A 57,671-nucleotide genomic window follows, 5' to 3' on the forward strand; every position below is an offset into this window, starting at 1 on the left:
TCACTGCGATAGATAGAACTACTATATAAGCGATAGTTCTAAATCTAAAATAGTTTACTTTTTGTCTTGTTTGCAATGATTTTGCGCTTGTCCAGTTGATAAGACTTGTTTTACCAAGTTTTTCCATAACTGCCGAGCAAGCATCACTACATTCAAGGCAGTTTATACACTCAAGTTGCATACCTTTTCTTATGTCTATGTGAGTAGGGCAGATATGTACGCAAGCTTCACATCCGATACACTCAGCGTCAGGCTCTACTGGTTTTTTGCCTATTTTAGTATGCCCATCATATATTTTACCGCCGCGTTTTTCGTCATAGATGACTTGCACGGTGTCATTGTCAAACATTACACTTTGAACTCTTGCGTAAGGACATACGTAGATACAGAAATTCTCAGCCAAAATCGTAACGTCATATACTATAAAAGCAGTGATACAGATGAGAATCCCAAGTAAAAATTTATGTTCTAGCGGATCTGAAAGATAACTGAAGAAATCTTCTGGTGGCACGAAATACCATAAAAAGTTACTAGCTGCTATCAGAGCAAGACAAGTCCAAAGAAGAACACCGATGGTTTTTTTGATGTAATCGCCATCAAATTCTTTTTGTTTGTCGCGTATATTTTTACGAATTTTAAGTATCTTTGTTTGGATAAGATCTCTATAAATAACTCTAAATATGGTTTGCGGACATGCCCAGCCACACCAAATACGCCCACCCAAAGTCGTAAGAAAAAATATACTAAGAAATAATATAATAAGCAAAAACGGCATAAGATATAGCTCTTGCATATCAAATGACGTAAAAAATAGATGGAGCTGTTTTTTGTCAAAACTGAGTAGAAAAAAGTGGTTGTCATTTATCTTTATAAACGGCAAAACAAGCGCTATAAAAGTAACTATAGCATATATTGCGTAACGTTTTTTCGCATAATGAGTTTGCGAACAGGAGTGCATACAATCTGACATGTTCATCCTTTAAATTTAATCTGACACTATTATATAACTTCTGTTTTTAAAAATAGATTAAATAAATTTACCATAAATTTACTTATAAATAAATTTTAAGCTCTATTTAGATAGAATTAAGACTTATTTTAATCTGAAAGGTGGTGAGGACTGTGCCAGGAGTAAAGGTACATCCTAATGAGTCTTTTGATGAAGCTTATAGACGTTTCAAAAAACAAACTGATCGTAATCTAGTTGTTACTGAAGTTCGTGCTAGAAGATTTTTTGAGCCTATGACTGAAATTCGTAAAAAACAAAAAATTTCAGCTCGCAAAAAAATGCTTAAAAGACTTTATATGCTTAGACGTTATGAGTCTAGACTCTAAAACCATAGCCGGAAACTTTTCCGGCTTTTTTAATCCAAATTCTTATCTATTTCTTTGATTTTTTCTATAGCTTTATTAGCTGATATCTTTGCATTTTTGCTCAAGCCTTCTTCAAAGTTAAGAACATTTTCAAGTAGCACCGAGATACCTAAAAACAGCGTTTTTGGTGTGATGGTTCTAAGATAGCTTAGTAAAACTGGAGTTGGTAGATTGTGCGTGGAGTAGATGTAATCTCTCTCGTCACTAAGGTCAAAAAACTCTATTTTATCATCTTTAAAGCCACTCATAGCATCGACTACCACAATGATATCAGGATCAAACTCACGCAGAGCGCCAAACTCGTTCTCGGGCACGTCTTGCCCATAAAATACTCTCCAGCTAGGTATCTGCTCTTCTACTAGCTCACCCACGTATAAACCAACAGCGTCATCGCCCCTCATTTTGTTGCCTATGCAAAGCAGAGCCTTTTTAAACTCTTTTTTGGTTTTAGGCATTTTTAGCTCTTTTTAGGACGATATAGCCTTCGTCTAAGCTAGAAAGTATATCTCTAAACTTTGAGCTTGGAAGCTTGTCTTTTAGCACTTTTGCGTGAGCAGGCAAGATCTCTACTTCAAAATATTTATTTATATTTCCGAGTTTAAATTTGACATATTCATCATCGCTATCAAGCATTTTATTCCACTGTTCATCATCAAATTCGGCTATCTTTTCGTTAAAATCTATCGTTCCTACGCCGTGTCCTATGCAAGTACTAAACGTGACTATCTGTTTGTAAATTTGTGGAAGCTCGTCGTTTTCATCAACGTGACGTTTTGTGAGTTTCCAGACTTGTATCACTTTTTATCCCAAATTTGATCTAAATTTATATAAAATTCATTTGAAGCATTTGCGTATTTTAGATAAATTTCATTAAAAAGTACGGCTAGACACTCAGCGTATCTCGGATCTTCTTGCTCTTTTATAGCTAAACTTAGCGCTTCTTTTGCAAGAACTGGATCTTTTGGATTGACACAAGTTTTTAGGGCAGTTATAAATTTATCATATAAAATCCTGCCATATATATAGCTCATCAAAAACTTAGCTTTTACAAGTAGATCGCGCTCAAAAGAAGCATCATCAAGTAGCGATTTTTGAGTTAAATTTGGTAGCAAATCGTCGTCTTTGAAGCTCTGTTTTTCTAACTTTTGCTCTATCAGACCGACTGAGGTAGCTAAAGCATAGATAATGCTTGCTGGATGAGGTGGGCAACCAGGCACAAATACATCAACTGGTAAAACCTTATCGGCTCCACCCCAAACTGCGTAACTATCGTGAAATATCCCGCCGCTTACTCCGCACGCGCCAAAGCCAACTACTATCTTTGGATCTGGAGTGGCTTCGTAGGCTCTAAGAAGCGGATAGTACATCTGTCTAGTGATAGGTCCTGAGACTATGAGAATGTCTGCATGGCGTGGGTTTGCTACTAGTTTAAATCCAAAGCGTTCTGGATCCCAAAGCGGACTAAGAGCTGCAAATATCTCTATCTCGCAACCGTTGCAGCTTCCGCAGTCTATGCGAAATACGCTGAAACTGCGTTTTATGTTTTTGAGTAAATTTAGCTTTGAGTTTAGATCATTTGATCTTTGTATATCATCAGGTACAACGTACATTATTTTACCGCCTTATACTCTTTGTTTGTCATCATCTCTACTACTCTATTTTTCTTGCAGCTAGGGCAGATATGTAGGTATTTTTTAGCTTCTTCTAGTCTTTGTTCGCTTAAAGTGCTAAGCCTTTGCTCGCAAAACTGAATGAATTTTTTACTCAAAAACGCTTTACCACAAACAGTGCATAGCTCACTTTCTAACTCTCCTTCTTGGATGAGTGCTGATTTATCAAATTTAACCGTAAGTTCGAAGTCATTGCTTAGCCTTATAGCCGCAGTAGGACATACCTCGTCGCAACGACCGCAAAATATACATCTACCACAGTCGTATCGCCATTTTATGGATTTTTTCTCACCATCCCATTTTACGCTTATGGCGTTGCTCGGACACGCTACTCCGCAAGCCGCGCAACCTATGCAGTTTGCGTAATTATACGTCGGTTTACCTCTAAAATGCTCTTCTACTATATAAGGCTCATATGGATATTTGCTTGTGACGATACCTGTTTTTTTGACTATATCGTAAATCTTCATCTTATATCCTTTGTTGGACTATCTTTTAGGCTTTGGCAGTATTTTTTAAGCTCTTTTTCGCCTATCACTTTTGACTTTCCGCTTTTTACATTTACCAAAGTCACGCGCTCGGTGCAAGAGTAGCAAGGATCCAAACTACATACGATAAGCGCGGCGTCTGCTATGGTATTTCCTTGTAGCTGATATCTTAGGCTTGACCAGTTGTTATACGTAGAAGCTCTACATCTCCAGCGATACACCTTTTGAGAATCGCCTTGCATGATCCAGTGCATATTTTCTCCGCGTGGTGCTTCATCATATCCTAAACAGTAAGCTCCAGGTTTTAGCCTATAATTAGTATCTATAAAAATAGCGCCTCCAGGCATTATATCAAGGCACTGTTTTACTAGCCGTAAGGCTTGTTTGCAGTCATTATAGCGAACTAATTCTCTGCTTAGCACATCGCCGCCAAACTGGACGTTAGGAGTAAGCTCAAGCTCTTTGTAAAATCCATAAGTATGATCATATCTTGTATCTCTTTTAAATCCGCTTCCGCGTACGTTTGGACCGACTGGGCTAAAGTCACGTGCTACTTGTTTATCAAGAATGCCTATGCCTTTCCAGCGTCCTATTTGGCGCTTATCTTCCATAACAACTTGCCAAATTTCATCTAGCTGGGTGTCAATTTTTTCTAGAATTTCATAAGAACGTTTTATCTCATTTAGCGTGATATCTCGTCTAACGCCGCCGATCACGATAGTACCGTATGTTTTTCTACCGCCTGTTATGAGCTGAGCTAGTTCAAGTGTGTATTCGCGAACTCTAAATATATGCATAAACGCCGTATAGTTTCCAGTAACTTCACAAGCTAAGCCTAAATTTAAAAGATTTGAGTGCATTCTTTCTATTTCACTACTCATAACTCTAATAGCTTGTGCACGGCGTGGAATTTCAAGCCCGATGCCTCTTTCTACTGTTTCAACGCAAGCTATAGAGTGAGCAAATCCGCATATTCCACATACTCTTTCTGCAAGGTAGCTCATCTGGTTATAGTTTAGTCTATTTTCGGCTAGTTTTTCCATACCTCTGTGCTGATAAAATAGTCTATAGTCAGCATCTACTATGGTGTCGCCATCACAGTATAATCTAAAATGCCCAGGCTCATCGGCTGTTATATGTAGAGGTCCTAAAGGTATGTCTGTTACAGAGCCATTTGGTCGCATAAACTCATAGTCTGGCTCGTCTTTTGGTTGCACTGGGTCTGGACGAAATTTATAATCCATAGCGTCTTTTCTAAGCGGATATAAATTTTCAGGCCAGTCATCACTAAGAACTAGCCTTCTTTTATCTGGTAAGCCCTCAGCTACCAAACCAAACATATCGTAAGCTTCTCTTTCATACCATACACAAGCAGGAACCAAAGGTGTAACGGAGGGATAGCAAGGGTCATTTTGAGGGATAAGTGTTTTAACTGTGATAAAGCATTTTTCGCTACTTTCTATCTCATCTATAGTCCCGTCTTCTTTGCTCATTTTTGAGCCTTCCATAGACAAAACGTAGTAAAGCGCGTAGCTTTTGTTTATGCTTCTTTCATCGTTTGCTACCATACTAGAAAGCCAGCCACCGATACCATAGTATAGTTTATGAACGACTTTTGGTAGATCGTTTCTATCTACTAAAATAGTTATCTGATCTTCGCATTGTCTGCTTGTTTCTAAAATACTAAATTCACTCTTTAAAATATCTATAAATTTATCGCCTATCATTAGTTCCCTTTTATAATCATAACGCTATTTTGTACTAATGTCCAAAAGCTCTCAAACTGCCATACACCAAAACTTATCACTAAAAACGCAAGTAAAATAAGTGGTATGTTTTCCCATAAACTCATTTCTTTTTTAAATTTGATCTCGCCTTTAACTTCGCCAAAACTCGCCATAAAAAAGTGTGAAAAATCGGCTATAAAGATGATGGTTAAAGCCACTGCAAATAATACTACTGCTGTAAATTGACCGCTTAAAACCGCTGCTTTAAACGTCAAAAACTCACTTACGAAGATAGCAAATCCTGGAACGCCGACGAGCGAGCAGATAGATACGCCAAATAAAACAGTTGTGAGTGGTGCTAAACGCACCATATTTCCCATTTTATCCATATCATTTGTACCGTAGATTCTAGCTGTGTTTCCTGTGGTGAGGAATGCTAAAGCTTTTGTAAAACTATGAGCCGCACAGTGAAAAACTGCTGCAAAAATGCCTATTTTTCCACCGACTCCAAGCCCAAAAGCGATAACTCCCATATGCGCTACTGAATGGTAAGCAAACATTCTTTTTATATCGTGTTGTCTGATAAGAAAAAATGCCGATACAAAAAGTGTTAATGTGCCACTTATCAGCATCACTTGCTCGCTAAAGTCACCTATGGTCGCATTTGAAGCGATAGCGTAGTAGCGCAAAAGTCCTAGCATAGCGCATTTTATAACGATCCCGCTAAGCATAGCCGAAGTTGGAGCGGGACCCTGTGCGTGAGCGTCAGGAAGCCAAGTATGAGTAGGCACAAGTCCGGCTTTTGTACCAAAACCGATTAATGCAAATATAAATATAAGCTTTAAAACATCGGGATTTAAATTTGTAGCTTGAAGTATTAAATTTGAAAACAGTATCGCGCTTTTTTCATCGTGTAAGGTATTTAAACTAGAAGAGTATAAAAGTATAGTTGCAAACATAGCAAACGCTAAACCGACTGAACAGATAACTATGTATTTGTATCCGCTTTCAAGTGAGCGTTTATTGTCTTTTAGCGCTACCATAAATACAGTTGCTAGAGTGGTTGCTTCAAGAGCCGCCCACATTATCGCCATATTGTTGCTAATACAGCTTAAAGTCATAGCAAAAGTGGTTATATGGGATAAAACAAAATTTATTTTTGTCTGTTTTAAGCTCAAATTTGATGAGTTTAAATGCCATTTAAAATAACTAGTTGAGTATAAATTTACGCAAAATCCAGTCAAGCTGATGAGTACTAAAAATACAGCCCCCAAAGAGTCTAAAAATAGCATATCGTTAAATGCGTAAATAGTTCCTACGCTCAAAACTCTGCTGATTGCATAAAGTAAAGCTAAAGATACTACCGCGCTACAAAGTATATGTAGAGCACTTAAAACTCTTAGATTTAAAGGAGATATAAATAAGATGAGAGAACAAACCAAAGGAAGTAGTAAGATCAAAAATAAAATATCCAAGGGTTATCCTTTTAAGTTGTCGGCTATGCTTGTATCAAGAGTGCCGTAAATTTTATAGTAACGAAATGCTAAAATACTCATTATGATGATAGCAAAAATAGCATCGCTAAGAACTCCAAGCTCGACTAAAACGTGAGAATTATAAGCTGTGAGAGCTAGACTTAGATGAATACCGTTTTCAAATAAACAGTAAGATAGAATTTGTTTTATAAATGAGTTTCTCAGTATAAAACCAAATACTCCTACTATAAAGATGAAGATAGTGCCGATCAAAGCCGTTTCGCTTTTGATAAGTGAAAACTCCAAAAGTACTGGAGCCATAATCATAGCAGAGCCTATAGCAAAAGCAAATGCAATTAACGGCGAAACTAAAAATCCGCCAACTGGTTCGACTTCATAAGCAACTCCGAGTTTTTTTACTAAAAAAAGCAATATAAAAGGGACAAATAAGACTTTTGTAAAAAATGCTATTATAGCCCACGAAAATAGCTCTTTTGCATCGTATGTAAGCGCCAAAGATACAAAAATACTAACTAAAAATATAGTTTGTAAAATATAACTAAAGATGCTAAGTCTAAAGCTTCTAAAGCCAAAAACAAACAGGCTTGAGATCATCATCAAGATGACTAAAATTTCCATATCATACTCCTACTACGTAAAGGCTAAGAGATATAAGAGATATCAAAAGTATACAAGCAGAGTTGAATTTCAAACTTGTTAGTATCCTAAATCTCGGTCCAAAGTTGTCTATCAAAATAGCTCCTATATAAAAAAGTCCGACTAAAATCAGATGAGAGATAAGTGACAATAAAGGATTTGTAAAGCCAAGTGGTATAAATACAACTATAAAAAAGCTTATCATAGCAAACTGTTTTAGCATAAGAGCCATCTCTACTAAAGCTAGATCTCTTCCGCTGTATTCGCCAATAACTCCTTCTTGCACCTCTTGCTCGGCTTCTGCAAGATCAAACGGCTTTCTTCCTGTTTCAACATACATAGCCCATAAAAACGCTACTGAGGACAGCGCGTAAGATGCGCTTGCGTAGCCAACTTCGCCACTGCTTACTAGCTCTTTTATTGTTGGAAGATTTGTAGTTTTTGCTAGACTTGCTACGACTATCAAGCAAATTATCATTATAGGTTCTATATAAATAGCTATAAAACTTTCTCTACTAGCTCCTACTCCTGCGTAAGGATTTGCGCTGTCTAAGCTAGCGATACCAAAGATAAATCTAAAAAATGCGACTAGATAAACCACAACTATGATATCGCTTATGGCTCCTGCATTTGCTAATCCGCCGTAAGTTATTGGCATTATCATCACTAGTAAGGCAGTTACGCTAAAAAGCATATACGGGCTAAATTTAAAAAACCAATGCACACAGTTTGGAATCGTGCGAGAACGTTTTAAGAGTTTAAATATATCGTAATAAGTCTGTAGTAATGGAGAGCTTTTACGGCTTTGGATCTTACCGCGTAGATTTCTAGCTATACCGTCAAATAACGGAGTAAGCGCCAAGGCAACAAAAAGTTGTAAAATCATCAGTAAAGCAGCTTCCATCTAAGCCCCCAAAAAGTAAAATCCAGCTACAAGCATAGCATAAAGATAAATTAGTATATATACTACGTAAAAGTTGCTCCGTCCGTTTTGAAAAACACCTATTTTATCCGCTATAAATGCGTTAAATTTGATGATCGGCTCATAAAGCAGATCCCACCAAAAATCTTTGGTATCGTTCTTATAAACCGCCGGTTTAAAATAGCTATTTTGGCTAAATTCAGGCTTAAATTTAAATAATTTGCCAAACAATCTTTTAAAATCCCCGACAAATGAATTTGAGTTCATACTCATTTGCGGATTAAATTTAAATCCGCAAGCCCAAGGCTCGCTCTGTCTGGCTCTGCTCATATTTGCGCCAAATAAACCATACAATATAAATGGTAATATAAATAACATACAAAGCAGTAAAGCTATAAGCGGAAGCGAGATAGTGTTTATATTTACGCTAAGATCTGTATTTGGTACTAAGCTAAGCACCACGCTTGTAAGCATTCCTAAAATATTATTTGAAGCAATACCTAGATAAATGCAGCTTATGGCTAAAATTCCCATTGCAAAAGATATAAACAAAGATCTCTTTTTGATATCTATATTTTCGTTTTTACAAACGCCACAAAATATCGATCCATAAAGCCTTATAAAAGCATAAACTACCAAAGCGCCAGTTATCGCTAATGCTACTATACTAAGGCTAAATATAGCTCTTGCTAGCAAGCTCTCATCAAGCCCGCCAAATAGCATAGAACGGTATATAAACCATTCGCTAACAAATCCGTTTAACGGCGGAAGAGCCGATATACTTATACAAGCGATCAAAATAAAAAATGCGCTAAGCGGCATCTTTTTAGCAAGTCCGCCAAGGTTTGTCATATCTTTTTGACCAGTTGCTAGGTGGATATCTCCAGCTCCAAAAAACAGAAGAGATTTAAAAACAGAGTGGTTTAAAGTGTGAAAAAGTCCGCCTACAAAACCAAGTAATATCAAAGTAGGCTCGTTTATGCTCACGCCATAAAATCCAACTCCTACGCCAAGTAAGATTATCCCGATATTTTCAACCGAACTATATGCTATAAGCTTTTTGTATTGTGTTTGAACTAACGCGTAAGATATACCAAGAATTGCGCTAATTGCACCAAAAATGATAACGCTTAAAGCAAAACTGGGTAAAATTTGAAGCATCAAACTAAATTTAATAAGTCCAAATATAGCTATCTTTGACATAACTCCGCTCATCAAAGCAGATATATTTGACTTTGCTAATGGATAGGCTAGTGGCGAATGAACATGTAAAGGAAAAACTCCTGCCTTGCTGCCAAATCCTATAAATAAAAGTATTAAAATAATAAGAGCCGCGGTTTGAGGAATTTGTAAATTTACCCATCCGCTAAACTCAGAACTATTAGCAAAATATGAGAGTATCAAAAGAGCGATGATGATACAAAACGCCCCTACCTGCGCTATGCCTAGATAGATCATAACGGTTTTATTGCTACCTGGCTCATCGCTAAATTTGAGCAATAGTACTGAGAGCAGAGTCATTATCTCCCATAAAACTATAAAACCAAAGACATTGTTGCTAGATACGACAAGTAGCATCGTGAGTATAAAAAACGAAAATAGAGCCGCAAAAACGCTCAAATTTGACTCTCTTTTCATATTTTTTATATAGCCAAGCGAGTACAAACTAGCTCCAAATCCTATAAAAACGATGATAAAGCTAAAAAATCCTCCAAGCGGAGTTATCAAAAAGCTAGGTTCAAATAAAAAATTTCCGCCAAGTCTAAAGCCGTATTCGCTTTGTAAGTTCGATATAAAAAATAGACTTGCAACGAAGCAAAGTATGCTTAAAAGACCAAAAACGACGTACGATATAAAATTCGGCGCTTTATATCCTGCTAATCCTAAAATTCCAAGTAAGAAAAATCCAAGATATATAAACTCAAGCATCTGCTTCTCCTTGCTGCGTTTCTAGCGTCTCTTTTGGTGGTTTTTCTTTTTGTGCTATTATGATTTGAGGTGGCGGACAATTTAGGATCTTAGATATGAAATTCGACATATTTTGTCCGTCTTTGAGTTTTTTACCATATTTATGTTCATTTGTGATAGGATCAAGCATCACCAAAGCGCCCTTTGGACAGACTTCTACGCAAGCACTTCCCTCATCTCTGCCATCGCAGATATCGCATTTTATCGCTACGCTCATAAAACCGTCTCCGCATACGTCCATTTCGTCTAAATTTGATCCGTTTGATGGAATTTCTAAGCTATCAAGATGAATCGCACCGTATGGACAAGCATTTACACATAAAGCGCAACCTATGCAAAGTCGCTCATACACTTCAACATATCCATTTTTGTTGCGTAGAGCAGCGCTCGGACATACCAGCGCACAAGGCGCGTCATCGCACTGGCGACATTGATTTGGCATAACGCCGTTCGTCATTTTTATAACATCAAGTCTCGGTTTTGCTAATTTTCCGCGTTTGTAAGCCTCTTTGCTGCACGCTTTCATACAGGCTTTGCAGCCTATACAAAGCTCAGGATCGCAGATCACGAATTTATGCTTTTTATCCAAATTTGACCCCATTTTTATCATTTTTATTCTAAATTTATATAACGCAACACGGATATTTTAATGTTAAGTTAAATATTTTTTAATTTTAATTGTATAATTTTAAAACTTAATTTGGAATTTATATTTCTTGCATTTTGATACTGAAATAGTCTATGAATTTAGACTAGGATAGCATTTTTATGAGCTTTTCGTTTTTGTATTTTTTATATTTATAGTAAAATCAAATCTCTATTAGCATCGCCTTTACGCATAAAAGCAGTTAAAAATAGCTGGGATAAGATAGATCGTTTTGTAGCTTTTACTATAGTATTTATAAATTTGATGCTTCGCTTTACATATCTAAAACTATCTATGCCAATGCTACTTTTAGTAACAATTTAAAATGCATACAGACATTTATAAATTCATTTATATTCATCTTCTAAGCGTATTGTAGTATAGTACGTGATTTAAAATTATTAAAATATACAAAATTTACAAGATTACTTTTTGGAAATTATTTTTATTTAAAATTATGTTAATTTTTTACAAGGGGGATAGTATGAAAAGTTTTATGATTTTATCTGCTGTAGCAGCGTTGGCTCTTAGCTTAAATGCTAGTAGCGTAACATTAGACGGTAGTAACGTAACGTCTCGCGATATAGTAGATATAGCAAATGGAGCAAAGGTGAGCATTGATCAAAATGCTTTTTCAAAAGTAAAAAAAGCACATGAAATTTTGCTTAATGCCGCAAAGGACGGTCAAAAAATTTATGGACTAACAGTCGGCGTCGGTCTTAATAAAGATAAAAATTTCGTTGATGCAAAAGGAAATTTAGATCCAGAAGTCATCAAAGCATCAACGGATTTTAACATAGGTCTTATACACGCTCATTGTGGCGGTGTTGGTGAAGATCTACCGCTTCAAACAGTAAGAGCGATCCTTGCAACGAGACTTAATAATATGCTTTTTGCCGGAGCTGGTGTTCAAGAAGAGGTTATACATCTTTATCAAGAGTTTTTAAATCAAGACATACTTCCTGTTATGCCAAGTAGTGGTTCAATGGGCGAAGCTGATATCACTATACTAGGACACATCGGTCTTGCGATGTTAGGAGAGGGTAAGGTCTATTATAAAGGTGTAAAAATGAACGCCAGCGAGGCTTTGCAAAAAGCAGGGCTTAAAAAACTATCACCGTTTGGTAAAGATAGTTTGTCTATATTGAGTTCAAACGCTTACTCAGCAGCACTTGCAAATCTTGCGCTTGAAGATTTTAAACAAGCATTTGAAGTTTCAAAAACAGTATTTGCGCTCAGTTTAGAGGCTTTAAACGGTAATGTTGCTCCATTTTTACCAGAAGCTACTAGTTTAAGACCTTATCCAAGCTTTGTCTCAACTGCAAAAGAGATAAGAGAGATCTTAAAAGGTAGCTATCTTTGGGAACAAAACAGTGAGAGAGCTTTGCAAGATCCGCTTAGTTATAGGGACGCTACGTATCTGTTTGCCGCACTTAAAAGCAGCATCGACGAATTAGAAAAACTAATGCAAATTCAGCTAAATTCCTCAGACGATAATCCAGGAATTTATATAGGAAAAAGTTCAAAAGATGCTAGTTTTCAAGAAAATAAACTATTTACAAACGGTGGCGCTGTTGTTCCTACATCAAATTTTGAGCCGTTACTTTGGGTAGTTGAGTTTGAAAAAGCGTCTATAGTTTTAGCTCATAACTCAAAAGCTTCAGCACACAGAACTATAAAATTATCAGACGATGGTTTCACTCATCTTAGTAGATTTTTAGGCACAGATAAAACCGTCCACGCTTTTGGAGCTATGCAAAAACCTTTTGTGTCACTAGCAGGTGAAAATGAATTTCTAGCAAATCCCGCTTCGCTTGATTACTCTCCTGTAGCAGGAAATATAGAAGATATTGCGACAAATGCGCCGTTTGTAGTTCAAAAGTTCCAAAAACAGATAGATAACTTTTATCATATTTTAGGTATGGAACTCATCCACGCAGCGCAAGCTATCGATCTAAGAAAACAAAAAGACCCAAATTTAAAACTATCAAAATCTACACAAAAATTATATGATGAGTATAGAAAAGTCGTTAAATTTATGGATATAGATAGACCTTTAAGCGACGATTTCAAAAATTCGGCGAAATTTTTGAAAGATTATAAATAAAAGGATATCGCTATGAAAAAAAGTACATTTTTGCTTGTTTCAATGATCGCTAGTATGGCTTTAGCAAGTAGTGATACGTTGCAAAGTGCGCTTAAAGATGGTACGTTTAGCGGAGATATCTCCGCTTTTTCAGAAACTCGTCATATAAATGAAGGTCAAAAAAGCGTTTATTATAATAATACATCATATATCATAGGCTCTGTTGGCTTAAAATACGAAAGCGATTTTTATAAAAATTTCAAATTTGTAACAGGTTTTAGAGGTACTACTCCTCTATATGAAAAAGATAAAAATTATAAAACATTGCACGGAACTGGAGATTCTACGGAGAGAATTTACGAAGACGATAGGATGATGTTGTCAAATTTATATTTAGAATACAACGCATACGATACGTCTGTTAAAGTAGGTCGTCAAGAGATGATAACTGACTGGGTCGGTAAGATAAATGACGGAGTTAGAGTGACAAACAACTCTATAGAAAACTTGACTTTGGACGCTATCTGGACACGCGCTCAAGGTAGAGTTTATATGAAAGAGATGTGGGGTTTTAAAAGTATAAATAAAGACAACGGTGGACTTTTTAACCTCGGTGGAACTTATAAATTTGATAATGGACTTGGATTTAAAGCGTACGGTTTGTACGCAGATGAGGTATTTTCAGCTCTTGGCGCAAAGATCTTCTATGATGGACAAGTAAGCGATGAGCTTGGTGTTGGCGGTACCATTCATTATGCCCAAAGCGACGAAGATAAAAACAAAGATGATGGTAGCGTTTTTGAGGGATTGCTCTATGCTAAATACTTAGATACGAAACTTACTTTGGGATATGTAAAATCAGGTAAAGAGATCGGCTGGGGTAGTTTAAATATGGCTGGAGATCAAATCGTTCAATTTGAAGAGGGCGATGTAATGTATGAAAGAGATGCTAAGACTTTTTATGCGATGTTGTCGACGAGCATAGCAGATCTTTCCTTAACTGGTATATTTGGTACAACAGAGTATAAGCTTAAAGGCGGCGATGATACGGATTATAGACAAAACGAATTTAGCGCATGGCTTAGTTATCCTATAATGAAAAATTTACAAGGACTTTTGATATATGATCAAGTATTTAAAGCTCAAGCTGGATATCCTAGTTTGACTCAAGTCGGCGTCGGGCTGATTTATAGTTTTTAAGGAGATTAGATGAATAGTAGAAGAAAATTTTTAGGTAGTCTATGCGCTCTTACATCAGCTGCCATGTTAAAAGCTAATAGCTTTAGCGATGAGCAGTTTAAGTGGGACGAAGAATGGGACGTTTTGGTAGTTGGATCGGGATTTGCCGGTACGGCTGCTGCTTGTCAAGCAATTGATGAGGGTGCAAAAACATTACTTATAGATAAAATGCCAGTTCTTGGCGGAAACTCAGCCATAAATGGCGGAGCGTTTGCAGTTGTAAATTCAAGCTTTCAAAAGGTTCGCGGTATAGAGGATTCTTATGAACTTTACGTAAAAGATATTTTAAAAGCCGGACTTGGGTTAAATAGAATGGATCTAGTAGAGGTTATAGCTAAAAACGGAAATGACGCTTATGAATATACGTTAAAAAAAGGCGTGTATTACAGAGACGCGCTAGGTCAGTTCGGCGGACATTCTGTTCCAAGAACGATTTGGCCAGAAATAAACTCGGGCGGTAAAATCACGATACCTTTGCAAGAATACATTATGAAAAGTGGCGGAACGATCAGGACTAGAGTCGTGTTAGATGATTTTGTAAGAGATGATAATGGAAAAATTATCGGAGCAAAAGTTAGGGAAAACTATGACTTTATCTTTGATCCTTTAAAAAATGAAGATGATAATAAAAGCGGTATCGTGAAATTCTATAAGATAAATGGCGGAGTCGTTATGGCAACAGGCGGCTTTGCTTATGACGTAAATTTCAGACAAACAGTTGATCCAAAACTAACTGCAGATTTAGACTGTACAAATCACTATGGTGCAACGGCATACGCTCTAAAAACTATGATGAGAAATGGCGCTGATACGGTTGATCTAAAATGGATACAACTAGGACCTTGGGGAAGCCCAGATGAAAAAGGATTTGGTATAGCTCCTGTTTTTGCGATACCTGCGTTTAGTTATGGTGTAATGGTCGATGCAAGAACTGGAAAAAGATTTGTCAATGAGCTTGCCGATAGAAAAATTCGCTCAGATGCCATTTTGAAAATGCATAAAAATCCAGACGGAAGCATAACTCATCCAGTTGTTATATGTGATAGTATCGGCGCACAAGGCACTACAAAAGCAAACGTACAAAGAGGAATCGACAAAAAAGTCATAAGGGTTTTTGATACGCTTAAAGAATTAGCGGATTTTTATAAAATTCCATACGAAGGGCTTAAAAAAACAGTTGATGATTATACTAGGTATTCAAAAAATGGAAAAGACGAAGAGTTTGATAAACCGTTTTTTAAATTTAACGATATGATCCCAGATCTCACAAAACCGCCTTTTTACGCATGGCAAGCTTTACCAAAAGTTCATCATACTATGGGCGGAGTAAAAATAGACACCGAAGCTAGAGTTATAGACAAAAACGGAAATATCATCGAAGGGCTTTTTTCTGCCGGAGAAGCAGTTGGCGGACCGCACGGAGCTAGCAGGCTTGGAAGTTGCGCTATACCTGATTGTTTAGTGTTTGGAAGGATAGCTGGTAAAAACGCTGCTAATCTAGCAAAAAAGGAGAAAAAATGTTAAAAATTTTTAAGATATTTTTAACGATATGTGTTGGACTATCTATAAGCTCTTTTGCCGCAAATTTAGATCTTAATAAATTTACGAAAGAAAATTATCCTATAAAAGCTCATCACGAGAAACTTGGATTTGACTGCAAAAATTGTCATAAAGAAAAAAATCCAAACGAATATAAAGCTTTAAAAACAGATGAGTGCTTGAGCTGTCATAAGAGCTACAAACGTTTGGCTGAGAGAAGCGGTCACCTTGGATATGATGATAATATACACAGTAGTCCGCACTATCCTAATATGGATTGCAATAACTGCCATAAGTCACACAAGTCTTCACAAAATTATTGTGTAATGTGCCATTCACAAGATGGTATGAAAAAAATATTGGTGCCATAAGGAGATATGATGAAAAATATTTTTATAAAAATTTGCCTATTTTGTATTGTTGTATTCGTCATATTTTTTGGCGGTAACTCTTTGATACATGCTACAAGTGACGATAAATTTTGTACCGTTTGTCACGAATGGATGGATCCTATGGTGGAGGCTTATGGGCAAAGCATTCACGGAGGCGCAAATAATCACGGATTTAAGGCGAGTTGTGCGAGTTGCCATTTACCTAATGATAGTTATGTAAAATACGTTTTCAAAAAAGGTTTGAACGGTATCAGCGAAGCTACTCATATGGTTTTTAACGATGCAAAAGATATGGATTGGCAAGGTAACAGAAAAAATCGTGAGAAATTTGTATATGATAGCGGTTGCATAAGTTGTCATCAAACAATTTTAGATATAAACTCAAGCAATCAAAATATCAATGATATGCATAAGCTATATGCGGTATCTATTCAAAATAAAGATAAAAAACTAAGTTGCGTAAGCTGTCATAAAACAGTAGGTCATAAAAATTTGGGTAAAATACTGTATGAGATCAAACATCCGCCTGTTGGAGACTGGGGAGATGAGATAAAAAAATAAGGAGCCCTATGAAAGAGATATTATACAAAAATAATATCTTTATAGTATTTTCTATATTTTTCTTATTGCTTATGATAGGAAATTATTACCTAAATCGCTCATTTGTGAAAGAAGTTCTCACAAATGAGCAGCTTAGTATTTTAAAAAATTCAAGCGACAAGATACAAGAGTGGCTTGAAAATAAAAAAACTAGTCTTAAATTTATTAGTCTGCTCGTCTCAAATTTCGACCATACAAAAGAGCAAAATACGATACAAGATATACTTATTAGAAGTCAGCAAATAGCAAATTTTTCAAGCACATACGTCGGATATGAAAACAATACTATGCTTTCTAGCAGATTATTTCAAAGCCCCAAAGATTATGCGCCAACGCAAAGACCTTGGTATATAAATACTGTTTTGCAAAATGGAATTTATATCACCAAACCATATCTTGATGTCGGACTTAAAATCCCAGTTATATCGATTTGTCAAAGTATAAAAAGAGAAAATGAACTACAAGGCGTGATATGCGGTGTGATATCTTTCGAGAGTATAAAAAATGAAATTTTGGACTTAAGACTAGAAAACGGATATATATTTTTGATAGACGAAGATCTTAACATCTTGCTTCACCCAGACAATAAAATAGGGCTTTCCAAAGTAAAATTTGACATAGAAAATTTGAATTTGATCAAACCATTAAGCCATGAAACACAAAATGAAATCCTAAATTTCAAGCCACTTGAAAACTCAAAGTTGATTTTAGTAGCAAAAACGCTAAAAGATAATATATACAACAAAATAAACGAGCAGTTTATAATAAATCTTATAATATATGCTATCAGTATTATTTTGTTTTTGATATTGGCTTACTTTTATAATAAAAGATTGGAGCGACAATCAAAAATATTTGAAGAGGCAAAAAGAGAATATGAGGTTCTTTTGTTTCAACAAACTAAAATGGCGGAACTTGGTCAGATGATAGCGGCGCTTTCTCATCAGTGGATACAGCCTTTAAATTCACTTGGAATTTTTCTTGGAAATTTGATGCAGTTTAAAAAAATGAATAAACTAAGCGATGAAATTTTTTATGACAATATCGCTAGATCTTTACAAAATATAGATTATATGTCAAAAACTATGGATATGTTTAAGAACTTTTATAAGATCGAAAAAGACGTTCAAGAATTCAATATACAAAAAGCGATAAACGATACGATATGCGTTCTTTTTCCAGTAAAATCAACGATAGATATCAAAGTTACTGTGGCAAAAGGCGTTATACCGATGTGTAAAAACTATATAAATGAGTTCAAGCAGATAACGGCTTGTTTGATCCAAAATTCAAAACAAATTTTGCAAAACAGTAAAAACAAAAAAAGAACTAGAATAGTGGTCAATATAAAACAAACTCAAACGCATTTTATCATCAGAGTCATCGATAACGGTGATGGAATAGCTCAAAATTTCAAAGATAATGTTTTTACTCCTTTTATGAGTACAAAAGGTAGCTCTGGACTTGGTTTGTATATATCAAAGTTAATAGCAAATAAAAAATGCGGCGGAGATCTGTATGTAAGCAGATATAAAAATCCGACTATTTTTACGCTAACGATACTAAAAAAGGTAAGAGATGATAGATGAAAATATACTTAAAAAACTAAAAAATATATCGGTTTTGCTTGTTGAAGATGATGAAAATACAAGATTTGCGATAACTCAATCCTTGCAGTTTTACTGCAAAAAAATAGATGTCGCAAGTGACGGGCTTGAGGGATTTGATAAATTTTTTAAAGATAATTTTGATATCGTCGTTACTGATATAAATTTACCGAATTTAAACGGTCTTGAGATGCTAGATGAGATTAAAAAAAGAGCTCCGCACGTAGCATCTATCATAATCACATCATATGACACAAGTGAAAACATACTTGCAAGTATCGAGCTTGGAGCGTACAATTATCTTAGAAAGCCTTTTAAGATCGAAGAGCTTCAAATAACTATTTTAATGGCTACAAAAAATTTATACGACAATAAAATATCCTTAAAAGACGGCTATGAGTATGACTTGGCTTCAAAAATACTCTACAAAAACGCAGATATGATTTCATTTACGAAAATAGAATCAAAACTTCTGTATCTGCTCGTGAGCAATATAGATAAAATAGTGAGTTACGAAATGATCGAAAATTTCGTATGGGGCGATAAGGCGATGAGTAGCGAAGCTTTGCGTATGGTAATCAAAAAGATAAGATTAAAAACCAAAAATGATATCATAGAAAATATTTCAGGCGTTGGATATAGAGTAATATCAAAAAAGTAAATTTGAATTTAGCATCATAAATTTATAAATTTGACTAGCTTTATGGCGGACAGAGAGGGATTCGAACCCTCGAAGGCTTGCACCTTACACGCGTTCCAGGCGTGCTCCTTCAACCGCTCGGACATCTGCCCAAAAATTTAAAGTCAAATTATACATTTTGTAAGCTTAAATCAAGAAGGGGAAATGCCCCAAATAGGGCATTATAAAAGGAGGTTATTTGTTTAGGAATTTAAATTATATAATATAATTATTAATATATAAAAAATAATTATTTAATATTATAATTATCTGATAAAATCACTTGATTTTTTATAATATTTAACTTTATTTTTTATTAACTAGCCATTAAGAGCAAATTAGCTTAATAAATGTATCATTACAAAGTCCAACAAAAACCTCCTTTTTATAACAGCTAATGCATCTCATCAAAGAGGTGCATTTTTTATTTATACACTTTTTGATATAATTCCCAAAAAGGAAAAACTATGCTAACACACTTAAATGAACAAAATTTACCAAAAATGGTTGATGTAGGAAATAAAAATATAACAAGAAGAATAGCGCTCGCAAGCGGTAATATCAAAATGTCTAGAGACGCCTATAATGCTATCAAAGAAAACACTGGTAAAAAAGGTCCAGTTCTACAAACAGCTGTAGTAGCTGCGGTTATGGGTGCTAAAAAAACAAGCGAACTCATACCTATGACACATCCTCTTCCTATAACTTCAGTAAATATAAATGTTACCAGTCTTGAAGAGCTTCCGGGGTTTAAGTTAGAAGCCGAGGTCATAACAGACGGTAAAACAGGAGTAGAAATGGAAGCGCTAACTAGCGTAAGCGTAGGTCTACTCACGATATATGATATGATAAAAGCCATAGATAAATCAATGATGATAAGCGAGATAGTCCTAGAAAGAAAAAGTGGTGGGAAAAGTGGAGATTACAGGAGAGCGGATGCCTAGTGTTTGTGATTTTGATAAAAAACCTGATATCAAATATCCTGTTTTTTGGGAGTATAAGATCATTTTAGATAAGAATGACGATGAAAAAGAGCTTGTAAAAAATTTGATCGGTACTAAAGAACATACATTAAATTTCTCAAAAAATTCAGGGAATGGTAAATTTAAAAGCTTTAATCTGGCGGTGCTAGTTTATAGCGATGAAGAGCGTCTGGAGCTTTTTAGTCTGCTAAAAAGATATGCTAAATTTGTATTGTGAGGAAAAAATATGATTTTAACTGAGTTGATAAGTTCAAATTTAAATGATCCAAATTTATTGGATCTGATAAAAGAAAAAGTTTTTAAAGACGCTAAGGAAATTTTTGCCGGTAAAAGCGATGAAGAAAAACTAGAAATTTCAAAGAGTTTCTTTGCAAAAGTCTGCACAGATTTAGATGAATTTAGTATTTTAAACTCAAAAAATGTAGATGTTGTTTTGGAGTCTATAAATAAAGCTATGAACTATGACGCCGAGCAGTATCTTTATAAGATAATGTTTGAGCGAGACAGACTAAAAAAACAGATAAAAGATGAAAAACAGCATATGAAAACTCTGATGAGCCTTACTTGCAAGGGCTTAGAAGAGTTCATCTCTACGAGTAAATTTAAAAATAAAGACGAGATATCAAAGATCCTAAAAGATAGACTTATAAATGATCTTGAGTTGCTCGGTATCTTAAAAGAGACGGCAGAATCCGCGTTTTTAACCACTATAGAGATGGGAAATGACGTCGAAGATACGGCTTATGAGATAGCAAAAAGTATGGTCTATCTAGCCATAAACGAAGGCGAGCTTTCAAAGAGCCGTTTTATAGATATAACTTTGGTTGTTATAGAATCAGCCATAAGTATTTCAAATGAGAGTAAAATTTATGCAAAAGAGTTGCTAAAAGGTGCTATAAATGGCAGCAATGACGGTATATCTAAAGCGATAGAAAAGTTCAAAGACGAGCTTAAATTTATCCCAGATGAGATCAGCGATAGTCTAGAGCTGAGCATAAAAGAGATAACCAAAGTAGAAGATGACTTCGTATCTTTACTAAAAGAGCTAAGCACAAAATGCGACGAGCCTGCAAGCAGTATTATCATTGAGATCTTGCAAAGCGATTACGATACGTATTTTGCAAAGCTAAGAAGAATTTCAGCCGAAGCAAGAGAGCAAATACTAGAAAAGATAGAAGAGATCAGAGGGAAGAGCCTTAGACTAAAAGATGAACTAAACATAGACGAAAAAATACTAAATTTAAAAAAAGAGATAGTAGAACTAGAGAAAAAAGCCGGTCAAAAATTCGCTCAAATGAAGAGTCTACAAACATTTGAAAACGCTAAAGAGCAAGCCAAAAAGCTTGGTGATAGAGTTTATGAGGCTGCTAAAAATCTCATTGACAATACAAAAAAAGGCTAAATCTACACTTTGTTTCTTGAATGGTGATAGAAAGATCGCCATTCTAATATAAATTTATCCTTAAACAAAATTCAAACCAAATAACTTCACTATAAAATAAACTAAAATATATTAAGATGCCAAGTGTCAAATTTGTGATATATAAATTTATTTATATTATTACCGATTTACAAATATGCATCTTAAAGGGATACTATGAGAAAATTTGTTTTAGGAGTTATCTTTTTAGTTTCTGCTATATTTTCAGCAGATAATTTTACCTTTGAAAAAGTAAATAACCCAAAAGAGATTTTAAGTAAAATTTCTGCTAAAAAGCCAAGCAGATCCAAGCTAAGTGTTCGCTCTTACACGCCACTTCCTATAAGTCAGTTTGTATTTGATGAGAACTTAGATGAGCTTACAAGCGTTTCAAGTGGTGGACAGTTTTTATCTTATTTAGCTTATAATAAAGTTCAAGGTGATCCTACAAATTTTCTAATTAAGAACATTTCACAAAATTATCGTTGTGATTATGATGGTTCACATCAAGCTAATTGCGATTTTGATTTGTATCATACTAGAGTTGAATATGCTTTTAACAGTATCGGCGGTTGGTTTTATTTCACACAATATCCATCTAATGATGATGAATTTGTTTTAATCAATAGAATAAATACAAAAAGAGGAAATGCTGGTGGATCTCAAAAATTTATGGGTGGCAAACCGCATTTTAAAGTATTTGTTGATACTTATGGTAAGCTTAGCGTAACATTTACCTTAGTAACTGGTGGCACTCAAACAGTATCAACACCACAAGCTATACCGTTAAATACTAAAGTTTATCTACAAGCTAACAATAGTGGAATAAACTATGAAGTAGGCTGGATTACGCTTGATGGAACTAGCTCAATAGCAAATGGAAGCCACCAAGGATTTTCTATCCCAGCTGATATAGATGAGCATAGGGTAGCTAGAAATAATAAAGTATCTTGTCAGTCTGGACCAAATCTTACTGGGATTAATGAAAGAAATTCTGGTTGTATAAAAATTGATTTCGGAAGTAAAATGCAACAAACAGTAGAATTCTATAATCAAAAAAAGAATAGTCATTTGATATCTAATTTCTTTTGGAATGCTTCAACTGGTATGTTTGCAGATATGAATAAAACAGATATTAGCAATAATACGGTTTTTCAACCAAATACAAGCCTTGTTGTGGATATAAACTTTATAAATAAAGTATATGGCGATCTATTTATGGGGCAAAATAATTTTAATGCTAATCAGCTTAGGGTTTATGTTGCAGATAATTATATTATTGCTGATGTTCGAGAATACTAATATATTTTAGACTGGTTGCGTTTAGCAATCAGCCTAGTTATCAAAGAGGAATAACCTATGGATATAAAATCTTTTCAAACAAATTTAGATTTAACTAACTTCAAATTCGACAAATATGCAGACATTGTAAAGCAAAATGAAGAAATATCTAAAAAAAGAGCCGATATTTATAAAACTGATAGAAATTTTCATATAATTAGCGAAAATGAGAGCGAAAACTATATCGGTATCAAAAATAATGAGCCAATAACAAGCAAAAAATATAAAGATTATATTATATACTCAGACAATGAATATTTATTGTATTATGAAGGCACTAACGCATATTATGCTATCTCTAAAGATACTGATATAAATTTACTCTCAAAGATTAGCTTGGCTGATAAAATGTTTTTACTTAATAAAAATGATACAACAGATGAAAAAGTCGTAGTAAAAGATGAAGCATATTTTATGCAAAAAATGCTTGATGATATGATAATAGAACAGACATCTTTTATGCTAGGTAAAAAGCTCGACCAAAGCTATGATGTATGGCATTCTTTGGGTTTTGGCAGAAACTACAGCTACGCAAATAAATTTAGCCCAAATGCTGGATATTATAAGGCTGATAACTACTCAAATCAAAACCCCTTAATCCCAAACTCCTACTACCTAAACTCCTACGCAAACTCAAATTTAATTGATACTAAATTTGGTAAAGCAGAGCTATTTTTAGATTTAGCTGGGGATAATGATAGATTAGGGGTTGGAAGCTTTAGCTCAAATTCACAACTTTTTAGATTTGATAGTGATGGAAATGGATTTGTAGATAAAAATGATACTTACTTTGATAAATTAAAAATAAGAGCTTATGATAAAGATGGAAATGAGATTATCAAAAAACTCAGCGAAGTAGTTGATAGTATAAATTTAAAAGATTTTATAGATAGTAAAAGTAATGCCTTAAAAAAACTTGAAGCTCAAAAAGATAATTATGGAACGATAGAAGGTTATGAACGCTCTTTAGAATTGCTAAAAGATTATAATCCATACTCTATTTTTAAAGCTGAAGTAAGATATGAGAGCCTTACTCAAAATGACTTAAACGAGCTTTCAAAACTAGCTGATAAAGATGGCTGGATAGATATAAATTCAAATTCAGGAGCTTTTAATGGATTACTTGGGATTGCTTATGCTAAGCAAGGGGTTGATGGGAATTATAGATTAGAAGAGTTATCTAGCTATCCACACACTACAAATTTTGGTTTTAATAATGTATTTGATAAAACAACCAAAGAGTATTATTGGCGAGATAGCGATAAAAACTCTTATCAAAATCAACAATACACTAGATTTATAAATTTATATAATGATTATATGAGTGAGCTTAAAAATAGAGATGAGTATATAAATGAATTTGATGATGAAACAAAGGCAAAATATAAAAATGTAAAATCTAGCGTTATGCTATCTATAGAGCGTGAATTTAGCTCAGCAACCGGACTTAACTTCACCTTAGAAAATCTACAAAAAGTCAAAGATAGCTTTGAAAAAGATAGAGCAAATACCGCAAATATGCTAAAAGACACAGACGCATTAACAGCTATAAAAATAAATAAAAATGGCACATTTACCCTTAAATTTAATAGCGGAAGAGAGATAATTGTAAATGAACTTTATAAAGATAGCGGTAAAGCTTTTGATGTGGAGCTAAATTTAAATGCTAAGTTTATGAGCGAAATAGAATTAAATCAAAATATAGATTTAGTAGTAAGCGCAGCCAAAATAAAAGATGAAATCACAGGGCAAACCGAGATAAAATCCCTAAAAGATCTAGGCGTAGAGATAATCAAAAAGCTATCAAATAACAAATTCGCACTCCAAACAAACGATGGCAGAAGCATAATCGTAGATCAAATTTATACTATGTTTAATCAAATTTTAAATCAAGATAATAAACAAAATCAAGAAAAAAGCCAAAATAGTGAGCTAAATTTGATAGATGATAAAGATAGATTTTACCCAAAACCGCTTAGAATTTGGGCGTAAGCGGTTTAAGAGTATATTTTTGAAGTTTATATAAATTTATAAAATCATTTAAAGACCATAAAAACAGCTTTAAATTCGTTTAAAAAAGTGTTGTTATTTTTTAGCATTTTTGTATAACGGCTCTACTTTTGCGACTATTTGTTTAAGATCTCGTATTCTAGTGTCGTTTGATGGGTGAGTAGAAGCTATCTCAAGAGGCGTATTTGCGTTTTGCTTTGCCATTTTTTGCCATAGTTTTATAGCAGCGTTTGGATCAAATCCTGCTCTTGCCATTAGCTCTGTTCCCATGGCATCTGCTTCGCTTTCGTTTGAGCGAGAAAATGGAAGAGTTATTGTATATTTCGTTGCTAAATTCGCTAAATTCGCCCCTTCTTGCCCAAGTCCAAGCACACTAGCACCTATTGATAAAGCGGCGTTTTTGGCTAGATCTATACTTGCTTTTTCTCTGCTATGCTCTCTTAGAGCGTGAGAAATTTCGTGTCCGATTATGGCGGCTAGTTCATCGTCGCTTAAGCTTAGCTTTTCTATTATGCCGCTATAAACAACTATCTTTCCTCCTGGCATACACCAAGCATTTATAGTATCTTCATTTACTACATTGACTTGCCAGTCCCATCTCAAAGCGTCATCTCTAAAAACGCCGACTTGTTTTATAAGGCGATTTGATATCTCTCTTACTCTTTTTGTTTGAGCTTCATTTTTATTTAATGTATTTTTTGCTTTTGCTTCATTTAAAGCTACCATGTAAGCTTGTGCGGCTGCATTATCCATCTCTGATTCGCTTACTAAAAACAGTTGAGAGTTACTGCTTTGAGCAACAGAAGGCTTTGTAGAGCTATAAAAACAGCCTCCAAAAATAAGCAGACTTACTACTAAAACGGTAAAAGAACGTTTTTTCATTTTTCATACTATCCTTTAAATTTAATGTTTGTTTCAAACTCATCTAAACGTTTATGTATGCTTCTAAGCTCGGTTATAGTAGTCCAGTTATCTATAAATATACTAAAACTACTTCTTACTTGATCAAATGCATTACTGACTTGTACTAAGATACCAAGTGTAATGACGCCAGTAAATAGCCCAGGTCCCATTATGACGTAAGGGACTATTACCATAAATTGCGAGAATGATATAAGCCAAACGTTAAAATATCCATAATGTAAAAACAGTCTATAGAAATTATACCTAAGTCCAGTAAAAAGCTCAAAGATCGTCTGTGAGCTTGCATAGTTTATCTTGTCGTCTTCAGCATATACAAGCTCTTTTCTAAATGCAGCTTCGCTTTTTTGTATGTTGTATTCGAGTTTTGGTAGTTTTATACCGACAAACCATGAAATTATCAGTCCACCGACGCTAACAACTAAAGCTATCCATACAAGCGATCCTGGTATTTCTTTGATGATAGGCATATCTACGCCCTTGCTAAGCCCCCACAAAACCGGTATAAATGCGATAAGCGTCATTATGGCTCTTAAAATTTGAAGCCCCAAAGTTTCAGTGATCTTTGCAAAACGATAAACGTCTTCTTGCATACGTTGGCTTGAGCCTTCGATATCTTTTTCGCATTTTTTCCAAACATCTACATAGGCAAAAGTCATCGCCTCTCTCCAGCGAAATACCCAGTGGCTAGCAAAGAAGCTTGTTATGGTAGCTATGATCACGTAAGGCATTGCTATATATAAGAACTGCAAAATTCCAGCCCAAAACTCATCAACGCTATGTTCTTTTACATTTTGCAAAATATCGTAGAAATCTTTATACCAGTCGTTTATCGCTACATTTAAATGAGTTTGAAATACTAAAGAGACCACGATAAGAGCAAGTCCGCCATAAGCCCAAAAAGCCCATTTTTTACTTTTGAAAAATGATGAAAACATATACACCTTTTTTAAATTTGAGCGATTATATCACAGTTTTCTTAAATAAATTTATTTGTTTTTATGAAATGAGTTATCAAAAAAATCATAGTTTGCAAGGTTTTCTAATATTTTGTTTTTATCTTTTTTCAAATTTAGCTAAATTTAAACCAACTTATCTATTTTTATGGCAATAAATAATTTATAACTAAGTTTATACTATTAATTATAAATTTATATTAAGTTTTAAATATATATATAACTTATATAATTAAGTTAATATCTTAAATAAACTTTAATATTATAGGTTAATTAAGAAAAAAATAAAGCTTTTGATAATATAATGCTTACAAATCTTAAATTAAAAAGGAGAACCGTATGGATTTTTTAATGAATCTTAGCGAAGGTTGGCAATTCGCGATTCAGCTTCTAATAGTCCTTATTTGTCTATTTTATGGAGCAAAAAAAGGCGGTATAGCTTTAGGACTTCTTGGTGGCATAGGTCTTATAGTTTTAGTATTTGCATTTGGTATTGCACCAGGAAAACCTGCAATTTCTGTTATGCTAACAATACTAGCAGTTGTCGTTGCTAGTGCTACCTTGCAAGCAAGTGGCGGACTTGATGTTATGCTTCAGATCGCAGAAAAAATATTACGTAAAAATCCAAAATACATAAGCATTTTAGCTCCATTCGTAACTTCTACTCTTACGATACTTTGTGGAACTGGACACGTTGTTTATACAATGCTTCCTATTGTTTATGATATAGCTATCAAAAATGGAATTCGTCCAGAACGCCCTATGGCAGCTAGTTCGATCGCTTCTCAAATGGGTATCATTGCAAGCCCAGTTTCAGTCGCAGTCGTAACCTTAACAGCGTTTCTTATCAACGCAGAGCATCATTTAGCTGGATTTGACGGTTACCTTGATCTTCTTAAAATAACAATCCCATCAACATATCTTGGCGTTTTGTGTGTTGGAATTTTTTCTTGGTTTAGAGGAAAAGATCTTGATAAAGACCTTGAGTTTCAAGAGAGGATTAAAGATCCTGAAGTAAAAAAATACGTATATGGTGATGGTACGTCTCTTCTTGGTAAAAAACTTCCTGGTACTAGCTGGGCTGCTATGTGGATATTCTTAGGAACTATAGCAGTAGTTGCAACATTAGGATATTTCAAAGATTTAAGACCAGCTTGGAACTCGACCAAAGATGGAGCAGTAGTTCAAATCGTAGCTGCGTATCCAACAGAACAAAAGATCTTAGAAAAAATCGTTCTAAAAGATGCAAAAGCTGAGATCTTAGGCTCACATATAGATATTTCTGGTAGTAAGCTAAAAGGAAATGTAAATAATATTTCTGGATTGACGCTTACTCAAAAAGACGGTTCAAAAATAACTTTTATTCAAAATGAACAAGGTATCGTTGTATATACAAATGCAAAAGGCGAAGTAAAAGAATATCCTAAGTCGAGCATATCTTTAGAAAATAAAATAGATAGCAAAAAGACTCTAAGTATGGTCGATACTATCCAAATTTTCATGCTTTTAGCTGGTGCTCTTATCTTGATCTTTACTCCTACAAATGCAGGAAGTATAGGCAAAAACGAGATTTTCCGCTCAGGTATGATAGCCTTGGTTGCGGTATTTGGTATCTCATGGATGGCTGAAACTATGTTTGGAGTGCATACTCCTATGATAAAAGAGCTTCTTGGCGGCGTTGTGAGCGATTATCCGTGGACATATGCTGTTATGCTTCTTTTGATATCTAAATTTGTTAATTCTCAAGCAGCAGCTTTGGTTGCGTTTGTTCCATTAGCTCTTGGAATCGGTGTAAATCCTGCTATTATTTTGGCATTTGCTCCTGCTTGCTACGGTTATTATATTTTACCTACATACCCAAGTGATCTTGCGGCGATACAATTTGACCGTTCAGGAACTACTCATATAGGTAAATATGTTATCAATCACAGCTTCATTTTCCCTGGACTTATCGGAGTTATAAGTTCTTGTATATTTGGTTATATCTTAGCCGGACTTTACGGTTATCTATAGTAGATTTGGGCTTTATAGCCCAGATCTTTTTATATTTTATGTTATAAAAATATCTACTGATTTTATCTATTTTTTTATAAAAGATCATCGAAATTTAAAAATATACAAAAAATGTTTTTAAATTTATTTTTGTAAATTTTTTGGTATAATAATCTAAAATTTTTTCTATTAAGGACAATAATTGGACACGGAACCCTTTATTATGGTGATTTTAGCTGCTGTTTTTATATTTCTAAACGGCTTTTTTGTTTTATCTGAATTCTCGATCGTTAAAGTTAGAAAATCAAGACTTGAGGAGCTTGTAAAAGATAAAGTTCCAAATGCAAAACTCGCTTACAAAATGTCAAATTCACTCGATACTTATCTTAGTGCAACACAACTCGGTATAACTCTTAGCTCTCTTGCACTTGGTTGGATAGGCGAGCCAGCAGTTGCAAATCTCATAGAAGCACCTCTTAAAACTTATTTTGGTATAGATGGCGTTGCTGTCCATACTATCGCATTTATCATAGCTTTTACTCTTATCACGCTTTTGCACGTCGTACTTGGAGAGCTTGTGCCAAAATCAGTAGCCATAGCAAAAGCAGAAAAATCAGTTTTATTTATCGCTAAACCACTTTATATGTTTTGGGTGATATTTTTTCCTGTTATTAGGACATTTGACTTCATTGCTAGTTTATCTCTTAAAGCTATAGGTATAAAACCTGCGAAAGATAGTGAGCTTGCCCACTCTGAAGAAGAGATCAAAATCATTGTTGGCGAGAGTTTAAAAGGCGGTGTTTTAGATAGCATGGAAAGTGAAATCATAAAAAATGCCGTTGATTTTAGCGATACCGTTGCTAAAGAGATTATGACTCCACGTAAAGATATGGTATGTCTAAATAAGCAAAAAAGCTTTGAAGAAAATATGAAAGTCATAGAAGAGAGTAAATATACGCGTTTTCCATATGTAGATGGAAGTAAAGATATAGTACTAGGAATGATACATATAAGAGATATATTGCAAAATAATCTAAGAGATATAGATACAAATTTAGACAAGATAGTTCGTAAATTTATCATAGTTCCAGAAAATAGTTCAATATCTAAAATCCTTGTTATGATGAATAAAGATAGGATTTCTGCGGCTCTTGTCGTCGATGAGTACGGCGGTACAGCAGGGCTTCTTACTATGGAAGACATTATCGAAGAGATACTTGGCGATATCAACGATGAACATGATGATAAATCTCAAGATTATAAAAAGCTTTCTGATGATGTGTTTGAGTTTAACGGACGCTTTGAGATAGAGGCTGTTGAAGAGATAATGGATATAAGCTTTGATGAAGAAACAGAGCAGCTTACTATAGGCGGATACGTCTTTAATCTCTTTGAAAGACTTCCGATAGTTGGAGATAAAATAGATGATGAAAACTGCATCTATGAAGTCACAAAAATGGACGGAGCTAGTATAGGTGCGGTAAAAGTCACTCTAAAGACTGGTTCGCAAACGCAAGAATAGTCTAATAATATCCCAAGCAAAGCGTATCGGTAAGCTTGATACGCTTTTCTAGTGGAGTTGGAGAGAAGTATTTACACTTTTCTATGTATATTCGCACCCCATAAGGCAATCCCAAATCATCATAAAACTTTTTTAAATTAATAAATTTGAGCTTATCTATACTTTTTATATCAAATTTATCATATAAATTTGATTTATTTGACTTTACTAAATGAGAATTTGCAAGCCCTGTAAATGAGCAAAATGCACTAGCAAGGACATAACCATCTAAATTTGTGCATTTATCTATGTATGATTTATACTTATCTAAAATAGAAGATTTATGTAAAAAAATGGTTTTTGAACCTTGATAGGAAGCACAAATTACATTTTTCCAAAAAAGATAGGTATTTGAATTTATGTTTGCAATTTTGCATAATTCATAATTTAATATATAATCATCTAAACATTGATTTGATGGTATTATAAATTTGATCAACGATTCTCTCCTGCTATATTTTTTAACTTCTATTTTATTTATATAGATATTTTACATATTATATACAAACATACACAACACACCAACTATAATCTTCTAATCCCCCCCCCAATAAAAAACCTAAAAAACTTCTCATCAATTGTTCAGTATATTTAATCTGTATTTAAGCTTCACTCTTGTATAATTCCAGCTCACGAAATGAGAAACACCTTTTAACTCTTCTAGTTAGAAATCATTTTTTTATTTTCGATGTTTTTTAAAATTATAAATGTTAAACTATTTTTTAAAGTCAATCTTTGAAATCTAAACAAGTGATCGATTGAGCCAGAACTACTTTTAAAGTTAGTTCTATTAGTATAAAATAATTATATTATCTTTATACTTTTTAATATATAAAAACATTAAAAAGTTTTTTAGATTAAAAACTTCATAATACGAATAATTATTTATTCAACTTTTATGGAGAGTTTGATCCTGGCTCAGAGTGAACGCTGGCGGCGTGCCTAATACATGCAAGTCGAACGGAGTATTAAGAGAGCTTGCTCTTTTAATACTTAGTGGCGCACGGGTGAGTAATGTATAGTTAATCTGCCCTACACTGGAGGACAACAGTTAGAAATGACTGCTAATACTCCATACTCCTTCTTAACATAAGTTAAGTTGGGAAAGTTTTTTCGGTGTAGGATGAGACTATATTGTATCAGCTAGTTGGTAAGGTAATGGCTTACCAAGGCTATGACGCATAACTGGTCTGAGAGGATGATCAGTCACACTGGAACTGAGACACGGTCCAGACTCCTACGGGAGGCAGCAGTAGGGAATATTGCTCAATGGGGGAAACCCTGAAGCAGCAACGCCGCGTGGAGGATGACACTTTTCGGAGCGTAAACTCCTTTTGTTGGGGAAGAACCATGACGGTACCCAACGAATAAGCACCGGCTAACTCCGTGCCAGCAGCCGCGGTAATACGGAGGGTGCAAGCGTTACTCGGAATCACTGGGCGTAAAGGACGCGTAGGCGGATTATCAAGTCTTTTGTGAAATCTAACAGCTCAACTGTTAAACTGCTTGAGAAACTGATAATCTAGAGTGAGGGAGAGGCAGATGGAATTGGTGGTGTAGGGGTAAAATCCGTAGAGATCACCAGGAATACCCATTGCGAAGGCGATCTGCTGGAACTCAACTGACGCTAATGCGTGAAAGCGTGGGGAGCAAACAGGATTAGATACCCTGGTAGTCCACGCCCTAAACGATGTATACTAGTTGTTGCTGTGCTAGTCACGGCAGTAATGCACCTAACGGATTAAGTATACCGCCTGGGGAGTACGGTCGCAAGATTAAAACTCAAAGGAATAGACGGGGACCCGCACAAGCGGTGGAGCATGTGGTTTAATTCGAAGATACGCGAAGAACCTTACCTGGGCTTGATATCCTAATAACATCTTAGAGATAAGATAGTGCTTGTTTACAAGAAATTAGTGACAGGTGCTGCACGGCTGTCGTCAGCTCGTGTCGTGAGATGTTGGGTTAAGTCCCGCAACGAGCGCAACCCACGTATTTAGTTGCTAACAGTTCGGCTGAGCACTCTAAATAGACTGCCTTCGTAAGGAGGAGGAAGGTGTGGACGACGTCAAGTCATCATGGCCCTTATGCCCAGGGCGACACACGTGCTACAATGGCATATACAATGAGACGCAATATCGCGAGATGGAGCAAATCTATAAAATATGTCCCAGTTCGGATTGTTCTCTGCAACTCGAGAGCATGAAGCCGGAATCGCTAGTAATCGTAGATCAGCCATGCTACGGTGAATACGTTCCCGGGTCTTGTACTCACCGCCCGTCACACCATGGGAGTTGATTTCACTCGAAGTCGGAATGCTAAATTAGCTACCGCCCACAGTGGAATCAGCGACTGGGGTGAAGTCGTAACAAGGTAACCGTAGGAGAACCTGCGGTTGGATCACCTCCTTTCTAGAGTACAATACTAGTACGTCTCACAACTACTAGTAAAAGAAAGATACGATAGCTCAATCACGCTTGTTTAGGTTTGAGAGATTGACAAGTTTTACATTTTTATTCTATTATTAGGGCCTATAGCTCAGCTGGTTAGAGTGCACCCCTGATAAGGGTGAGGTCACAAGTTCAAGTCTTGTTAGGCCCACCAGATAAAATTTAATTTAAGAATTAAAAATTTAGTTCTTAAATTAGACTTTAGTCTAAAAGTTATTTAAAATATCATTGTTAAAGTCACAATCAAGTTTTAATAAAATAAAACAATTTTACAGGACTTGTTAAAGCTTTAAATAGAGACTACTTTAGCAAATAGTTAATTAAACAATCTGTTATCCCAATAACTAAACATATTAACTATTAAGTTTAACATCATAATCTATTAAGTTCTAAAACTTACTTAATGATGGTTAATGCTTTCCGTCTTATAAGTCAATATTTAAACATTGTAAATTTAATACCTATATTTTTATAAAAGATTTTCTTTTAGAAAGATTAGTTATTTATTTTTATCTTTAACAAGGAAGTGATGCAAATTAGAATAATAATCTAAACAAAAATATAAAATTCGTAACGATAATTTTTAATTAGTTTGATAGCAATCATAGGGTAACCCTACTTGTAGGGACTTTAGTTTGTTCAAACTTTTTTAAAGTTTGTCGTAAATCTGAGCTTTGCTCAGATGCGAACTAAAAAAGGTAAGCTACTAAGAGCAAATGGTGGATGCCTTGGCTAGTAGAGGCGATGAAAGACGTGCCAGGCTGCGATAAGTCTCGGGGAGCCGTCAAGGGGCTTTGATCCGGGAATTTCTGAATGGGGCAACCCAGTATATAGTGATATATACTACCGCAATGCGGAGCTAACGTTGGGAATTGAAACATCTTAGTACCAACAGGAAAAGAAATCAAAAGAGATTACGCTAGTAGCGGCGAGCGAACGCGTAAGAGGGCAAACCGTTAGTTTACTAACGGGGTTGTAGGACTGCAACATAGACTTGAACTAACTAATAGAATAACCTGGAAAGGTTGACCATAGAGGGTGATAGTCCCGTATATGAAAGTGCGTTCATACTTAGCAGTATCCTGAGTAGGGCGGGACACGTGAAATCCTGTCTGAAGCTGGGGAGACCACTCTCCAACCCTAAATACTACTACTAGACCGATAGTGCACAAGTACCGTGAGGGAAAGGTGAAAAGAACTGAGGTGATCAGAGTGAAATAGAACCTGAAACCATTTGCTTACAATCATTCAGAGCACGATTCTTTATGACGTGTGATGGACTGCCTTTTGCATAATGAGCCTGCGAGTTGTGGTGTCTGGCGAGGTTAAGGAAACCCGGAGCCGTAGCGAAAGCGAGTCTTAATAGGGCGTATAGTCAGATGCTGCAGACCCGAAACGATGTGATCTATCCATGAGCAGGTTGAAACTGGTGTAAGAGCCAGTGGAGGACCGAACAGACGGCCGTTGAAAAGGCTCCTGATGACTTGTGGATAGGGGTGAAAGGCCAATCAAACATCGTGATAGCTGGTTCTCTCCGAAATATATTTAGGTATAGCGTTGTGTAGTAACTTTGTGAGGTAGAGCACTGAATGGGCTAGGGCATACACCAATGTACCAAACCCTATCAAACTCCGAATGCGCAAAGTGTAATCACAGCAGTCAGGCGGCGAGTGATAAAATCCGTCGTCAAGAGGGGAACAACCCAGACTAACAGCTAAGGTCCCTAAATCTCATTTAAGTGGAAAACGATGTGGAGTTACTTAAACAACCAGGAGGTTGGCTTAGAAGCAGCCATCCTTTAAAGAAAGCGTAATAGCTCACTGGTCTAGTGATTCTGCGCGGAAAATATAACGGGGCTAAAATGAGTACCGAAGCTTTAGACTTAGTTTTTAACTAAGTGGTAGGAGAGCGTTCTATTCAGCGTTGAAGGTATACCGGTAAGGAGTGCTGGAGCGGATAGAAGTGAGCATGCAGGCATGAGTAGCGATAATCTAGGTGAGAATCCTAGACGCCGAAAACCCAAGGTTTCCTACGCGATGCTCGTCATCGTAGGGTTAGTCGGGTCCTAAGCAAAGTCCGAAAGGGGTATGCGATGGAAAATTGGTTAATATTCCAATACCAATTATTATGTGCGATGGAAGGACGCTTAAAGTTAGTGGAGCTAGCGGATGGAAGTGCTAGTCTAAGGGTGTAGGTTGAGTTATAGGCAAATCCGTAACTCTTTATCCGAGACCTAAAAGGCTCATGACGCTCTTCGGAGTAGATTGAGAATCCATGATACTATCGAGCCAAGAAAAGTTTCTAAGTTTAGTAATAATTGCCCGTACCGTAAACCGACACAGGTGGGTGGGATGAGTATTCTAAGGCGCGTGGAAGAACTCTCTTTAAGGAACTCTGCAAAATAGCACCGTATCTTCGGTATAAGGTGTGCCTAACTTTGTATTAAGATTTACTCCCAAAGCAAAGAAGGTTACAACAAAGAGTCCCTCCCGACTGTTTACCATAAACACAGCACTCTGCTAACTCGTAAGAGGATGTATAGGGTGTGACGCCTGCCCGGTGCTCGAAGGTTAATTGATGATGTTAGCTATGCGAAGCATTTGATCGAAGCCCGAGTAAACGGCGGCCGTAACTATAACGGTCCTAAGGTAGCGAAATTCCTTGTCGGTTAAATACCGACCTGCATGAATGGCGTAACGAGATGGGAGCTGTCTCAAAGAGGGATCCAGTGAAATTGTAGTGGAGGTGAAAATTCCTCCTACCCGCGGCAAGACGGAAAGACCCCGTGGACCTTTACTACAGCTTGACACTGCTACTTGGATAAAGATGCGCAGGATAGGTGGGAGGCTTTGATCCATAGACCCTGGTTTATGGTGAGCCATTGTTGAGATACCACTCTTCTTTATTCGGGTAGCTAACTAGCCTAAGTTATCCTTAGGTAGGACAATGTCTGGTGGGTAGTTTGACTGGGGCGGTCGCCTCCCAAAATGTAACGGAGGCTTACAAAGGTTGGCTCAGAACGGTTGGAAATCGTTCGTAGAGTATAAAGGCATAAGCCAGCTTAACTGCGAGACATACACGTCAAGCAGAGACGAAAGTCGGTCTTAGTGATCCGGTGGTTCTGTGTGGAAGGGCCATCGCTCAAAGGATAAAAGGTACCCCGGGGATAACAGGCTGATCTCCCCCAAGAGCTCACATCGACGGGGAGGTTTGGCACCTCGATGTCGGCTCATCGCATCCTGGGGCTGGAGCAGGTCCCAAGGGTATGGCTGTTCGCCATTTAAAGCGGTACGCGAGCTGGGTTCAGAACGTCGTGAGACAGTTCGGTCCCTATCTGCCGTGGGCGTAAGAAGATTGAGGAGAGTTGACCCTAGTACGAGAGGACCGGGTCGAACTGGCCACTGGTGTACCAGTTGTTCTGCCAAGAGCATCGCTGGGTAGCTAAGCCGGGATGTGATAAGAGCTGAAAGCATCTAAGCTCGAAGCCAACTCCAAGATGAATCTTCTTTTAAGAGCTCTAGTAGACTACTAGTTTGATAGGCTGGGTGTGTAATGGATGAAAGTCCTTTAGCTGACCAGTACTAATAGCTCGTTTGCTTATCTTTATATAAGCATCACTTCCTTGTTAAGGATATAAATACCTTACAAAGAACATGTTTTACTGCAATTAAAACCAAAAAGACTTTAACGATAAATAACACAACAGTGTTAAATAAGAGAATAGTTAAACTATTTTTATTCTTTTATTTAACACTGCCCGTGGCTATACAGATGAGGAAACGCCTTGCTCCATCTCGAACCAAGAAGCTAAGCTCATCATGGCCGATGATACTCTCCCTTACTGGGATGTGGAAAAGTAGGTCGCTGCGGGCTTTGTGTTTATGTTTTAACTCTTATTTCATTTAAATCAATTCCCACATAGCTAATTAATATTAATTAAACTTATTATTAAAAGTTTTATTTACATATCTAAGCTACTAAATTTATATCACTTTTTTTAAAGTATCTTTACTTATTTTATCTTTTATAATATTGTGTGCAATAAATAACTATTATAGTCTTAGTAAAACAAATACTGTAGATAATTGAATAAACATAGCTTAGATAAACTGTTCTATAGATATCTGCTATAAAACAAACTAACTCCATAAATAATACGTAAAATATGCAAATTTATATACTTTTTTAGCTTATTATAAATCAAACAGCTAGATTATAATTTAGCTGTAAATGCAATGGTATTAATCATTAGATTGATTTATACCTATTAATACTGCTTTCAAGCGTTAAAGTAGATAAATATTATGTATACTTGTTTATGACTTTAAACTAAAAAACTCTCGTATCTATCATTTATAAATTTATGCTTATAAATGATTATTCTTAGCTTAGATCAAGGCTCTATATCGCAATATGAAAATAGATAAAAATACACCTGATAAATGTAAAACATTTACCCCACATCTAATAAAACCTATAAAGTAAGTACTAAGTATAAAAGCATCTTTAAATACTGTGTATAAATATCTTATGGTATTTATACATTACTATGTATCTAAATTTATAAATATATAAAACTCGTTACTATTAAATATTTCTAATAAAATAGTACCAATTTATAATTAATGTAATTCTTTTAAAAGTAGTTTCTTTGACTACTTTACTATAAAGATATCTTTATAATATTTAAGATTAAGTTAGTAAAACTTTTAATATTTTTATAAAGAGTTTTTAAATATTTGCGAATTCTTTTAAATTATTATAAATATTGCAAACCTTTTTAAATTATTATGGGTATTCTTTAAAACATAACAATTCTTCCAAATTATTATAAAGATTTAAAAATATTTATGGTTATTATAAATTATACTATTATAATTATTTTTAGGTTATTATGAGTATCTCAAAATCATAAATTTTTTATTCAAATAAATTTATTTTATAGTATGGTTTGAATTTAAAAAAAGAGTGGTAAAAAAGTATATTTATATAATAAATACAGAGTTTTTCATTCTAGTATATATGCTTATTGCAAAAAGCTTATTTTAAGCAGTTTTACTAGATAAATGATAATTATTTGCAAAAATAGTATTAAAAAAATATATTTTAAAATTTAATTTAAAAATATTTTCAAACTCTTTTTATATGCATTTTATGTTTTTTGGATAGAATTACGCCAAATAAATTTAGGGTTTAAAATGAGCAAATTGATAATCGTAGAATCCCCGGCAAAAGCAAAAACTATAAAGAATTTTTTAGGCGACGGGTATAAAGTCATAGCTAGCAAAGGCCACATAAGAGACCTTCCAAAGTCGAGTTTTGGTATCAAAATAGAAGATGATAAATTCTCTCCAGAGTATAGGGTTAGCAGCGACCACTCCGCAATAGTCAAAGAGATAAAAGAGCTTGCTAAAAATGCAGATACAATCTATCTTGCGACTGATGAAGATAGAGAAGGTGAGGCGATCGCGTACCATATCGCTATGGCGATCGGAAAGAAGCCTGAGTCGATGCCGCGTATCGTTTTTCACGAGATAACTAAATCAGCCATACAAAGTGCGCTTAAAAGCCCAAGAACGCTTGATATGAACAGCGTAAATGCTCAGCAAGCAAGGCGGCTTTTAGATAGGATAGTTGGCTACAAGTTAAGTCCGCTTTTAAACGCAAAAATTCAGCGCGGTCTTAGTGCAGGACGCGTCCAAAGCTCAGCGCTTAAAATCCTAGTCGATCGTGAGCGTGAGATTAGAGAATTTAAACCTATTGAGTATTTTAGCATTGATACTAAATTTAAAAAAGACATTGAAGCTGAACTTATACAATTTGAAAATCAAAAGATAGAAAAACTTACTATTACAAACTCTGAGCGTGCAAATTTTATAGTAGAGCGTCTTAAATTTGAAGAATTTAGTGTAGATAATATCGAAAGCAAAGAGAGAAAAACTAGCCCACAACCGCCATTTATGACTTCTACTTTGCAACAAAGCGCGTCAAATCGTTTGGGCTTTAGTCCTAAAAAGACTATGATGCTAGCACAAACTTTGTACGAAGGCGTGCAGACAAATAACGGATTTATGGGAGCTATCACATATATGAGAACAGATAGCTTAAATTTAGCCAAAGAAGCAGTTGAGTCTGCAAGAAAGCTCATAAAGAGCGAATTTGGAGATAAATACTTACCCTCAAAAGCTCAAATTTACGCTACTAAAAGCAAAGGAGCGCAAGAAGCTCATGAGGCTATTCGCCCTACAAATTTGAGCTTTACTCCAGAGATTGCGGCTAATTTTTTGGAAAAAGATCTGCTAAAACTTTATACTCTCATTTATAATAGATTTTTATCGTCTCAGATGAGTCCTAGTGTATCTGTGCTTCAAAGCGTATTTGTTAAAAGTGCAAGTGCAGTGTATAAAATATCTGGTAGAAAAGTCATATTTGATGGATTTTATAAAGTTTATGGCGATCTTGATAAAGATAAGATCCTACCAAATTTAAATGTTGCAGATAGGCTAGAACTGCAAAATATAAAATCACAAAGTCATTTTACCGAGCCACCTACTAGATATAGCGAAGCTGGTCTTGTAAAAAAACTAGAGAGCTTAGGTATAGGCAGACCGTCTACTTATGCACCGACTATTTCGCTTTTAACTAGTCGTGATTACGTAAAAATAGAAAAAAAACAGCTCATTCCAAATGAGATCGCATTTAGCATAACCGAGGTTTTAGAACATCATTTTAACGATATCGTAGATAGTGAATTTACGTCTAAAATGGAAGAAAAACTTGATGATATAGCTGAAAATAAAGCTGATTGGCAAGAAGTATTGTCCGGTTTTTATCATCCTTTTATGCAAAAGATAAATGATGGAAAAACAAATATAAAAAGCCAAAAAGTAGCTGAGCCTATAGGTGAAAAATGCCCTGATTGCGGTGGAGAACTAGTCAAAAGAAAAGGTAGATTTGGCGAGTTTATAGCTTGTTTGAATTTTCCAAAATGTAAATACAGTAGGAATTTAAACGGAGTTGATAAATTTGAGAAAAAAGAACCTGCTAAGATCGGTATAAAATGCCCTGATTGCGGTGGTGAATTAGTCGAGAGATTTGGTAAAAAAGGTAAATTTTATGGCTGTTCAAACTATCCAAAATGTAATTTTATAAGCAAATACAAACCGACTGGAGAAAACTGTCCGAACTGCGGTAAGCCTATGGTCTTAAAAGAGCTAAAAAAGGGTAATTTCAAAGAGTGTCCCCAGTGTAAATTTAAAAAAGAGGTGACAAATGACGAATAAAGTAGTAATGTTGTGCGCAATATGTAACGTTAGTAGCGGAAACTGCGCCGAAGACTGTGCATACTGTACCCAAAGCGCTCACATAAAAGCCGATATAAACAAATTTAAGCAAAAAAGTATAGAGCAAATTTTAATAGAAGCAAAAATGGCTAGAGCAAATGAAGCTCTTGGCTTTTGTCTTGTAACTAGCGGACGAAGCCTAGATGATAAAAAGCTAGACTTTATATGCGAGGTGGCTAGAGTTTTGCAAAAAGAGGTACCAGAGCTTTTACTTATAGCTTGTAATGGAAGCGCAAGTTACGAGAGTCTAAAAGAGCTAAAAAAAGCTGGAGTTTTTAGCTATAATCATAATCTTGAAACTAGCCGCGAGTTTTTTCCCAAGATCTGCTCTACTCATAGCTGGGATGAGAGATTTCAGACAAATTTAGACGCCAAAAGAGCTGGACTTGAGCTTTGCTGTGGTGGAATTTATGGTCTTGGAGAGAGCAATGAAGATAGGATAAGTTTTAGAAACTCGCTTAAAGAGCTAAACCCTTTTACAAGTCCGGTAAATTTCTTTATACCAAATCCAGCACTTAAGATCAAAGAGCCAAAACTTAGCCCAGATGAAGCTCTTGGCATACTAAATGATACCGCCAAAGCCCTACCCGATACTCGCATAATGGTAGCTGGAGGAAGAGAAGTCGTACTTGGAGATAGACAGTACGAGATCTTAGAAAACGGAGCTAGCGCTATTGTTGTGGGCGATTATCTTACTACTAGTGGCGAGATTGCTAGTAAAGACATAGCAGAGTTAAAAAAACGAGGCTTCGAGTTTGCATCACAGTGCCACTAACGAACTCTCTATTTTGCTGGTTTTGGCGTTTATAATCTTTATATCGCCATATTTTTCGAAAATTTCTAAAATACCTATCGCTCCTATAGAGATCATCTTAGGAATTCTTTTTGGCTTTTTTGGTTTTATCCCGCAAAGCGAACTGTTTCGAATAGTAGCAGAGGTGGGATTTTTTTATCTAATGTTTTTAGCAGGAACAGAGATAGACTTAAAATCATTTTTTAAAATCGAAAAAAGTGTTATAAAGCTAGTTCTTTCTTATATGGCTATCCTTTATATCTTAGCAGGACTTCTTAGTATATTGATATCTCCAGCATTTTTGGTCGTAATAGTAGTACCGCTTATGTCTGTTGGGATTTTATCTACTCTTTTTAAAGAATACGGTAAAAATGAGCCTTGGTTAAATTTGGCTATGATAACTGGGAGTATAGGCGAAGTCATAAGCATAGTTATCATAACTATGGTTGGCGCTTACGTGGAGTTTGGGGATAACGCACAGTTTTATAACAGCATATATTATTTTATCCTTTTTATGGTGCTTTGTGTGCTTGGATTTAAGGGGCTCGAAGTACTTTTTTGGTGGTATCCAAATTTAAAAGTACTACTTATGCCTCATTATGATAAAGATGAAAAAGACATAAGACTTTCTATGGCACTTTTCTTTGCGACTGTTGCTGTGATGATCTATCTAAATTTAGAAATAGCCTTTGGGGCATTCATCGCAGGTAGCTTTATAGCGACGTTTTTTGACCATAAAAAAGATCTTCCTCATAAGCTCAGTAGCTTTGGTTTTGGTTTTTTAGTGCCTACGTTTTTTGTTTATATAGGCTCAACTGTGGATTTAAAATCTGTGTTTATGCCCGGTGTTCTAAGCAACGCATTTTTGATGCTTGTATTTATGACTGTTATAAGAGTGGCTTCTAGTGTGATATTTTTAAAACGTTTGGGAAGCCTTGACTCTTTACTTTTTGGACTTTCTTTATCTATGCCGCTCACTCTTCTTATCGCTACTGCAACGATAGCGTATAATGCTGGAAATATCAGCCAAGAGCTGTATTTTTCATTTATTTTGGCAAGTTTATTTGAGGCGATAGTAGCTTTGACAATGATAAAATTTATATTCTTTCTTAAAAGTAGGCTTAAAGGATAACTTTAGTGTGTGATAATGAGCTTCTTTAAATAAAATTTGGATAGAATTAAACAAAAATTCAAGTTAAAGGATTGAAATGAGCAATACCGTAACACTTACTGATAATAGAAATGGCAAGAGTTATGAGTTTCCTATATTAGATGGAACAAAAGGACCTAGCGTTATTGATATATCTACGCTTTATAAAGATACTGGTATGTTTACGTTTGATAGGGGCTATACTAGCACTGCTATGTGTAGATCAGCTATCACGTTTATAGATGGTGAAAAAGGCGAACTTATGCACCGCGGATATGATATAGCGTGGTTGGCGGAAAATAAACTATATCTTGATGTCGTATATCTTTTACTAAATAAACATCTACCTAGCAAGGATGAATTAGAAGCATTTAGACGTGAACTAAAAGAAAGAAGCTTTTTAAATGAAAAAATGCTGAAACTTTTTGATTGTTTCCCTGACAAGGCTCATCCAATGGCAGTTCTTCAAGCGAGCGTTGCTACTATGAGTGCTTATTATAAAAGAGATATGAACTTTGATGATATGAAAGATTATATGGAACTTGCAAAACGCTTGATAGCTAAAATTCCTACTTTTATAGCGTTTCATTATCGTTATACTCGCGGCTTTCCTGTGATTTATCCGGATTTAGATCGTGGATTTACAGAGAATTTCTTATATATGCTAAGAGCATTCCCACACAATAAAGTCGATCTAAAACCTATCGAAGTCAAGGCTTTTGATACTGTTTTGATGTTGCACGCTGACCACGAGCAAAACGCTTCTACTACTACTGTTAGGACTGTCGGTTCGACTCACGCTCATCCGTATTCTTGCATAAGTGCTGGTATAGGTGCACTTTGGGGACACGCTCATGGTGGTGCAAATGAGGGCGTTATAAGACAGCTTGAAATGATAGGAACTCCAGATAGAGTTGATGAGTTTATCAAAAGAGCAAAAGATCATAACGACCCATTCCGTTTAATGGGATTTGGGCATAGGGTTTATAAAAACTTTGATCCACGCGCTAAAGTACTAAAAGGACTAAGAGATAAACTTATAAATGAGATCGGCATAGACAATAATCTTATAAAAGTTGCAAGCAGGATAGAAGAGATAGCGTTAAATGATGAGTATTTTGTATCAAGAAATTTATATCCAAATGTTGATTTCCATAGTGGGCTTATCTTAAAAGCGTTAAAAATTCCAAATGAGATGTTCGCGGCTATCTTCGTTATGGGTAGAGTTCCTGGCTGGTTGAGCCAATGGATGGAGCTAAAATCCCAAGATAGCATAAAAATAGTTCGTCCAAGACAACTTTACGTTGGACCTACTTGCCCTCCTAAAGCTTAATGAAAGAGCTTATGGGTATCGCACTTCTAGCTGCTAAGGCGGCTGGAGATGCGATTTTAAAGCATTATGACAACTACGACTTAACTTTTAAAAACGATAGATCGCCTCTTACTAGTGCTGATCTTGCTGCAAACGACGCTATCTTTTCATATTTAGAAAAAACAGGCATAGATATCTGCTCTGAAGAGCGAATTTTAGAGTATGAAAAAAGAGATGAGAGTTCGAAATTTTGGCTTATAGATCCACTTGATGGTACAAAAGAGTTTATAAGTAAAAATGGTGAATTTTGCGTTTGTATAGCTCTTATAGAATTTGGAAGACCAGTCTTAGGCGTGATATATATACCTTTTAGCAACGAGATGTTTTATAGCTCTGGTAACTCTAAAGTCTATAAAAACGGCTTTCTAATCGGTGAAAGTTTGATACAAAGTAACTCTTTGATATCTGGAAGTCATAGTTATTCGCAAAATACACAGGCATTTGCCGATAGGTTTAAATTTGATATTGTAAAATGCGGTTCTGCTATGAAATTTTGTCGTTTAGTAGAGGGCAAGGCTAGCATTTATCCAAGATTTTGTAACTCATCTATCTGGGATATTGCAGCAGGCGATTTTTTACTTTCTCAAAGCGGTGGCAAAGTCGTCTCTCTAAAAAACCATAAAGAGCTCAGATATGATAACGAAAATCTTAAAAATGATTATTTTTTGGCAGTAAATAAAAACCTTGTACCAAATTTAAATTCCTATCTTAAATTTATCCAAAATATCCATAGCTAAGGTCTTTTTAAATTTAGACTCATTTTGATTTTAAATTCAAACCCCAAACTATTTATGTTTCCATTTTGTTTCTAAGTGTAGTTAAAATTGCACTACAAATCAAAGGAGACGATATGTTAAAAAAAGCAATTTGTACGGTTTTGGTTGGTACTTTAGGACTAAGCGCAGCCGATAAACTAATGGGTCAAGGTGCTACTTTTCCACTTCCTATCTACAAAGAGTGGAGCAAACTTTACTATAAAACTACAAAAAACGAAGTAACTTATAACGGTGGTGGAAGCGGTAAAGGCATAAGTGCGATAACAGATAGAAACGGCGACTTTGGCGGAAGCGATTCACCGCTTAAAACAGATGAGCTAAAAGAAAAAGGTTTATTACAGTTCCCAGCTATCATCGGTAGCGTTGTTTTGGCTTATAATATAGAAGGCATAAAAGACGGCGAACTCAAGCTATCAAGCGCCGCTGTTGCTGGTATATTTTCAGGCGAGATAACAAAATGGAACGACAAGATCATAGCAAAAGACAATCCAAATTTAAAACTTCCAAATGAAACGATAACACCTGTTGTTAGAAGCGATTCTAGTGGAACGACTTTTAATTTTACTAGTTATCTTTCAAAAGCAAATGAAAGCTGGGCAACAAAATACGGTGCTAATAAAACTATAAATTGGGGCGCTAAAGTCGTACCGGCAAATGGCAATCCGCTTGTTGCGAGCTCTATAAAGCAAATTCCGTATTCTATAGGCTACATCGAGTATGCTTATAAGCTTTCAACTGGACTAAACGCAGCTACTTTGCAAACTAAAGACGGCGACTGGGTCAAAGCTACTCCTGCAAATTTTGCAAAAGCAGCAGCGAATTCAAACTTTAGTATAAAAGAAAACTTTTATGATATTTTGGCGTATTCTGCTGGAAAAGGTAGTTATCCTATCGTAGCGGCTACGTTTATTTTACTACCTAATGATAATGGTGAAAACAATAAAAAGGTAGTTAAATTTTTTGAGTGGGCATTTAGTGATGAGAGTGCCAAAGCTGCTGCGAAAAAACTCGGCTATGAGCCGCTTCCAGATGAAACTGTGGCTATGATAAAAGAGTACTGGAAGATTAACCAAATAAAAGAATAAATATGAAAAAGATAGCTATAAAAGACAGAGTCGTTGAAGCCATGTTCTCTAGCGGTGCAAAAGCATCTGTGATTATAGTGATGATTTTGCTAGTCGCACTATTTTTGGCTCTCCTTTATAAGGCGATACCTGCTATGAAGGAGTTTGGATTTGGGTTTATATTTAGCCTAAAATGGGACGTAAATACAAATGAATTTGGCGGACTTGCTAGTATTTACGGAAGCGTGATTTCAACTTTTATAGCTATGATTTTAGCCACTCCGGTGGCCATAGGCACGGCTATATTTCTTACACAGATCGCACCTCATAAGATCAGAAGCTTTTTTGGTGTGAGCATAGAGTTATTAGCGGCGATTCCTAGTATCGTCTATGGGATGTGGGGATTTATATACTTTGTTCCGCTTGTTCGGGTGATTTTTGGAGGAAGCGGATTTGGACTTCTTACTGGTGGGCTAGTTTTAGGCGTGATGATTTTGCCTTTTATAGCCTCTGTTTCAAGAGACGCTATGAACACGACTCCAGAGATTTTAAAGGAGTCGGCTTACGCTTTAGGCGCTACTAAATTTGATGTGATAAAGCATGTGATATTTCCGTATGCAAAGCTAGGAATCATAGGCTCTATCATACTTGCTCTAGGTAGGGCTTTTGGTGAGACTATGGCAGCTATCTATCTTTTGGGTGCGATCCAAAAGATACCAGATAATTTAGCTAGCCCAGCAACTTCCATACCGGTGACTTTAGCATCTCAGTTTGGTGAGGCAATGGGAAATGAGCTTTATGAAAGTAGTCTTTTTTATCTAGCATTGATACTGTTTTTGATCAGTTTTGCAAGCATTGCTTTGGCTAAATTTGTATTTTTGAAAAGAGGCAAGAGATGAGATCTGTAAATTACATAGCTAAAAGAGTTTTAGTAGATAAGCTCATCTGCTATCTTAGCACGGCTTTTGCGATTTTTGGACTTATATTTTTATTTTGGATTATTCTTACTGTTATCTATAAGGGTTTTTCTGGTTTTAGCTTGACTTTATTTACCATTCCTACATCATTTGGCGGACTTGCAAATGCTCTTTTAGGACAGCTTGAGCTAGTTATTATAGCATCGCTTGTTGGAGTGCCTTTTGGTATTATGGCAGGAGTTTATCTAAGCGAATATGGGTTAAATAAAAATATATCAAATTTAATAAGAAATATCAGTGATATCATGATGAGTACCCCAAGTATAGTTATAGGTGCTTTTGCTTACGCTATTTTGGTTAGGCCTTTAAACTCATATAGCGGCTGGGCAGGAAGTTTTGCGCTTGCTATTATGATGATACCTGTTGTATTAAAAACTACTGATGATATGCTTAGTCTTGTGCCAAAAGCATTAAGAGAGGCTAGTTTTGCACTTGGTGCTTCAAAATACAAATGTATCACGAGCGTGGTTTTTAGAGCTGCAAAAAACGGACTTTTAACCGGAGTGATTTTATCTGTCGCAAGAGTCGCTGGTGAGACTGCTCCGCTGCTTTTTACAAGTTCAAATAGTGACTTTTTCAATTTTAATATGAATGAAGCCATTCCTTCTCTTAGCGTTAGCATATTTGATTTTAGTTCTATGCCTGATGAAAATTTAAATGCAGTCGCGTGGGCTGGAGCTTTGATACTAGCTATTTTTGTTTTAGGCGTCAATATTTTAGGACGCATTTTAATACGTAAATAAAGGAATAAAATGAGTAAAAATTTGGCTATAGATATAAAAGATTTTTCATTTTGGTATGCAAAATCGAGCAAACCAAGTCTAAATAATATAAATTTGCCAGTTGTCAAAAACAAAGTTACGGCTCTGATAGGACCTAGTGGATGTGGAAAATCCACACTTTTACGCTCTATTAACCGCATACACGATCTTTATCCAGGAAATACTTATGAGGGTAAGATAATGTTTGAGGGCAAAAATATACTTGATCCAAAGATAGATCTTATAGATCTTAGGATTAAAGTCGGTATGATATTTCAGCAGCCAACTGCTTTTCCTATGAGCATAAAAGACAATGTAGCTTATGGGCTAAAACTAAGTGGCGTAAAAGATAAAAAACTACTAGCAAAAAAAGTCGAAGAGTCTCTAAGAGGTGCAAATATTTGGGATGAGGTAAAAGATAGGCTGGGCGATGACGCCACTTCTCTAAGCGGAGGTCAAAGACAAAGGCTTTGTATAGCAAGAGCTATAGCAGTAAGTCCGGAAGTTTTGCTTTTTGATGAGCCTACAAGTGCGCTTGATCCGATATCTACTATAGCCATAGAAGAGTTAATACATAGTTTAAAAGATAGGTACACAGTTGTTATAGTCACCCACAATATGGCTCAAGCCACTAGAGTTAGTGATTATACCGCATTTATGTATCTAGGTGATATGATAGAATACGGCGAAACTGAGCAAATTTTTAATGCTCCAAAAGAGCAACTTTTAAAAGAGTATGTCGGTGGCAAATTTGGTTAATATCCCATCAAATACGCAAAAAGAGCTAATAGAAAAGTTCAAACAGCTAAAGCCTTTGGAGGTTTGGCTCTTTGGCAGTTATGCAAAAGGAAACCCAACAGCATCTAGCGATATGGATCTATTTTTGGTTAAAAAGAAACTAAAGCCAAATTTTAGCGATGAGTTAGTAAGGCTTAGAGGTGAGCTTAGAGAATTTGAAAAAAAACATAACATCGAGATAGATCTTTTTGTCGATACGAAATCAAATATCAAGCAAAAACTAAGAAATAATGATGAATTTTATAGTTCTGTCTTTAGAAACGCTCAAAAAATTTATACGAAAAATAAAAAATGCTATGTCTGGCTAAATAGAATGAATAAATTTGATAGTTTAATTTTTAATTCTATAAAATGGCTCATTTTAATAGAGAAAAACTATCCGATTTAATTTATATAAAATTAAATTTATGCTAAAATCATAACTTTTACGTGAGGAAAGATATGATAAAAACAGTTTTACCGCTTAGTTTTATAACCGCTTCAAGATTTTTTGGGCTTTTTATAGTGTTACCGGTACTTAGTCTTTATGCTTTAAATTTAAAAGGCGCAAATGAGTTTTTAGTCGGACTTTTAGTCGGCGTTTATGCTATCACTCAGATGATTTTACAAGCGCCTTTTGGGGCTCTTAGCGATAAATTTGGCAGAAAAATCACGATGAGTTTTGGGCTGATTATCTTCATCATTGGTTCGCTGATTTGTGCGAATGCAAATGATATTTACACTATGCTTTTAGGGCGTCTTATCCAAGGTAGTGGGGCTATCGGCGCAGTTGCGACTGCTATGATAAGCGACTTTGTCAGCGAGGAGAAAAGAGGCCACGCTATGGCGATAATGGGCGGTATGATAGGTATATCTTTTGGACTATCTATGGTTTTAAGCCCTATTTTAAGCTCTAAATTTGGACTTTCTAGCTTGTTCTATCTCTCGGCTTTGCTTTGTGTTTTTTGTATAGTTTTGCTCTACGCGGTTGTGCCTAGTGAGATAAAAGTAGTCTATCACGAACCCAAAATAGGCTTTTTAAAACTTCTTAAACAAAAAAATCTTTTTATTATGAATATCACGAATTTAATGCAAAAAATGCTTATGAGCACCGCGTTTGTTGCTATCCCTATCATTTTAGTTGGTGAAATGGGCTTTGATGGCAAAAATTTATGGATAGTATATGCCCTTGCTAGCTTATTTGGATTTGTATCTATGGGAATGGCAGGATTTTTAGGAGATGCAAAAGGTCATAGTAAAAAGCTTTTGCTTATAGGTGTAGTCTTGTTCATAGCTGCGTATTTGACGTTTGCTTTTAGCAAAAATAGTACGTTTTTTATAGTTGGCGTTGTTCTGTTTTTTATCGGATTTAACTTGCACGAACCCATTATGCAAAGCTGTGCTAGTAAATTTGCCCTAAGTAGCCAAAAAGGCTCAGCTCTAGGCGTTTTCAACGCTTTTGGATATTGCGGCAGTTTTTTAGGAGGAGTTCTAGGTGGATATTTTTTACATAAATTCGATATAACTACTTTGGCGATTTTTTACGCTGTTCTATCTATACTTTGGTTAGCGCTTTTAAGTCTGCTTAGCGATCCAAAGATCTTTAAGAATTTATATCTTGAGAGCGCTGATTTTAGCAAACTCGATGGAATTTTAGGGATCATAGAAAGGTACCATAGCAAAAGAGGTTATGTTATCAAATACAACTCAAATTTGATAAATGAAAGCGAGATCAGATCTATCCTTGCTGGGTGACATAGTCTTGCTTGTATTCAGATATCTTATATCCTAAATTATAATATTTTTTAAATTTTTATTGATTTTTTATATTTAAACATTTATAATCCTTCCTTAACATTCAAATTACAATGCAGGGGGGGGGTAGGTTATGAAAAGTATCTCAGGTAAAGTTTCGATTATTATAGCAGTGATTTTTGCTATTTTACTATCGATAGTGTCTTATGTAAATTACACACAATCTAGAAACAATTCGCTAAAACTACTGATTTCGGAGACTTCAAAGATCCTAGAAGCATCTACAGAAATATCAAATAACGAATTGGGTTATGGTGAAACTACAGTAGAAGCTATGGCTAAGTACATAGCAGAACACGGCATAGACGATACTCTTATGTTGACTTTAACTATCGTAAATGATACAAACGGTCTTGAATCTACATATTTTGGTTCTGAAATAAATGGAAATATGTATAGTTCAGGTGGAAGAATAAACTATAAGGATGACAATTTTGATGTTAGAAAACGTCCTTGGTATCAAGAGACGATCGAGAAAAATAGGCTTGTAATCACTGAGCCTTATCCGGACTTAACAACTGGTAAAATGGTCATCACAGCATCGCAACCTGTGTATAAAGACTCGAAATTAATAGGTGTTATGGCTATAGATTTAGTAAGCGATGATCTATCAAAACAAATTTTTGATATAGCAAAGGTAGAGGGCGGCTATCTTATAATCATAAATAAAGACGGTAAGATCTTGATGCACCCAAATAAAGAGTTGGTCGGTAAACAAGCTAATTCTTCAGTTGAGATCGCCAACAATGTCAAAAATAAAAAATTTGATGAGTTTGGTAGAGTCTCATATAAAAGCGAAGATGGCATACAAAAATTAGCAAAATGTGCCGAGCTTAAGTATAATAACTGGCAAGTTTGTACCGCTCGTGATACTAGATTTTTTGAAGAAAAAAATAACGAAATACTATTAGAATCAATTATTATGGCTATATTGTCTATTATAATTACTACTGTGATAGTCTTAGTTCTGATAAAAAAGATGCTTAGTCCTATCCAAACTATAGGATCAGGTCTCAAAAACTTCTTTGACTTCCTAAACCATAAAAATAACAATCCAAAAGATATAAAACTAAACTCTAATGATGAGTTTGGAGTAATGGCTAAAATGATCAATGAAAACATAAATTTAGTCAAAGAGAATTTAAATCAAGACTCTATAGCTGTAAATGAGTCTCTTCAAAGAGCAAAAGAGGTAGAAAACGGAAATCTAAGTGTAAGAATAACTTCTAAACCAGCATCACCAGGATTAAATCAATTAAAAGATGTATTAAATAATATGTTATCTGCATTAGAACAAAAGATAGGAAGTGATATAAACGTTATTCAAAACACGTTTGATAGCTTTAAGAATTTAGACTTCACTAGTAAGATACCAGAGGCTAAAGGTGAAGTAGAAAAAGTAACTAATCTACTTGGTAATGAGATCACAAAGATGCTAAGCGATAACCTAGCTCAAGCAAATAATCTACAAGAAAAAGCAAATAGTCTAAAAACTCTAGTAGATAGTTTAAATACTTCAACTAAATCTCAATCAGATAGTCTTCAAGAAAGTGCAGCTGCTGTTGAAGAGATGAGTAGTTCTATGGAAGCTATAAATGAAAGAACTGCTGAAGTTATAAAACAAAGCGAAGATATCAAAAACATCATAACTATCATAAGAGATATTGCTGATCAAACAAATCTTTTAGCACTAAATGCTGCCATTGAAGCAGCCAGAGCTGGAGAGCATGGACGTGGATTTGCAGTAGTTGCAGATGAAGTTAGAAAACTAGCTGAGAGAACTCAAAAATCTCTAGGAGAGATTGAAGCAAATGTAAATATCTTAAGTCAAAGCATAAATGAAGTATCTCAAAGTATCAATGAGCAAACAGAAGCTATAAATCAAATAAGTCATAGCGTAGTAAGTGTTGATGAGCTAACTAAACAAAATGTTACTATAGCAAGTGATACTAATAGAGTTACTAAAGAAGTAGAAGGTATTGCTGATATTATAGTTAGTGAAGTTAAGAAGAAGAAATTTTAAGAAATAAGTGCCTTTTTGGCACTTATTTTAAACTCATATCCGCAAATATATTATAAATTTATCTATCTTTAGACTATCAAATTTGTAAAATTACGCCGCTTTTCTACTAAATAATCCAAGATAAATAGCAAATATAAATCCAAGTGCGAGCGCGTATGGTGCGTAAGCAGTTATCCCAGCTCCTGAGCTCGCAAGTAAAAAGTTATGAGCAAATCCAGCCCCAGCCATCATTCCTATGACAAATATAACAGATCCTAAATTTCCAGTTCCCATTTGCACAAGATGCTTTCCAGGGCAACCTTCGCTAAGACTAAAGCAAAGCCCTGCTAAAACCATACCTAAAAAGTTCCATATAAAGTCGTTGTGGGCTATAGGCTGAGCTTCAAAACCAAATTTATACTGACCTAAAGCCAAATTTGTTATGCTTGCAAAAACGATGATAGATATCACGCCCCAAAACATAGAAAAATCACCCCTAAAAGCTCTTGAAAACGCGCCTACTGAGCAAAATTTACTTTTATGCATTAAAACGCCGACTAAAACTCCAGCTATCAAAGAAACTACTATAGTAGCATGCTGGCTAGCAGGACCTTTTATAGACGTAAAAAGCGCACCGTTTCCAGCTTTTAGTCCAAAAACTAGAGCCAAAAGTAAAATAACACTAAAAACTACAGGTAAAATTCCTAAAGTTTTACTAACAGCTACGCTTTCTTCTGCTTTGTATCCTTTGCTTTTGAAAAACATTCCAATACCAACACCGACTCCTAGTCCTAAAAATCCAGCTATAGCAGTCATATCTCCGCCGCCAAGACGTAAAAATGCACGCCAAGGACAACCCAAAAACACGAGTGCTCCTATCATCGCAAAAACGCCTAGAAAGAAATTTGAAAATGCCGCGGGACTGCTTTTTGGAGTAAATTCTTTCGTCCAAAATAGACTTGCTAAAAATCCGCCTATGATAAGCCCTAAAATCTCCGGTCTTAGGTATTGTAACGCTTCTGCTTTATGAAATCCTAAAGCCCCAGCGCTATCTCTAAGAAAACAAGCCGCACAAATTCCCATATTGCCCGGATTTCCGGCTTGCACTAAAAGAGCTGCTAAAACACCCAAAACTCCACCTGAAATGATAAACCATTTTGTATTCATAAGAATTCCTTGTATTTGTGTAAGTCAAACTGACTTTGCGCAAATTATAACAAATTTTTAATGTATTTGTAACACAAATCCAAATTTTTTTATAAACCCATCTAAACTCGTATTAAATTTGCAAACTTATGTTAAAATCCTAAAAAATGATATATTTGGGAATAAAAATGAAAAGTTATGATGAAAGTTTAAATGATTTATTAGGCGCAGTTAGTCCGTGGGATAGGATCGAGCGCATACCACTTAGCGCGGCTAGAGATAGGATAGCTTGTGAAGATATCGTTGCTAGGCGTGATTATCCGGAATTTCCTACATCGGCTATGGATGGATACGCTATCAAATTTGAAGATCTAAAACTAAAAAAACTAAAGATTTTGGGTTCACTTCCAGCGGGCTCACAAAGCAAAAGTATAAATTTAAAAAATGGAGAATGTTTAAAAACATTCACAGGAGCTCTTCTTTGCGATGGTAGCGATACGATAATCCCGATCGAAAATGTAAACGTAGAAGGTGAAAATATAGAAATATTGCAAGGAGTCGCAAAAGGTTTTGCCGTGCGTCCAGTAGGAGAAAGCTACAAAAAAAATGATATTCTTATTAAAAAAGGCACAAAACTCGGCTACTCGGAGCTTGGACTTTTAGCCGAACTTGGGATCAGCTACGTAAATGTATATTTGCGTCCAAAAGTCGCGGTTCTTAGTACCGGTAGTGAGATAGTAGATATCGGTGAGAGACCTAAAAACAATGCTCAAATTCATAGCTCAAACCATATTGCCATCGCAAATATGGTAGCTTGTATGAATTGCGAAGTCATTACATTGCCTATTATAAAAGACGATCATGACTTGATAAAACAAACCGTTATAAACACTTTAAAAAGTGTGGATTTCATCATCACGACAGGAGGAGTGAGTGTTGGGGATTTTGATTTTATGCGTGATATTGTAAAAGAATTCGAAATAGTAGTAAATAAGGCTGCTATCAAGCCAGGTCGTCATATAAAAGTAGCAAAACTAGGCGAAAAATACATATTTGCGCTTCCTGGATTTCCGTATTCGGCTATGGTGACTTGCGCTCTTTATTTCAGAGAGTTTATAGACAAACTACTTGGAGTGAAAGAAAACTACAAATTTAAAGCGATTTTAGCAGAGGATTATCATAAAAAATCGCCTTTTGAAGAGTTTAGCGCAGCAAGCACAGTAAACGAAAACGGAGTTATAAAGATATCTACTTCGACTAAAAAATCAGGCTCATCGGCGATAGTTACAAATTTAAACAACAAAGCCGTATTATTACGAGCTAAAACTAGCTTAAAAAAAGGCGAAATAGTAGAATACATAACAATGGTTTAAATGCATAAAATTTGGATTAAATTTACAATATAAGTTGTATAATTGCGCCCAAATTTACAACAAAGAGACGAAATGAAATTTGTCATAAACGATGTCGAATTTAATAAATTCAGCATCAAATCAAAACCGTTGATAGAGCGATATCTAAGCCTCCTTGGTACAGAACTTGAAGTCGATATAAGCGATTATACATTCGCGGCAAACTATATTTGGCTTGAAAATGCAAGTGGATTTTATGCTATTATCGAAGATAGCTTTTGTCTATTTTGTATGGCAGGAAGTGAGCTAAGTATGCTTTTACCGCCACTTGGCAAGATATCAAATCTCAAAAAAGCTATCGTAAAATGTTTTGAAATCATGAATGAAAACAACACGAAACAGCATTATTCTAGGATAGACTACGTAGCAGGAAGCATACTAGAGAAATTTGCCGAGCAGATAGAAAAAGGCGCCGATATCTTCGATGTCTTTGAGGACTATATATTTGAAAAACGCTTGGTGGATTATATCTACAAGAGCGATGATCTAATAGAATTAAGAGGCAACTCGTACCACACAAAACGCACGGAGATAAATAAATTTAAAAACACATATCCAAACTTTAAGATAGAAACGCTTGAGCCGAATTTACATAGAGAAGAGATAATAAATTTAGCAAACGTATGGGTCAGTGAGCGTATAAAATATATGCCGAGCCAAAACGTAGATGATTTTTTAGAAGGAATTTATCAAGAAAAAGCGGCGATAAAAAGGATGCTTGATCACTACGCTGAGCTAGAGCTTATCGGTATTGTTTTATTTATCGATGATACGCTAAAAGGCTTTACAGTTGGCGAGCGGATAAATGAAGGAGTGGCTAGCGTGATCATCGAAAAGACAGATTTTGCGACTTTGGGTTCGGCTCAGTTTATTTTTAGAGAGTTTTCAAAAGTGTTAAAAAGCAAATACGACTGTGATTTTATAAATGTCGGAGACGATATGGGATTTGAGAACTTGAAAAAAGTAAAGATGAGCTATCGCCCAAATAGTCTTGAAGTAAAATACTCGATCTATCAAAAACTATGAAACTAACAAAAGCAAATTTAAAAGATATAAATGAGCTTGAAAAGCTGGAACTTAGCGTATTTGATGAGTTTAATTTTCCACTTTCAAAAGCAAATTTCAGATATCACATCAAAAATAACTATCTTATAAAAGCTATAGAAAATGAGCAAATTTTAGGCTATATTTTGGTGCTAAACAAATTTAAAGTGCCTAGAATTTACTCTTTAGCAGTCAGTAAAGATGCTAGAGGCAAAGGCGTCGCTAGCAAACTTTTAGATCTAGTTTGTGCTAAATTTGGCTCTCTTAGACTTGAAGTTAGAAGCGACAACGCTCCAGCCATAAGCTTATATAAAAAGCTCGGCTTTAGCGTCAAAAAAACTTTACCGCGTTACTACAATGGCGGTGGTGACGGCGTTTTGATGCTTAAAATTTCTTCTTCTTAACTTCACTAACTATAATATCAGCAATACCTTCTACTTCTTTAGTAACTCTATTAGTATCACTTGCTATAGTAACATTTTGTTTAGTTAGCTCATCAACACTTACTACGCTATGACTTATTTGATTTATAGCTTCTGTTTGCTCATTGATACTTTGAGATACTTCATTTATGCTTTGACTTAAGATATTTACATTTGCTTCAATCTCTCCTAGAGATTTTTGAGTTCTCTCAGCTAGTTTTCTAACTTCATCTGCAACTACTGCAAATCCACGTCCATGCTCTCCAGCTCTGGCTGCTTCAATGGCAGCATTTAGTGCTAAAAGATTTGTTTGATCAGCAATATCTCTTATGATAGTTATGATGTTTTTGATATCTTCGCTTTGTTTTATAACTTCAGCAGTTCTTTCATTTATAGCTTCCATAGAACTACTCATCTCTTCAACAGCAGCTGCACTTTCTTGAAGACTATCTGATTGAGATTTAGTTGAAGTATTTAAACTATCTACTAGAGTTTTTAGACTATTTGCTTTTTCTTGTAGATTATTTGCTTGAGCTAGGTTATCGCTTAGCATCTTTGTGATCTCATTACCAAGTAGATTAGTTACTTTTTCTACTTCACCTTTAGCCTCTGGTATCTTACTAGTGAAGTCTAAATTCTTAAAGCTATCAAACGTGTTTTGAATAACGTTTATATCACTTCCTATCTTTTGTTCTAATGCAGATAACATATTATTTAATACATCTTTTAATTGATTTAATCCTGGTGATGCTGGTTTAGAAGTTATTCTTACACTTAGATTTCCGTTTTCTACCTCTTTTGCTCTTTGAAGAGACTCATTTACAGCTATAGAGTCTTGATTTAAATTCTCTTTGACTAAATTTATGTTTTCATTGATCATTTTAGCCATTACTCCAAACTCATCATTAGAGTTTAGTTTTATATCTTTTGGATTGTTATTTTTATGGTTTAGGAAGTCAAAGAAGTTTTTGAGACCCATTTTCGTGAGTATAGCTTACTCTGCCGTATTTATCAAAGTTTTTGTTTTGATAGTTCTTAAGTATCTCTTTTGTAGCATTTAGTGCTTTGCCTATGTATTCACTGGTTGGATGCATAATCACTTTTGCATTTTTATCCATCAAAAGTATATATGCTCCTTCGGCATTTCCTAGTTCTACAAATTCCTTGCTTAATTTATCTATGGCTGTATCTGCGCCGACAACTCCTATTAATGTATTATTTGAATATATAGGGGCTGCAATAGTAATAGATAGTCTTTGTCCGGTGGCACTGATATAAGGCTCTGAAATGATAGTCTTGTTTTCTTTGATAACTTCTTGATACCAAGAACGTTTTCTAGGATCGTATTTGTCTGTAGGTAGGTGAGAATTACCATTTGAGCGTATCATCATACCGTCATTTTGATAGCCGACAAACATCAAGTCAAAGTTTGAAGAGTTTTCTATGACTTTTAATGTCTTTTTTACTTCTTCGTTGCTATAGTTGCTTGAACCAAGCAGTTTGGCTAGACTTTCTACGGTGTTGATATCATCTCCAAATTGCGTTTTTAATAACGACTCAGCTGATTGAGTGACTTTCTCTCTTTCATTTACTAATAATTCTGTCGTGTTGGCTTTTAAGTCTGAATAAATTTATATAACTTAGAATCGCAAGCAAAATTATAAAGAGTAGCGACACTCCAAATGATACCTTTCTGGCTATACTTTTTCTTTTCATGGTATTTCTCAGATAAATAATATTTTTAAGGTTAGATTAAATTAAATAAATTAAGAATTTGGTATTAAAAATTTATTAAAAAATAAGCTAAAATAAATTTTTTTTACATAATAAACTTATATTGTTACGGCACTTAAGCGGGTTTTAAATTTTTGCTTATTTTGTCAATTTTACCCCGTCTAACTCTAAATTTTCATAGTAAAATGAAAAGTATGTGCTTGAAGTAAGTGGCGAAGTAGTGTTATTTTCATAATTAATATAGCTTGAGTATGAAGTAGAGAAGTCGTAGGCTTTCACATCTTTGAGCGTATAGGTGCTAAGAGTGCCTTCCATATTTGTTTTTATTATGAGATCTATTTTATCATTTTTAGATATAAATTTAAGAAGCTCTTTAGAGT

Annotated in this window: 46 protein-coding genes, 2 tRNA genes, 3 rRNA genes and 3 pseudogenes (2 of these 54 only partly in view); 35 read left to right on the forward strand and 19 right to left on the reverse strand. The window is 35.2% G+C overall.

Going from position 1 to position 57,671, the window contains the following annotated elements; all coding sequences use genetic code 11:
* Nucleotides 1-970, reverse strand: partial view of a cytochrome c oxidase accessory protein CcoG gene (ccoG, locus tag CHHT_RS00630; RefSeq protein WP_232051091.1) — the 5' portion only. 422 nt of this gene lie to the left of the window's left edge; only the first 970 of its 1,392 coding nucleotides appear in the window; its start codon is at nucleotides 968-970; its stop codon lies beyond the left edge, outside the window.
* Nucleotides 971-1,122: 152 nt separating this feature from the next.
* Here ccoG and rpsU point away from each other — a divergent pair, with 152 nt between their 5' ends.
* Complete coding sequence (rpsU, locus tag CHHT_RS00635) at nucleotides 1,123-1,335, forward strand: 30S ribosomal protein S21 (protein WP_002848116.1); 213 nt, start codon at nucleotides 1,123-1,125, stop codon at nucleotides 1,333-1,335.
* Between the two features lie 29 nt (nucleotides 1,336-1,364).
* Here rpsU and CHHT_RS00640 read toward each other — a convergent pair whose 3' ends face one another.
* Genes CHHT_RS00640 through CHHT_RS00685 form a run of 10 tightly spaced genes read right to left on the reverse strand, consistent with a single transcriptional unit; the run spans nucleotide 1,365 to nucleotide 10,891 of the window.
* A complete protein-coding gene (locus tag CHHT_RS00640; protein WP_034963142.1) occupies nucleotides 1,365-1,829 on the reverse strand; it encodes a hydrogenase 3 maturation endopeptidase HyCI in 465 nt (154 codons plus the stop codon).
* On the reverse strand, nucleotides 1,822-2,172 hold the full coding sequence (locus tag CHHT_RS00645; RefSeq protein WP_034963148.1) for a formate hydrogenlyase maturation HycH family protein: 351 nt from the start codon (nucleotides 2,170-2,172) through the stop codon (nucleotides 1,822-1,824). The genes CHHT_RS00640 and CHHT_RS00645 overlap by 8 nt, the downstream gene beginning before the upstream one ends.
* Nucleotides 2,169-2,984: an NADH-quinone oxidoreductase subunit B family protein gene (locus CHHT_RS00650; protein WP_034963151.1), complete on the reverse strand. Its 816-nt coding sequence runs from the start codon at nucleotides 2,982-2,984 to the stop codon at nucleotides 2,169-2,171. Before CHHT_RS00650 ends, CHHT_RS00645 begins: the two co-directional genes overlap by 4 nt.
* Nucleotides 2,984-3,514: a formate hydrogenlyase complex iron-sulfur subunit gene (locus tag CHHT_RS00655; RefSeq protein ID WP_034963152.1), complete on the reverse strand. Its 531-nt coding sequence runs from the start codon at nucleotides 3,512-3,514 to the stop codon at nucleotides 2,984-2,986. Before CHHT_RS00655 ends, CHHT_RS00650 begins: the two co-directional genes overlap by 1 nt.
* Entirely contained in the window at nucleotides 3,511-5,259 is a 1,749-nt protein-coding gene (locus CHHT_RS00660) for an NADH-quinone oxidoreductase subunit D-related protein (RefSeq protein WP_034963154.1), read from the reverse strand. The genes CHHT_RS00655 and CHHT_RS00660 overlap by 4 nt, the downstream gene beginning before the upstream one ends.
* Entirely contained in the window at nucleotides 5,259-6,734 is a 1,476-nt protein-coding gene (locus tag CHHT_RS00665) for a proton-conducting transporter transmembrane domain-containing protein (RefSeq protein ID WP_034963156.1), read from the reverse strand. The genes CHHT_RS00660 and CHHT_RS00665 overlap by 1 nt, the downstream gene beginning before the upstream one ends.
* 3 nt (nucleotides 6,735-6,737) lie before the next feature.
* The gene (gene hyfE / locus CHHT_RS00670; RefSeq protein WP_034963159.1) at nucleotides 6,738-7,373 is read right to left on the reverse strand and encodes a hydrogenase 4 membrane subunit; all 636 of its coding nucleotides are present in this window, start codon (nucleotides 7,371-7,373) and stop codon (nucleotides 6,738-6,740) included.
* A 1-nt stretch (nucleotide 7,374) separates the two neighbouring features.
* Entirely contained in the window at nucleotides 7,375-8,295 is a 921-nt protein-coding gene (locus tag CHHT_RS00675) for a respiratory chain complex I subunit 1 family protein (protein WP_034963161.1), read from the reverse strand.
* On the reverse strand, nucleotides 8,296-10,242 hold the full coding sequence (locus CHHT_RS00680; protein ID WP_064019589.1) for a proton-conducting transporter transmembrane domain-containing protein: 1,947 nt from the start codon (nucleotides 10,240-10,242) through the stop codon (nucleotides 8,296-8,298). It abuts the gene before it with no gap.
* Nucleotides 10,235-10,891: a 4Fe-4S dicluster domain-containing protein gene (locus tag CHHT_RS00685; protein ID WP_232051092.1), complete on the reverse strand. Its 657-nt coding sequence runs from the start codon at nucleotides 10,889-10,891 to the stop codon at nucleotides 10,235-10,237. Before CHHT_RS00685 ends, CHHT_RS00680 begins: the two co-directional genes overlap by 8 nt.
* 520 nt (nucleotides 10,892-11,411) lie before the next feature.
* Here CHHT_RS00685 and CHHT_RS00690 point away from each other — a divergent pair.
* The 7 genes from CHHT_RS00690 to CHHT_RS00720 are packed head-to-tail and all read left to right on the forward strand — an operon-like array spanning nucleotide 11,412 to nucleotide 19,051.
* Nucleotides 11,412-13,034 (forward strand): HAL/PAL/TAL family ammonia-lyase, encoded by a 1,623-nt coding sequence (locus CHHT_RS00690; RefSeq protein ID WP_034963164.1) that lies wholly within the window; start codon nucleotides 11,412-11,414, stop codon nucleotides 13,032-13,034.
* Nucleotides 13,035-13,046: 12 nt separating this feature from the next.
* Entirely contained in the window at nucleotides 13,047-14,213 is a 1,167-nt protein-coding gene (locus tag CHHT_RS00695; protein ID WP_034963166.1) for an Opr family porin, read from the forward strand.
* A 9-nt stretch (nucleotides 14,214-14,222) separates the two neighbouring features.
* Nucleotides 14,223-15,776: a flavocytochrome c gene (locus CHHT_RS00700; protein ID WP_034963168.1), complete on the forward strand. Its 1,554-nt coding sequence runs from the start codon at nucleotides 14,223-14,225 to the stop codon at nucleotides 15,774-15,776.
* The gene (locus CHHT_RS00705; protein WP_034963170.1) at nucleotides 15,770-16,162 is read left to right on the forward strand and encodes a cytochrome c3 family protein; all 393 of its coding nucleotides are present in this window, start codon (nucleotides 15,770-15,772) and stop codon (nucleotides 16,160-16,162) included. The genes CHHT_RS00700 and CHHT_RS00705 overlap by 7 nt, the downstream gene beginning before the upstream one ends.
* 9 nt (nucleotides 16,163-16,171) lie before the next feature.
* The gene (locus CHHT_RS00710) at nucleotides 16,172-16,744 is read left to right on the forward strand and encodes a cytochrome c3 family protein (protein ID WP_034963171.1); all 573 of its coding nucleotides are present in this window, start codon (nucleotides 16,172-16,174) and stop codon (nucleotides 16,742-16,744) included.
* A gap of 8 nt (nucleotides 16,745-16,752) precedes the next feature.
* Nucleotides 16,753-18,372, forward strand: a complete 1,620-nt coding sequence (locus CHHT_RS00715; protein WP_034963173.1) for a sensor histidine kinase — start codon at nucleotides 16,753-16,755, stop codon at nucleotides 18,370-18,372.
* Nucleotides 18,362-19,051, forward strand: a complete 690-nt coding sequence (locus tag CHHT_RS00720; RefSeq protein ID WP_034963174.1) for a response regulator transcription factor — start codon at nucleotides 18,362-18,364, stop codon at nucleotides 19,049-19,051. The genes CHHT_RS00715 and CHHT_RS00720 overlap by 11 nt, the downstream gene beginning before the upstream one ends.
* A 43-nt stretch (nucleotides 19,052-19,094) precedes the next feature.
* On the opposite strand, the gene CHHT_RS00725 is transcribed toward CHHT_RS00720, so the two are convergent.
* Nucleotides 19,095-19,182, reverse strand: a tRNA-Ser gene (locus tag CHHT_RS00725).
* A 354-nt stretch (nucleotides 19,183-19,536) separates the two neighbouring features.
* Between CHHT_RS00725 and moaC the strand changes: the two genes are divergently transcribed.
* The 5 genes from moaC to CHHT_RS00750 all read left to right on the forward strand — a co-directional run bounded on the left by moaC (nucleotide 19,537) and on the right by CHHT_RS00750 (nucleotide 24,805).
* Nucleotides 19,537-20,013, forward strand: a complete 477-nt coding sequence (gene moaC / locus CHHT_RS00730) for a cyclic pyranopterin monophosphate synthase MoaC (protein ID WP_034963176.1) — start codon at nucleotides 19,537-19,539, stop codon at nucleotides 20,011-20,013.
* Nucleotides 20,006-20,269 (forward strand): HP0495 family protein, encoded by a 264-nt coding sequence (locus tag CHHT_RS00735; RefSeq protein ID WP_034963177.1) that lies wholly within the window; start codon nucleotides 20,006-20,008, stop codon nucleotides 20,267-20,269. The genes moaC and CHHT_RS00735 overlap by 8 nt, the downstream gene beginning before the upstream one ends.
* 9 nt (nucleotides 20,270-20,278) lie before the next feature.
* On the forward strand, nucleotides 20,279-21,454 hold the full coding sequence (locus CHHT_RS00740) for a hypothetical protein (RefSeq protein ID WP_034963178.1): 1,176 nt from the start codon (nucleotides 20,279-20,281) through the stop codon (nucleotides 21,452-21,454).
* 195 nt (nucleotides 21,455-21,649) lie between these two features.
* Nucleotides 21,650-22,774 (forward strand): hypothetical protein, encoded by a 1,125-nt coding sequence (locus tag CHHT_RS00745; RefSeq protein ID WP_051663774.1) that lies wholly within the window; start codon nucleotides 21,650-21,652, stop codon nucleotides 22,772-22,774.
* Between the two features lie 57 nt (nucleotides 22,775-22,831).
* Nucleotides 22,832-24,805: a hypothetical protein gene (locus CHHT_RS00750; protein ID WP_051663775.1), complete on the forward strand. Its 1,974-nt coding sequence runs from the start codon at nucleotides 22,832-22,834 to the stop codon at nucleotides 24,803-24,805.
* Between the two features lie 93 nt (nucleotides 24,806-24,898).
* On the opposite strand, the gene CHHT_RS00755 is transcribed toward CHHT_RS00750, so the two are convergent.
* Together CHHT_RS00755 and CHHT_RS00760 are read right to left on the reverse strand one after the other, a co-directional pair.
* Nucleotides 24,899-25,705: a M48 family metallopeptidase gene (locus CHHT_RS00755; RefSeq protein WP_034963179.1), complete on the reverse strand. Its 807-nt coding sequence runs from the start codon at nucleotides 25,703-25,705 to the stop codon at nucleotides 24,899-24,901.
* Nucleotides 25,706-25,713: 8 nt separating this feature from the next.
* Nucleotides 25,714-26,682: a putative transporter gene (locus CHHT_RS00760; RefSeq protein WP_059426585.1), complete on the reverse strand. Its 969-nt coding sequence runs from the start codon at nucleotides 26,680-26,682 to the stop codon at nucleotides 25,714-25,716.
* Nucleotides 26,683-27,039: 357 nt separating this feature from the next.
* Here CHHT_RS00760 and CHHT_RS00765 point away from each other — a divergent pair, with 357 nt between their 5' ends.
* Together CHHT_RS00765 and CHHT_RS00770 are read left to right on the forward strand one after the other, a co-directional pair.
* Nucleotides 27,040-28,713, forward strand: a complete 1,674-nt coding sequence (locus CHHT_RS00765) for an anaerobic C4-dicarboxylate transporter (RefSeq protein ID WP_034963181.1) — start codon at nucleotides 27,040-27,042, stop codon at nucleotides 28,711-28,713.
* Between the two features lie 202 nt (nucleotides 28,714-28,915).
* Entirely contained in the window at nucleotides 28,916-30,214 is a 1,299-nt protein-coding gene (locus CHHT_RS00770; RefSeq protein ID WP_034963182.1) for a hemolysin family protein, read from the forward strand.
* A gap of 1 nt (nucleotide 30,215) precedes the next feature.
* Here CHHT_RS00770 and cheQ read toward each other — a convergent pair whose 3' ends face one another.
* On the reverse strand, nucleotides 30,216-30,692 hold the full coding sequence (cheQ, locus tag CHHT_RS00775; RefSeq protein WP_082864057.1) for a cheVAW transcriptional regulator CheQ: 477 nt from the start codon (nucleotides 30,690-30,692) through the stop codon (nucleotides 30,216-30,218).
* A 456-nt stretch (nucleotides 30,693-31,148) separates the two neighbouring features.
* On the opposite strand from cheQ, the gene CHHT_RS00780 reads away from it, so the two are divergent.
* The 17 genes and pseudogenes from CHHT_RS00780 to CHHT_RS09370 form a co-directional block, all read left to right on the forward strand.
* Nucleotides 31,149-32,664, forward strand: a 16S ribosomal RNA gene (locus tag CHHT_RS00780).
* 116 nt (nucleotides 32,665-32,780) lie between these two features.
* Nucleotides 32,781-32,857: transfer RNA gene (locus CHHT_RS00785), tRNA-Ile, on the forward strand.
* A gap of 542 nt (nucleotides 32,858-33,399) precedes the next feature.
* Nucleotides 33,400-36,308 (forward strand): 23S ribosomal RNA (locus tag CHHT_RS00790).
* 150 nt (nucleotides 36,309-36,458) lie between these two features.
* Nucleotides 36,459-36,576: ribosomal RNA gene (gene rrf, locus CHHT_RS00795) — 5S ribosomal RNA — on the forward strand.
* Together the 16S, 23S and 5S rRNA genes with 1 tRNA gene alongside form the textbook arrangement of a ribosomal RNA operon.
* Nucleotides 36,577-37,901: 1,325 nt before the next feature.
* Nucleotides 37,902-39,986 (forward strand): type I DNA topoisomerase, encoded by a 2,085-nt coding sequence (gene topA / locus CHHT_RS00800; RefSeq protein WP_034963909.1) that lies wholly within the window; start codon nucleotides 37,902-37,904, stop codon nucleotides 39,984-39,986.
* Nucleotides 39,976-40,821, forward strand: a complete 846-nt coding sequence (locus CHHT_RS00805) for a biotin synthase (protein ID WP_064019593.1) — start codon at nucleotides 39,976-39,978, stop codon at nucleotides 40,819-40,821. The genes topA and CHHT_RS00805 overlap by 11 nt, the downstream gene beginning before the upstream one ends.
* Nucleotides 40,802-41,971 carry a cation:proton antiporter gene (locus CHHT_RS00810; RefSeq protein ID WP_034963907.1) on the forward strand — a complete coding sequence of 390 codons (1,170 nt, stop codon included), beginning with the start codon at nucleotides 40,802-40,804 and terminating at the stop codon, nucleotides 41,969-41,971. The genes CHHT_RS00805 and CHHT_RS00810 overlap by 20 nt, the downstream gene beginning before the upstream one ends.
* A 76-nt stretch (nucleotides 41,972-42,047) precedes the next feature.
* Nucleotides 42,048-43,322 (forward strand): citrate synthase, encoded by a 1,275-nt coding sequence (locus tag CHHT_RS00815; protein WP_034963906.1) that lies wholly within the window; start codon nucleotides 42,048-42,050, stop codon nucleotides 43,320-43,322.
* Nucleotides 43,322-44,098: a 3'(2'),5'-bisphosphate nucleotidase CysQ family protein gene (locus tag CHHT_RS00820; RefSeq protein WP_034963904.1), complete on the forward strand. Its 777-nt coding sequence runs from the start codon at nucleotides 43,322-43,324 to the stop codon at nucleotides 44,096-44,098. Before CHHT_RS00815 ends, CHHT_RS00820 begins: the two co-directional genes overlap by 1 nt.
* Before the next feature lie 113 nt (nucleotides 44,099-44,211).
* Nucleotides 44,212-45,222 carry a phosphate ABC transporter substrate-binding protein PstS gene (pstS, locus tag CHHT_RS00825; RefSeq protein ID WP_034963903.1) on the forward strand — a complete coding sequence of 337 codons (1,011 nt, stop codon included), beginning with the start codon at nucleotides 44,212-44,214 and terminating at the stop codon, nucleotides 45,220-45,222.
* Between the two features lie 2 nt (nucleotides 45,223-45,224).
* Entirely contained in the window at nucleotides 45,225-46,100 is an 876-nt protein-coding gene (pstC, locus tag CHHT_RS00830) for a phosphate ABC transporter permease subunit PstC (protein ID WP_034963901.1), read from the forward strand.
* Nucleotides 46,097-46,921, forward strand: coding sequence for a phosphate ABC transporter permease PstA (gene pstA / locus CHHT_RS00835; protein ID WP_034963899.1), 825 nt, complete (start codon nucleotides 46,097-46,099; stop codon nucleotides 46,919-46,921). The genes pstC and pstA overlap by 4 nt, the downstream gene beginning before the upstream one ends.
* 9 nt (nucleotides 46,922-46,930) lie before the next feature.
* A complete protein-coding gene (gene pstB, locus CHHT_RS00840) occupies nucleotides 46,931-47,698 on the forward strand; it encodes a phosphate ABC transporter ATP-binding protein PstB (RefSeq protein WP_034963898.1) in 768 nt (255 codons plus the stop codon).
* Nucleotides 47,682-48,125, forward strand: coding sequence for a nucleotidyltransferase domain-containing protein (locus CHHT_RS00845; RefSeq protein ID WP_051663809.1), 444 nt, complete (start codon nucleotides 47,682-47,684; stop codon nucleotides 48,123-48,125). Before pstB ends, CHHT_RS00845 begins: the two co-directional genes overlap by 17 nt.
* A 53-nt stretch (nucleotides 48,126-48,178) precedes the next feature.
* Nucleotides 48,179-49,471 carry an MFS transporter gene (locus tag CHHT_RS00850; protein ID WP_034963896.1) on the forward strand — a complete coding sequence of 431 codons (1,293 nt, stop codon included), beginning with the start codon at nucleotides 48,179-48,181 and terminating at the stop codon, nucleotides 49,469-49,471.
* 133 nt (nucleotides 49,472-49,604) lie between these two features.
* A pseudogene (locus CHHT_RS09460) lies at nucleotides 49,605-50,396 on the forward strand (PDC sensor domain-containing protein); the annotation flags it as partial.
* A 756-nt stretch (nucleotides 50,397-51,152) separates the two neighbouring features.
* Nucleotides 51,153-51,554, forward strand: a pseudogene (locus CHHT_RS09370) (methyl-accepting chemotaxis protein); the annotation flags it as partial.
* A 90-nt stretch (nucleotides 51,555-51,644) separates the two neighbouring features.
* Here CHHT_RS09370 and yedE read toward each other — a convergent pair.
* Nucleotides 51,645-52,700 carry a YedE family putative selenium transporter gene (yedE, locus tag CHHT_RS00860; protein ID WP_034963947.1) on the reverse strand — a complete coding sequence of 352 codons (1,056 nt, stop codon included), beginning with the start codon at nucleotides 52,698-52,700 and terminating at the stop codon, nucleotides 51,645-51,647.
* A gap of 167 nt (nucleotides 52,701-52,867) precedes the next feature.
* Here yedE and CHHT_RS00865 point away from each other — a divergent pair, with 167 nt between their 5' ends.
* From CHHT_RS00865 to CHHT_RS00875, 3 genes are all read left to right on the forward strand, one after another.
* Nucleotides 52,868-54,052: a molybdopterin molybdotransferase MoeA gene (locus tag CHHT_RS00865; RefSeq protein ID WP_034963949.1), complete on the forward strand. Its 1,185-nt coding sequence runs from the start codon at nucleotides 52,868-52,870 to the stop codon at nucleotides 54,050-54,052.
* Between the two features lie 72 nt (nucleotides 54,053-54,124).
* Nucleotides 54,125-55,117, forward strand: coding sequence for a DUF2156 domain-containing protein (locus CHHT_RS00870; protein ID WP_064019600.1), 993 nt, complete (start codon nucleotides 54,125-54,127; stop codon nucleotides 55,115-55,117).
* A complete protein-coding gene (locus CHHT_RS00875; RefSeq protein ID WP_059430794.1) occupies nucleotides 55,114-55,539 on the forward strand; it encodes a GNAT family N-acetyltransferase in 426 nt (141 codons plus the stop codon). The genes CHHT_RS00870 and CHHT_RS00875 overlap by 4 nt, the downstream gene beginning before the upstream one ends.
* Here the strand turns inward: CHHT_RS00875 and CHHT_RS09375 are convergent.
* From CHHT_RS09375 to CHHT_RS00890, 3 genes and pseudogenes are all read right to left on the reverse strand, one after another.
* A pseudogene (locus CHHT_RS09375) lies at nucleotides 55,520-55,921 on the reverse strand (methyl-accepting chemotaxis protein); the annotation flags it as partial. The gene CHHT_RS00875 and the pseudogene CHHT_RS09375 sit on opposite strands and share 20 nt — an antisense overlap.
* A gap of 592 nt (nucleotides 55,922-56,513) precedes the next feature.
* Entirely contained in the window at nucleotides 56,514-57,188 is a 675-nt protein-coding gene (locus CHHT_RS09085; protein WP_082864059.1) for a PDC sensor domain-containing protein, read from the reverse strand.
* Between the two features lie 241 nt (nucleotides 57,189-57,429).
* Nucleotides 57,430-57,671, reverse strand: partial view of a hypothetical protein gene (locus tag CHHT_RS00890; protein ID WP_034962573.1) — the 3' portion only. The gene runs 223 nt beyond the window's last position; 242 of the gene's 465 nt are visible here — the last part of the coding sequence; the start codon falls outside the window, past its right edge — the gene reads right to left on this strand; it ends in the stop codon at nucleotides 57,430-57,432.

The sequence above is a fragment of the Campylobacter hyointestinalis subsp. hyointestinalis genome (assembly GCF_013372145.1).
GTDB lineage: Bacteria > Campylobacterota > Campylobacteria > Campylobacterales > Campylobacteraceae > Campylobacter > Campylobacter hyointestinalis.

Bases quoted from the DNA above. Each gene is read 5' to 3' on its own strand.
- CHHT_RS00760 (WP_059426585.1), bottom strand. From the start codon at position 26,682: ATGTTTTCATCATTTTTCAAAAGTAAAAAATGGGCTTTTTGGGCTTAT.
- pstB (WP_034963898.1), top strand. From the start codon at position 46,931: ATGAGTAAAAATTTGGCTATAGATATAAAAGATTTTTCATTTTGGTAT.
- CHHT_RS00700 (WP_034963168.1), top strand. From the start codon at position 14,223: ATGAATAGTAGAAGAAAATTTTTAGGTAGTCTATGCGCTCTTACATCA.
- CHHT_RS00715 (WP_034963173.1), top strand. From the start codon at position 16,753: ATGAAAGAGATATTATACAAAAATAATATCTTTATAGTATTTTCTATA.
- CHHT_RS00805 (WP_064019593.1), top strand. From the start codon at position 39,976: ATGACGAATAAAGTAGTAATGTTGTGCGCAATATGTAACGTTAGTAGC.
- CHHT_RS00695 (WP_034963166.1), top strand. From the start codon at position 13,047: ATGAAAAAAAGTACATTTTTGCTTGTTTCAATGATCGCTAGTATGGCT.
- CHHT_RS00720 (WP_034963174.1), top strand. From the start codon at position 18,362: ATGATAGATGAAAATATACTTAAAAAACTAAAAAATATATCGGTTTTG.
- moaC (WP_034963176.1), top strand. From the start codon at position 19,537: ATGCTAACACACTTAAATGAACAAAATTTACCAAAAATGGTTGATGTA.
- CHHT_RS00740 (WP_034963178.1), top strand. From the start codon at position 20,279: ATGATTTTAACTGAGTTGATAAGTTCAAATTTAAATGATCCAAATTTA.
- CHHT_RS00765 (WP_034963181.1), top strand. From the start codon at position 27,040: ATGGATTTTTTAATGAATCTTAGCGAAGGTTGGCAATTCGCGATTCAG.
- yedE (WP_034963947.1), bottom strand. From the start codon at position 52,700: ATGAATACAAAATGGTTTATCATTTCAGGTGGAGTTTTGGGTGTTTTA.
- pstA (WP_034963899.1), top strand. From the start codon at position 46,097: ATGAGATCTGTAAATTACATAGCTAAAAGAGTTTTAGTAGATAAGCTC.
- CHHT_RS00675 (WP_034963161.1), bottom strand. From the start codon at position 8,295: ATGGAAGCTGCTTTACTGATGATTTTACAACTTTTTGTTGCCTTGGCG.
- CHHT_RS00750 (WP_051663775.1), top strand. From the start codon at position 22,832: ATGGATATAAAATCTTTTCAAACAAATTTAGATTTAACTAACTTCAAA.
- CHHT_RS00770 (WP_034963182.1), top strand. From the start codon at position 28,916: ATGGTGATTTTAGCTGCTGTTTTTATATTTCTAAACGGCTTTTTTGTT.
- CHHT_RS00680 (WP_064019589.1), bottom strand. From the start codon at position 10,242: ATGCTTGAGTTTATATATCTTGGATTTTTCTTACTTGGAATTTTAGGA.
- CHHT_RS00815 (WP_034963906.1), top strand. From the start codon at position 42,048: ATGAGCAATACCGTAACACTTACTGATAATAGAAATGGCAAGAGTTAT.
- CHHT_RS00640 (WP_034963142.1), bottom strand. From the start codon at position 1,829: ATGCCTAAAACCAAAAAAGAGTTTAAAAAGGCTCTGCTTTGCATAGGC.
- CHHT_RS00870 (WP_064019600.1), top strand. From the start codon at position 54,125: ATGAAATTTGTCATAAACGATGTCGAATTTAATAAATTCAGCATCAAA.
- CHHT_RS00735 (WP_034963177.1), top strand. From the start codon at position 20,006: ATGCCTAGTGTTTGTGATTTTGATAAAAAACCTGATATCAAATATCCT.
- CHHT_RS00850 (WP_034963896.1), top strand. From the start codon at position 48,179: ATGATAAAAACAGTTTTACCGCTTAGTTTTATAACCGCTTCAAGATTT.
- CHHT_RS00710 (WP_034963171.1), top strand. From the start codon at position 16,172: ATGAAAAATATTTTTATAAAAATTTGCCTATTTTGTATTGTTGTATTC.
- CHHT_RS00745 (WP_051663774.1), top strand. From the start codon at position 21,650: ATGAGAAAATTTGTTTTAGGAGTTATCTTTTTAGTTTCTGCTATATTT.
- CHHT_RS00650 (WP_034963151.1), bottom strand. From the start codon at position 2,984: ATGTACGTTGTACCTGATGATATACAAAGATCAAATGATCTAAACTCA.
- pstC (WP_034963901.1), top strand. From the start codon at position 45,225: ATGAAAAAGATAGCTATAAAAGACAGAGTCGTTGAAGCCATGTTCTCT.
- CHHT_RS00705 (WP_034963170.1), top strand. From the start codon at position 15,770: ATGTTAAAAATTTTTAAGATATTTTTAACGATATGTGTTGGACTATCT.
- CHHT_RS00875 (WP_059430794.1), top strand. From the start codon at position 55,114: ATGAAACTAACAAAAGCAAATTTAAAAGATATAAATGAGCTTGAAAAG.
- CHHT_RS00820 (WP_034963904.1), top strand. From the start codon at position 43,322: ATGAAAGAGCTTATGGGTATCGCACTTCTAGCTGCTAAGGCGGCTGGA.
- CHHT_RS00690 (WP_034963164.1), top strand. From the start codon at position 11,412: ATGAAAAGTTTTATGATTTTATCTGCTGTAGCAGCGTTGGCTCTTAGC.
- hyfE (WP_034963159.1), bottom strand. From the start codon at position 7,373: ATGGAAATTTTAGTCATCTTGATGATGATCTCAAGCCTGTTTGTTTTT.
- topA (WP_034963909.1), top strand. From the start codon at position 37,902: ATGAGCAAATTGATAATCGTAGAATCCCCGGCAAAAGCAAAAACTATA.
- CHHT_RS00655 (WP_034963152.1), bottom strand. From the start codon at position 3,514: ATGAAGATTTACGATATAGTCAAAAAAACAGGTATCGTCACAAGCAAA.
- CHHT_RS00685 (WP_232051092.1), bottom strand. From the start codon at position 10,891: ATGATAAAAATGGGGTCAAATTTGGATAAAAAGCATAAATTCGTGATC.
- pstS (WP_034963903.1), top strand. From the start codon at position 44,212: ATGTTAAAAAAAGCAATTTGTACGGTTTTGGTTGGTACTTTAGGACTA.
- CHHT_RS00755 (WP_034963179.1), bottom strand. From the start codon at position 25,705: ATGAAAAAACGTTCTTTTACCGTTTTAGTAGTAAGTCTGCTTATTTTT.
- CHHT_RS00865 (WP_034963949.1), top strand. From the start codon at position 52,868: ATGAAAAGTTATGATGAAAGTTTAAATGATTTATTAGGCGCAGTTAGT.
- CHHT_RS00660 (WP_034963154.1), bottom strand. From the start codon at position 5,259: ATGATAGGCGATAAATTTATAGATATTTTAAAGAGTGAATTTAGTATT.